This is a genomic window from Kitasatospora sp. NPDC032757, from assembly GCF_055579305.1.
In genome coordinates this window covers 100995-157503 of record NZ_JBVINN010000007.1, presented here as the reverse complement: position 1 = coordinate 157503, position 56509 = coordinate 100995, and the positions used below count along the sequence as shown (strand labels likewise).

Sequence of the window (56509 nt, the reverse complement as noted above, 5' to 3'; positions counted from 1 at the left end):
CCCGGCTGCTGGTGCTGGACGAGCCGACCAGCGCCCTCGACCCGGAGAACACCGCCCGCCTGGTCATGGAGGTGGTCGCCCTGTGCCGCAAGAAGGACACCGCCGTCCTGCTCGTCTCCCACGACCTCGACGCGGTCGCCCAGGCCGCGGACACCGTCGTGGTGATGGGCGGCGGGCGGATCCTGCGCTCCGGCCCGCCCGACGCCGCACTGGCCGCCGCGCCCGAACCGGCCGCCACGGCGGCCGTGGCGGCCGTGCCGCCGGGCGCCCCGCCCACGGCGGAGGCGGACCCTGCCGCGCCGCTCTCCGTCGCAGGGCTGCGGGTCGAGCGCCCCGGCGCCGGACGGATCCTGGCCGACGCCTCGCTGAGCGTCCCGGCCGGCGGCCGGCTCTGCATCGTGGGCGCCTCGGGCAGCGGCAAGAGCACCCTGCTGCGGGCGATCACCGGGCTGGTGACACCGGCGGCCGGCGAAGTGCGCCTGGCCGGCCACGTTCTGGCCAAGGAGGTGGGCGGCCGCACCCCGCTCCAACGCCGGCTGCTCCAGCTCGTCCCGCAGAACCCGTACGACTCGCTGAACCCCCGTCACAGCGTGGCGGGGATCGTCGGCCGCCCGCTGCGGCAGTTCGCCCTGGTGCCGCCCGACCAGGTCCGGGCGCGGACCCTGGCCCTGGTCGAGCGGGTCGGCCTGGGCGCCGGGCACCTGGACCGCAGGCCGGCCGCACTGTCCGGCGGTGAGCGCCAACGCGTGGCTCTGGCAAGGGCGTTGGCGGCCAGCCCGGAGGTCCTGCTGTGTGACGAGATCACCAGCGCGCTCGACCGGACGACCGCACTGGCGGTCCTCGAGCTGCTCGACGAGCTGTGCCGGGACCTCGGGGTGGCGCTGGTGGTGGTCACGCACGACCGCCTGGTCGTGGAGCGGATCGGCGGGAGCCTCGCGCAGGTGGCCGACGGCCGGCTGCGCCACCTTTCGGGGGCAGCGCCGCTCTGACGGCTCAGGGGAGCGGTCCCGCCCGGAGCTGCCCGGGCCGGGCGGGACCGTTTTCCGGGGCGCCTAGACGGACGCGTCGCTGAGGCCGAGGCGCGCTTCGATGTACTCGGCGAGGTTGGCCTCGTTGCGGATGGTGATCCAGCCGCGGCTGGACTCGAGGAGCCCGGCCTCGCGGAATCTCTTCAGGAAATATCCCACCCTCGACCGGGTGGTCCCGACCATTTCGGCGAGTTCTTCCTGGGTGAGTCTCGCGGCGATCTTGAGCCCGCGCTGGTGGCTCTGCCCGAAGCGGTGGGAGAGCTGGAGGAGCCTGGCGGCGAGTCGTAATTCGCTTTCCAGAGTGACCAGGTCGACAATGACCCGCTGACGTTCCGAGAGCCGCCCGGCCAGGTGCTCGGCAAATTCTTCGAGGAGGCCGCTGCCGGCGAGAATCTTGAAGAATTTGCTGTAGGGAATTCTGGTCAGCTCGGTGTCTGCCATGGCGACCGCCGTCTCGATGCGGCCGAGCTGCGTCATGCAGAGCTCACCGAAGATGTCTCCGGCGATGTAGAGGTCGAGCAGACATCGCTTCCCGGTCGAGGTCACGATCACGGTTTTGACCTGCCCGGATTTCACGAGGTAGAGACTCTGGTCGCTCTCGGCGCAGTTGTAGATGTGGCCGCCTCGGGTGATGGTCACCGTCGGCAGGGTGTGCTCGATCGACTGGAGAGAGCCGACAACCCGGTCGGTGAACTTCGTCGGGGTGATGGCTGGCTTGGGAAAGCTCATGTGGCATCGGGGGACCGCCTGAGCATCGAAGACGTGGACTTTAATGCCAGGCCCCCCCTACCCCCCTCCGCTTTACGGAAATGTCCAACAATAAATACCGAACATGCGGTCGAGCTGTCAAGACGGGCTATAGCACGGGCAAACTGACAATCTGTCGCAGTAGGCCGGCGGGAGCCCTCCCCGAGTTCTCGCACGGCTTTATCGGCGCAGGTCCGAATGGGGGAGCGGGGAGACGAAGGCCGTCCCGAGTTCACCCGTAATCATTCGAACCAGTCCCCGGAGGGAGTGGGAGGATTAATCGCTGATTTCCTCCAGCCGGTTTATTGATCTTGTCGCCACGGCGCCGTGCCGACCCCCGCCGGATCCGCCGATGCCCCGCGCCCCGGCCCGTCGCCGATCACTCCGGGCCCGGGCCATTCACAGCCGGCCCGCCAGGCGACGCGTCCGATCTTCCATGCGCGTACGCTCCCACAGGATCCTGAACCGGAGCATAACGCGCACGCTTGGTCGAGCATGGTCGAACCAGAATTAACCTCCGATCAATTCGAGCCAATCCTGCCGGACGGTGTGCCCGTCGCCGTGCGTTGGCCGGGTGGGTCACCGGCGTTGGTGCGTACCGGGGGTGTGGCCGAACGTCCGGCGGAAGACGTCGATGAAGGCGCTGGCCGAGGACCACCCGCACCGGTGGGCCACCGCGGTGACCGGGACGTTCTCGGCGAGCAGGACGAGGGCGTGGTAGAGCCGCAGTTGGGTGCGCCACTGGGGGAAGGTCATGCCCAGCTCGTCGGTGCAGAGCCGTGACAGGGTGCGGTCGCTCGCGCCGACCTCCCGGCCCAGGGCGACGAGGGTGCGCCGGTCGGCGGGATCGGTGCGCAGGATCTCGTACAGGTCCTTGAGCCGGGGGTCGGCCGGGGCCGGCAGGTGGACGGGCCGCTGCGGTGAGGCCGCTACCTGGTCGAGGAGGACGGCCCGCAGTCGCCGTCGTCGGGGGCTGTCGTCGTCCGGGGCGCGGGTGTATTCGACGATCAGCTCCCGCAGGAGGGGGCTCACGATGAGCGCGGTCGGCATCTCCAGGCCCAGCGGGTTGTCGGTCGCGGGCAGGCCCACCAGGTGCAGGTCGAGCGTGCCGTGGGCGTGGTGGGCGTGCACGGTCCGGGCCGGGATCCAGATGGCGTGGGTCGCCGGGGCGATCCAGGTCCCGAGACCGGTGGTGACGGCCAGCACTCCGCGGGCGGCGTAGACGATCTGGTGATCGTTGTGGCGGTGGGCGTCGATGCCCGTACCGGAGGGCAGCAGCTGGGCCCTGGTCGGCGCGACGGGGGTGTGGCGGATTTCCGGCATGGGTCGGCAGGATATCGGAAGCACGACAGACCGGTGGACGGCGACGATGGCGCAATGCCGAAGAACAGAGCCATCGTTGTCCTCTCCGCCGGCCATGCCTGCGTCGACGTCTACCAGGGGGCCGTGGCCGCGCTCGTCCCGTTCTTCGTCGCCGAACGCGCCTACAGCTACGCCGCGGCCTCGGGCATCGTGCTCGCCGCCTCCGTGGTGTCCGCGGTGGCGCAGCCGCTGTTCGGAGCGCTCACCGACCGGTACGCGCTGCCCTGGCTGCTGCCGGTGAGCACGGTCGTCGGCGGTCTGGGCATCGCGTCGTGCGGCCTCGGCGGCTCGTACGCCGCGACGATCGCCGCCGTGGCCGTCTCGGGGGTCGGCATCGCGGTCTACCATCCCGAGTCGGCCCGCGTCGCGCGTCTGGCCGGGCGGGGCAGCCATTCCGCGATGGGCTGGTTCTCGCTGGGCGGCAACGTCGGATTCGCTCTCGCGCCGGTTCTGGTGGCCGCCGTCGTCGGGGCGGGGGGCCTGGGGCGCTCACCGCTGCTCGTCGTGCCCGCCCTTGCCGGCGCCGTGCTGTGCCTGGTGTTCCTGCGCGGGGCGCAGTGGCAGCGGACGACGCGGGGTGCGTCCGGCGCCGCCGTGGCGCCCGCGGGCGCGGGGGACACGGCATCGTTCGTGAGGCTGGCGGTGGCGGTGGTCTGCCGGTCGGTGGTCTTCACCGGGCTGTCCACTTTCATCGCGTTCTACGCGCGGGAGCGGGCGGGAGGCGGCACGGCCGCGGGCACCGGAGCGTTGTTCGTGCTCTACCTCGGCGGCGCGGCCGGAACCGTCCTGGGCGGCAGGCTGGCCGAGCGCCGGGACCGGGTCACCGTGGCGCGCTGGTCCTACGCCGCCGCCGTCGTCACCGTGGCCGGCCTCGTCCTGGCCGCCGGCCCGGCCGTCTACCTCTTCGTGGCGCTGACCTCGGCCGCCCTGTACGTCCCGTTCTCGTTGCAGGTCACGCTGGCCCAGGACTACCTGCCCTCCCGCGTCGGCACGGCCGGCGGCGTCACCCTGGGCCTGGGCGTCGGCATCGGCGGTCTGGCCGGTCCGCTGATCGGACGGCTCGCCGACGCGACGTCCCTGCAGACCGCCCTGGCGCCGCTGGTCCTGATGCCTGCCCTGAGCTGGCTGCTGTTCCGCACCCTCGCGGAGCCGGCCGCACCCGGGAGCCCTGCCCCGGCGCCGGAACAGGCCCGGGAGACGGCGGAGACGTGACGGACGAGCCCGGCCCTGCCGTGCGGCCGCGGTGCCCGCGGCGGCGCCGAGGCCGCCGTCAACCGGGCTGCCGGCTGGCTGATCGCCCAGCCGGCGCGCCGGGGCGCCGTGCGGATCACCAGTGGTCTACCCGGGTGTAGCTGTCGAGGATGTGCAGCGCTCCTCCCAGACGATGCCTCAACGGACAACGCCGCCGGACACTTCGCGGCCGCGTCGGATTCCAGAAAGCGATCCAGATGAAGAAGAAGTCGTGTCTGCGCCGGCTCACCGGCCGGGGCGTGGCCGCCTCGGCCGTCCTGGCCGTGCTGGTGCCGGGAATCGCCCACGCCAACACGGTGGGCGCCACCGTGAAGACGCCCGGGGCCACCGCGGGGCCGGGGGCCGCGTTCTCCGAGATCTCCACCCACGCGGACTGCTCCGGCGGCCTGATCTCCGGCGGCGGGATCAGCCAGGCCATCGGCACGGGCACCTCGTCGAACGGCAACAAGGTGAACGGGACGGCTCCGAGCCCGGACGGCAGCACCGAGTACACCGGCTCGACCGGGGTCGTCGGCACCGACGTCACGCACTGGCTCGGCATCGGGGGCAGCGGCGGCGCGGTCAACGCCGACTTCTCCTCCACCCCGTTCGCGGTGTGCTTCGCCAGCAACCTGATCAACCACACCCAGGTCGTCATGAACAAGACCGCGGGCCCCACCGGCAGCGGAACGGTGAGCCTGGTCGTGGCGACCTGTCCGGCCAACACCCGCCTGCTCGGCGGCGGCGCCCGGATCACGCCGGCCGGTGTCGGCAGCCTCAAGCCGATCGCGAGCTTCCCGACCTTCGGCAACGCGGCCCACGACTACGGCCAGAAGGCCGCGGCCGACGGCGAGACCAACCCGGACTCCTGGGCGGCGGTCGGCTGGAACGGCGGCGGCGGGAACAACAACAACACCACCTACGCCTACGCCGTCTGCAGCGGGAACGGCATCGGCGTCAGCGGCGCGACCGTGACGGTCCGGCACAGCGAGGTGAGCGGCCCGACGGCGGCCACCGCCGGCCAGTCCGTGACGGTCGGCTGCGGCGGCAACGACGGGAAGCTCGTCAGCGGCGGAGCCGCCGTGAGCGGGGGCAGCGTGACGACCACGGACTTCACCGGACCGGGATCCGTCGGCGACCACCTCAACGGAAGCTTCCCCAGCACCTCCGGCGGCACCCCCGTGGGCGACGGGACGACCACCGCCGCGTACTGGACGGCCGTCACCCACACCGGCGGTGTCAGCTCGCCGAACACCTACTCCGACGCGTGGGCGCTCTGCGCCGACGACGGCATCTGAGACCTCCCGCACCAGGACAGCGGAGGTGGGGGGGGGGGGGGGGGGGGGGGGGGAACCACCCCCCCCCCCCCCCCCCCCCCCCCCCCGCACCTGAGGGAAACAAAACCCACTCAACCCCCCCCCCCACCCCCCCCCCCCCCCCCCCCCCCCCCCCCCCCCCCTCCCCCCCCCCCCCCCCCCCCCCCCCCCCCCCCCCCCGCGCCCACCCTCACCCTCGGCCCGCACGGGCCGGAGAGGCACAGCCACTTCATGAACCGTCACCCGAACTCGCTCCCGGTCGCCACCACGGCCGGAACCGGGGCCCAGGCCGGGACCCGGACCAGGACCCTCGCACTGGCCGGCGCGACCGGCCTGCTGGCCACCGTCCTGGCACCCGTCGCCGTGGCCGCCGAGCCGGCCGCGCCCGCGGCCTGCGGAAGCCACGGCGTCTTCACCGCGTCCTCGCCCGCGTGCACCTACGCCGACCCGGGCACCGACACCTTCACCGTCCCCGCCGGGGTCGTCGAGGTCGGTGTCGAACTGTTCGGAGCCGAGGGCGGCAGTGCGGCCGGCCACGTGGACCCCAACCCGCCGAACACCGGGGCACCCGGCGGGCTCGGCGGCCGGACCAGCGCGACGCTGGCCGTCACCGCCGGCCAACGACTGCAGATCACCGTCGGGGCGGCCGGGATCCCCGGCTCCTCCCGGCACGGCGAGTACGCCCGGCCCGGCGGCTTCGGACACGGCTCCGGCGGCGGCGGTGCCCACGGCGGCGGCGGCTCCGGCGGCGGTGCCACCGATGTGCGGGCCGGCTCCTTCGGCGCGGCGGACCGGGTGCTGGTGGCAGGCGGTGGAGGCGGGGCCGGCAACGGCGGCCCGCTGCTGCACGGCGGCGCCGGCGGCGGCCCCACCGGCGAGCCCGGCGGCCAGGGCGGCGGTCCGGACGGGTCCGGCGTCGCCGGCGGCGGCGGCAGCCAGACCGCTCCCGGAACCGGCAGCCCCAACTCCGCGCTGGGCGGCCCCGGCACGGCCGGCGGCGACACCGACCCCAACACCGGCCTGGCGAACCCGGGCAGCGGCGGCCCCGGCGGCAACGGCGCGCGAGGCGGCAACGGGGGCGGTGGCGGGGGCGGCGGCTACTTCGGCGGCGCCGGCGGCTCCGGCGGCGGAAACCCGGGCAACCTCTACGGCGCGGGCGGTGGCGGCGGTAGCGGTTTCGCGGCTCCGGGCGCAGCCGACGTCTCGCTCACCCCGGGCGTCAACCACGGCAACGGCAGGGCGGTCGTCTCGTTCCGGTACGGGGCGTCCGTCTCGCTCACCACGGACACCGCCACGTCCCTCTTCGGACACCCCGTCACCCTCACCGCGGCCGTCCTCCCGGCGGACCAGGAGGACGGTACCCCGACCGGAACGGTCACCTTCCGCGACGGAGGAACGGTGCTCACCACCCTCCCGCTGGCCGCCGGCCGCGCCGCCTACACCACCGGCGCCCTGCGGCCCGGCGCGCACAGCATCACCGCCGACTACAGCGGATCCTCCGCCTTCGTGCCGCGCGGCACCACGGCCCCGGCCGCGCTCACGGTCGGCTTCACCCGCCCCTGTCTGACGACGGCACACCACGGTCCCCTGGTGGTGGCGGCCGGCGAGTCGGTCTGCATCGGGCCCGGCGGCCGGCAGCAGGGGCCGCTCGCGGTGCAGCCGGGCGGGGCGCTGGCCGTCTCGGGCGCGGAGATCAACGGTCCGCTGGCCGCCACCGGCGCCCTGGCCGTCGAGATCTGCGGCTCCACCGTCGACGGCCCGCTCGCCGTGACGGGATCCACCGGCAGCGTGCTGCTGGGCACCGGTCAGGACGGCTCGGCAGCCTGCGCCGCCAACCGGCTGAGGGGCCCGGTGGCGACCGGTACCGGGCCGGATCGTCCGGGGCCGGCGCAGGCCGGCTGAGCCGGTCCGCCCCGCCGGCGGCCCGGGTGGTACGGGGGAGTGTGCGGGTGCGGGCGGGCCGGACTGCGGTCTCCGGCCCTGGTGATGTGCTGCACGGGCCAGTCCCACCACGCCACGGCGAGGAGCCGGGCGATGTCCGCAGCGTCGTAGCGGGTGCGGATGAGCCGGGCGGGGTTGCCGCCGACGACGCCGTGGTCGGGGATGTCGCCGGTGACCACGGCGCCGGCGGCGATGTGGTGTGACCCGGGTACGGCAGAAACGGGCCCTGAGATGATCTTGGTCTAGTTCGGGCTGTTCGCGGATGCCCCGTTCAAGGTGGTGACCGCATCCGGATCGGTGGAACGTTGCGGCGCCGGGGAGCCTTCCGCGGGCTTGGACTTCGCCAGCCACAGGCCGGTGAACACGGCGGTGGCCAGAGTTACGGTGCCGGCAGCGAGGAAGGCGCTGTTGAGGCCGCTCTCGAAGGAGGCGCCGCCGGATTGCCGGGTGCGGACGATGGCTCCGAGTACCGCCACGCCGAGCACCGCGCCGATCTGCCGGGTGGTGCTGCTGATGCCTGATGCGAGGCCGCCTTCCTGTGGGCTGACTGCCTGGATGGCGGCTCCCGTCAGTGGGGACAGGGCCAGGGCGAAGCCGATGCCGGCGAGTCCCAGCCGCCACCAGACGTTCCCGTAGCCGGTGTCGGCGTGCACCATGCCGAGCGCCTGCAGCCCCAGGCCGGCCAGGGCCAGGCCGGTGGTAACCACGATTCGGAAGCCGTACCGGGCGGCGAGCCGGCCCGCGAACGGGCTGACGATCACCATGGCGAGCGATACCGGCAGGGTCTGCAGGCCGGCGCGCAGGATCGAGCTGCCCTGGACGTACACGAAGAACTGGGAGAAGAAGAACGACGACCCCATGAGCGCGAACCCGACCACGACCATGGCGGTGTTGGACGTGGTGAACAGGCGCTGCCGGAACAGCCTGAGCGGCAGCATCGGTGCGGAGCGACGCGCTTCGACGGCGACGAAGGCGCCGAGGAGGATCACCGCGGCGGTGAAGCTGCCCAGGATCACCGGCGACGTCCAGCCGCGGGCGCCACCCTCGATCAGCCCGTAGGTCAGTGCCCCCACCCCCAGGACGGACAGCACCGTCCCCGGGATGTCGATCGCGGGGGCGCTCGGATTGCGGGTCTCTTCGAGGCCGCGCAGGCCGACCAGCAGAAGGGCCGCGCCGATGGGCAGATTGACCAGGAAGATGGCGGGCCAGCCGAAGGCGTCTGTCAGCACTCCGCCGGCCACGGGGCCTGCGGCCAGACCGATTCCGCTGAATCCGGCCCACAGTCCGATCGCCTTGATTCGTTCTTGCGGCGCGGGATGGGCGGCGGCGAGCAGGGCGAGCGAGGCAGGGCTGAGCGCCGCGGCCCCGATGCCCTGCAGCACCCGGCCGGCGACCAGCCAGCCGAGCGAGGGCGCGAGGCTGCACAGCACCGACGCGGCGGTGAACGCCGCCACGCCGGTCAGGTACACCCGCTTGCGGCCGAACCGGTCGGCGAAGACACCGCCGGACAGCAGCAGCATGGCGACCAGCAGTACGTACGCGTCGACGATCCATTGCAGACCGGTCAGCTCAGTGTGCAGCCGGTGCTGCATATCGGGCAGCGCCGCTCCGACGATCGTGTTGTCGAGCAGGACCATGAATTGCCCTAGGCAGGTCACCGTGAGCAGCACGGCCCGGTTCGGTCGACTGCCTACGGCTGCAGGCGATGTAGCCATGGGGATTCCTCTCGGTCGTTGGTTGCGCCCGGCCGTGGTCGACGCGGGTGGCGATGCACCTGAGCGCTCTAAAGCAGTCGGCGACTGCGTTAGGCGACTGTAAAGGGGGTGCCTCATAAACGCAAGCCATGACTGCGTTAAGGTGGGGGCATGAACGAGCGACAGCGAGCCCGGCGGCCCGGCGGGCGCAGCGCCCGCGTCGGCGCGGAGGTGCACCAGGCCGTCACCGACCTGATCAGTGAGCGCGGCTACGGCAACTTCACCGTCGGCGAGGTCGCAGCCCGCGCGGGCGTAGCCGACAGCAGCATCTATCGCCGGTGGGGCAGCCTGGAAACCCTGCTCACCGACGTGGCACTCAACCGCCTCAATGCGCAGTCGCCGATGCCCGACACCGGGAGCCTGGCCGGCGACCTGCGCACTTACGCGGCCAACGTGGCCCGCGAGATCACCGGACCCGACGGTCTGGCGGTGGTGCGTCTGGCCGTCGCCCTGTCGAGCAACGGTCAGCAGGGCCTGAAGGCCGGTGACGACCTCCGCGCCGAACGCATGCGACAACTGCAGTCCATGCTCGATCGCGCCCGCGACCGTGGCGAGCACGCACCCGACGCATTCGGCGTGCTGGACCACATCCTGGCCCCGATGTACATCCGCGTCTTGTTCGGCATGGAGCTCACCCCGGACTACGTCGACGGGCTGGTCGACCGAATGCTGTGACCTCACCCCGGCTCCCGGGATCGGCCCTCGGACGCGGTGCCGAGGCTCCGTACTCGCCGGCACCCGTCCGGCCGGCTCAGGCATCCGGCCCTCGGTCGGCTCACACAGCCCGGCTGAATCCGCCGGTCGGCGGGCCGTCGCCGCGGACCGGGGTGAAGTCGGCGTCCAGGTGCGGGTCGTAGGCGTCGGGTTGGCCGGCGGGCTCGTGGGTGGAGTATTCACCGAAGCGGCGGGTGTGCTCGGTCAGGTACGGCGAGACCTGCGCCAAGTCCTCCGGGGCGACCGTCTCCCCTTCGTCCTGCAACCGGCGGACGATCCCGGCGATGTCGGGGTGCCGGTAAGAACGCTGTCACCAGTCGCAGACGACGAGTGTCCCGTGCGGCGCCGCGCGGCACGTGAACGCGGCCGGTTCGGCGGCGAGCACCCGGGCGGCGCGGGCGAGGACGGTGGGCGCCGACAGCGGGGTGGCGGACAGGTGCAGCTTCCAGCCCCGGTCACGCGGGCGGCAGCCGTCGGGGGAACCGGCTACCACGGCTCGTCGGCCTTGATGGACCAGCCACCGGCGTCGTGGCGGCGCAACTCGGCCTCGACGAGGCCGCGGTAGGGCGTCGGGTCCCGGCGGCCGGAGGCCGGGGACGCCGTTGCGCTGTCCGACATCCTCGGGCCTCCCGGGCCGAAGCCGGACGGGTGGGCGCCCCACGGTGCTGTCCGCCGGGCGGACTCGCATCATTGCGGTTGCCGTGGAGGCGGAACATGGGGGCCGGGCACGCACCTTCCGGTCCGCGTTACGCCCGAAACCCGTTCACCATCCCCACTCAACCGCCGTCGTGCCGTCGACGGACCCCGCCCGGACGGCGGTGGGCGGCCCGACGACGGCACGTGCGGCTCAGCGCCGCAGCGGGCCTTCGCAGGTGTACTCGGCGCTGCCGGCCCGGCCGTCGGGCCAGACGTCGACCGTGCCGAACCAGCAGTTCATGTCGGCGAGGTTGTCGGCGGCGGTGCCGGCCCGGGCGAGGAGGTAGTAGTCGACGGTGGCGGCCATGTCCTTGCGGGTCTGGCCGGGGTCGGCCGGGGCCGCGAGGTTGGCGGTGATGCGGCCGGTGCACGTGAAGCGCATCTTGTTGTTCCAGTCGGCGTTGTCCTTGCAGACCGGGGTGTTCCCGGTGGCCCTGGCGAAGGAGGCCTGGACCTCGGAGCTCCAGGCGTAGTCCAGCGATCCGTTGGGGGTGTAGGAGGTGGCCGGGACGAACAGGGAGTCGGCGAGCGGGATCTCGGCGTCGAGGTAGGCGGTGTACTCGCGCTGGAGGGCGGCGTCGCGGCCGAGACGGTCGCGCCAGGCGTCGTACCCGGCACGGTCGTCGGCGCGCAGCAGGCGGTACATCTCGGCGAGTCGGTCGGGGTGCTTCTCGCCGAGCAGGTTGAAGAGCGTCGCCGCGTACGGGTAGGCGCGGAAGCCCTGCCCGCTCCAGGTGGCGTGGAGGATCTGGTCGACGGTCAGCCGGGCGGTGCCGGCCTGGTCGTCCCAGCCGACCTGGCGGACCATGTACTTGCGCGGCTTGACGCCGCCGTCGCGGGTGGAGCCGGCGAAGTACTCGGCGGTGCCCTCGTTCATCGCGAAGGTGGCGTCGCCCGGCCAGCGGGTGGTGTAGCCGGACTCGGGGATGGCCCACCGGGCGTTGAGGTAGTGGGTGTACTCGTGGCGGAAGAGCTCCTCCAGGCTGAAGTACGACTCGGCGGTGGTGCGCTGGTAGGTGTAGAAGGTGGACCGCTCCTCCAGGAACATGCCGCCGTTGTTGACGTCGCCGATCTTGAACAGGAGGTTCTGGAACGCCTGGTAGTTGGCCTTGGTGTCGTACAGCTGGACGTTCAGGACCGGGTGGTCGTCGCCCGCGAGCGGCTGGTCGGTGCCCAGCACCCGGAAGAACTGGCTCTTGACCTGCTTGGTCGCGTAGTAGAGCTGGTCGGCGGTGGCCCGGTCGAGGGCGGTGTGCACCACCAGGGAGCCGTTGTCGTAGCTGTAGGTGTTCGGGAAGAGCTGCTTCTCGATGTCGGCGCGGCAGACGCCGTACTGCTCGCAGAGGCCGAGGTCGTTGACCGGCCCGACGAGGTTGGCCCACGGCCGGCTCATCCGGCCGAAGGTGGTGGCGGCCCGGACCAGCAGGTCACCGATGCGGGCCTTCAACTCGGGCCGGAGGGCGTCGATCTGGGCGAAGCGCCCGTACTCCAGCATCGCGTCGGCGGCGGCCCACTCGCTCGCGGTGCCCTTGAGGTGGGTGTAGCCGGCGTAGGCCCGGAAGGCCTCGCGGTAGTCGGAGTCGGCCGCGACGGCGGCCCGGAACAGCCCCTGCGGGTCCTCGCCGACGTTGTTGACGCCCTGGAAGTTGAGCTGGAGGGCGCCCTGGACGGCCCAGTTCCAGCCGGTGTCGCCGATCGTGACGCCGCCGGGCGCGAACATCCGCAGGACCTTCTTGACGAGCGGGAGGCGGGCGGCCCGCAGCCCGGGGGCGGTGCTGGTCTGCAGCAGCTCGCCCATGGTGGCGCCGTTGGTCGTGGTGGGTTCGAAGGCGCGCGGGTTGGCGGTGTAGGCGGTGATGGCCCGGTCGATGGCGGCGACGGTGGTGGCGTCGCCGATGTCGACCTCGTCGTGGCTGAAGTCGAAGAGGACGGCGACGTGCAGGAAGTACCAGAGTTCCTGCTGGTTGAGGTTGTTGGCGCCGTCGAAGGACGGGGCCAGGTCGCGGATCCGGTCGGCGACGGCCCGGACGTGCTCGCGGGTCATCACCTTGGCGGTCGCCGGGTCCCAGGTGAGCAGCAGCGGCCGCAGGCAGTCCTGGTAGGTGTGGCCGCGGTCGGCGAGGAAGTCGGCCAGTGCGGCCGGGCCGAGTGCGGTGAAGGCCGCCGGGGTGCAGACGGTGTTCCGGGCGGCGACGGCGGCCGCCTGTGCGGCGGCCGGGTCGCCGTCCTGCGGCGCGCCGGTGGTCGGCTGGAGTGCGGCGGCACCGGGCGGGCCGGTCGGACCGGCCTGGGCGGCGTTCGCCCCGCCCGCCCGGTGGGCCACGGCGTCCTCCGGCCCGTAGGAGGCCGGGGCGGCTGCCGCCGCCGTGGTGGGGGCGGGCGGGGCGGCGACGGCGGTGGGGGCCGGGCTGCCGAACGCCTGGGCGCTCTGGGTGAGGGGCACGGCCAGGGTGGCGGCGAGTGCGGCCGAGAGCATGGTGGTGCGTATGTGTCGGGTCGAGGACACCAAGACTCCTGCAGATGTGGGGTGACGGGCTGTTGGTGTCGTGCCCGGGCCCCGCGCGGGCCCGTGGGGAACGTGGAGGCGGGTGCGCGGGGCCCGGTTCCGGGACGCGGCGGGGAGAGGTGCGCGTCCCGGGCCGGGGCCGGCCGTGTGGAAGGTTCGGCCGGACCGGGCCCCGTACGGGCCCGCCGCGGAAGCGGGTAAGGACGGCGGGCCCGTACGGGAGTCATGGGGGCGGGGTCGCCCGGGGGCGGTCAGCGCCGCGGCGGGCCCTCGCGGGTGAGGTCGGCGGGGCCGGACGACTGCCCGGCGGGGAGCGTGACTCGGCGCGGGGGAAGGGGAGTTGGCACCGGTGCTCCTGTGGGGAGGAAGGGGGCGGTGTGGGGTGACGGTGGATCTGGTGCGGCGGTCGGGGACGGAGTGGGAGCAGGGGTGGGTGCGTCGTGTGGGGGCGTGCGCAACCGAGCTGACGCCGGCTCTGCCCCGGGGCGGGAGCGGCGGCCGGCGTCCATGTGAGATGTAACATAGTAATGTGAAATTGCATTAGCAAGCGGATTGCATGCCCGGTGCCTGTTCCGTGACCGAGGCCGGCTTCGCCGGGGTCCGCGCCCTCGTCGCCGGCCCGGGCCCGGGCTGGGCCGCCGTTACGGACGAGGCGCCACCGCCCGGCGCGCGGCCGCGCCCGGTCCGGGCACCCGAGGACGGGGCCGGCGGCGAGCGCCACGCCCGCCTCGGTCGCCAGTGACGAGACGTCCGCGACTTGCTGTAACTGCTACTGTTACAGCAAGAGGGGTGAGGCATGAGCGCCAACAGCAGGATGACGATCGCCGTACACGTGCTGGCCTGGATGGCCTTCGTGCACGACATGGGCCGAGAGATGGTCACCTCGGACCAGATCGCCACGAGTGTCAGCACCAATGCGGTCGTCATTCGGCGCAGCCTTGCCGACCTGCGTGACGCGGGCTTGGTCACGGTCCGCCACGGCGCCGGGGCCGGCTGGCGCCTGGCCCGCGCAGCGGAGTCGATCACCCTGCTTGAGGTGTACGAGGCAGTGCAGAGCGACGCGGTTTTCGGTATGCACCGCGGCGAGCCGAATCAGTCTTGCCCGGTCGGAGCCGGTATCCAGCCCGCGCTGCGTCGCGTCTACGGCGATGCGGAGCAGGCGGTGCGGCGGGAGCTGGCCCGCGTCTCGATCGCGGGCGTGCTGCGAGACACCCTGGCCGGACGATCCGCCTGACCCTTCCGGTCGCGTAGCTCGGCGACGCGCGAAGCCAGTTGTCATGGCAATCAGTTGTCACAGGAATTGCGATTCGGGGGGAAGGGTGACGTCATGCGGGCCATTGAGTTCCGGCGCTACGGCGGCTACGAGGAACTGCGACTTGTCGATCGACCTGCGGAGCAGGCCAAGGATGGCCGAGCGCTGATCGAGCTCAGTCACGCCGAGGTGAGCCCCGCCGACAACACCATCAGAGCCGGCCGGATGGCCGCCTCTCTGCACAAGTCGCCGCCGCTGGTGCCCGGTGGTGGTGCCGTCGGCACAGTCGTCGATCCAGGCGGAACCGGTCTGGCGGAGGGCACCCGGGTCGTGGTCGCAGGCGGCGGGCTGGGCTGGCTCGTCGACGGAACGTGGCGTGAGCAACTGACCGCCGACGCCGCCCAACTGATGCCGATCCCCGACGGGGTCGGTGACGAGGCGGCCTGCGCGCTCTTCGCCGGTGCCGGATTCAGCGCCGCCTACCTCGTGCTGACCCAGCTGATCGACTTCGCACCAGGACACACGGTTCTGGCACCTGGCGTCGGCGGCTCGGTCGGCATGGGCACCGCGCAAGTGGCACGCGAACTCGGTGCCTCGCTGGTGATATCCACCGCGAGCCGTACCGACAAGGCCGTGCAGGCACGCGCCGCGGGCTACCAGCACGTCATCGACCTTTCCCGCGAGTCGCTACCCGAGGGCGTGGCGCGCCTCACCGAAGGCAGGGGTGTGGACGTGGTGATTGACGGTGTCGCCGGCCCACTTCTCGGTCCCGCGATCGCGAGCCTCGCCCACGGCGGCAGCTATGTCGGTGTCGGATACTCCGGCGGTACCGAAGGAACGGTGAACATCACTGATCTGATCTGGAAGAACGCGAAGGCCTACGGCTACACCTTCACGATGATCCCGCGCGACGTCGCTCGGGCCGCCAGGAAGACATTGCTGGAGTGGCTGCGCGACGGACGGCTTGACCCCGCCATCGCCCGCATATTCCCCTTGGAACAAGCCGCCGAGGCGCAATGCCACCTGATCGAGGACCGCCCGTTCGGCCGAGTCCTGCTCGCCACCCGCGAAAAGAGGGTCCAGTGACAGGGCGAACGGCTCGGATGCACAACCAGGGCTGATTCAAAGTCTTTCTGATCATGTGGACGCCCAGGTCACGGTGGTGTGATGGGGTGGCGTCGGGCCGTTGCCGATGCACCGAGGCTCCGGGGTGGGGTGACCGAACTCGCCCGCTCGCAGTGGACCATCGAGAACAGGCTCCACTTCGTCCGCGACACCGCCTTCGGCGAGGTCGCCTCCCGGGTCCGCACCAGCATCACCGCCGGCCTCCGCCACATCTCCTACGAGCCCTTCACCCGCCCCCTCGACCTCCTCGACATCCCGTGACCAGGACAGATGCAAGATCATCAGGAGAATCAGCCCTGGGTAATGGGCCCGGGACGGAGGAAGGGAGACGCAATGCATGGGCGAGCGTGCGGGAATGTCCCTGGGCGCGCGCGTTAACGCCATCGCGGCCTAGAATCAAATGACGCTTCGTGAAGGAGGAGCAATGCGCGGATTCCACTGCGTAGATCCGTCGCACGGCAGGATCGATTTCACCGGCGCGGATGACGAGGAGCTGTTCGGACATATCAAGGCGCACGCCGCCGCGGCTCATCCTGACCTCGCCGACACCCAGCTCAGGGAGATGATGGCTGGCGCTGACTGGTGGCGGTCGATGGCGACATCTGGAAACAACGCAGGGTCATCGCCGTCCGCCTACGACAAGTAATGCGACCGAGCGTCGCCCGTTCCCCCGACGCGATCTCCGGGCAGCCGGCGACGTCGAGATGCTCCAGGCCAAAGTCCTGATGATCTTGCATCTGTCCTGGTCACGGGATGTCGAGGAGGTCGAGGGGGCGGGTGAAGGGCTCGTAGGAGATGTGGCGGAGGCCGACGGTGATGCTGGTGTGGCCGTGGTCGCGGAGGGTGTTGATTGCCAGGTTGCGCAGAGTGGCCATGTTCTCCGGGCCGTGGTCAGTGCGGACCCGGGAGACGTCCTCGCCGAAGGCGGTGTCGCGGACGAAGTGGAGCCTGTTCTCGATGGCCCACTGCGAGCGGGCGAGCTTGCCGATGCGCTTCGGTGAGGCCTGCAGGTGGGACAGATCGGTGAGCGCGTAGACGGTCTGCCTGGTCCGTTTCCCGCTCTTGAGGTCGGTGCGGTAGCGGGTGATCTTCGCGGCCTGGACGGCGTAGGGGAAGTCCAGCCCCAGGTCGGTGACGGTCAGCATGCGCGTCACCCGGGTCTCGCGGCGGCCGTGTCCGCTTCCGCGCTGATAGTGCCGGGCGGTGACCTGGGTCCAGGGCAGTGAGCGCAGCGCGCGGTGCAGGGCGGGCTGGTTGGCCTTGACCATCAGCAGGTAGTGGGCCTGCTTCTCGTCGACCAGGAACCGGGCGTGGGCGCGCTGGGTGTGCAGCGCGTCCGCGGTTACGACCACCCCAGCCGGTCGAACGGTTCCAATAGGGCGGCGAAGCAGGTGATCGTCTTGTCCGGTACTCGCAGCTGGGCCACGGTCCGGCCGGCGCCAGTCATCGCGGCGAGCAGATGGGCGGCAGGCGCGTCATCGGTACGTGAGCCGCGGGCGCTCTTCCCGTCGACCGCGAGCGTGGTCGCCCCGGCGGTGCCGGTGCCGGTCAGATCGACCAGGCTGCCCGGACAGACCGCCCCGACCACTCGGCGGATCGTCGACGTGCTGGGTGCCAGGCATACACCGAAGACGCCGATGGCCCGGGCGCCGAGCCGGGCCAGAGTGTGCTGCGGCGCGGCGGCGGCCCACTGCCCGATCGCTCGGAAGGAACGCGCCCCGGCCAGCACCGCGCTGGCCGCGACCAGCAGCACGCCCACCAACGGGTGACGCAGACCGCGCGGGTCACGAGGGTCTGGATCCGGTGCGGGGTCGCAAGGGGCGACGGCGACGAGCTCAGAGCAGCGAGTAGTCCTCGGACTGCCGGTCGATGAGCAGCGGGGCGATGCCGCCCAGGACGAGCTCACGATAGTGGTCGGTGTCCTGGTGCGCCACGTGTGCGTTCCGGTTCTCGTACTCGGCGATGACGACGAACGCGGCGTGGTCGCGCTGGGAGCGCACGGCCCGGAACGCGAGGACGCCGGGCTGGGCGAGGGCGGCCTCGGTGAGGGCGGGCAGCAGCTCGGCGACGCGCTGCTCGGAGCCGGCGGCGGCGAGCCAGTCGGCGATGACGACTACGGACATGGCGTGATCCTTCGGGCGGCGGCGCCGGGGGCCGGCGCCTCGGGTGGTCCGGGCGGGTCGGACCGGGTGGGGCGGTCGCGCTGTGGCCGGGGCGTGCGGCCCGGCGTCGCTGAACAGGGGGGCCGTGGGGGCGGCCCCCCACGGCCGGTCGGATCAGGGGACGATGACGATGATCTTTCCGCGGGTGTGCCCGTCGGCGTTCAGGCGCTGGGCGTCGGCGGCGCGTTCCAGCGGGAAGGTCGCGGCAACCTCGACGGTCAGCGCCCCGCTGTCGGCGAGCTCGGCGAGCGCGGTCAGGTCGGCGTGGTCCGGACGGACGAAGACGTAGCGCCCGCCGGCGGCCAGGACGGCGCCGTCGGCGATGGACGCCAGCCGCCCGCCGGGGGCCAGCAGGGCGGGGGAGGCCTGCAGCGCCTCGCCGCCGATCAGGTCGAGTACCGCGTCCACGCCCTCCGGGGCCAGCGCCCGGACGCGGTCGGCGAGGCCCTCGCCGTAGGAGACGGGCTCAGCGCCGAGCGTCCGCAGGTAGTCGTGGTTGCGCTCACTGGCGGTGCCGATCACCCGGGCGCCGAGGGCGCGGGCGATCTGGACGGCCAGCGAGCCGACGCCACCGGCCGCGGCGTGCACCAGCACGGTCTCACCGGGCTTGATCTCGAGGGCGCCGGTCAGGGCCTGGTAGGCGGTGAGGCCGGCCAGGGGGAGGCCGGCGGCCTGCTCGAAGTCGAGGGCGGCGGGCTTGTGGGCCAGGGTGCGCACAGGTGCGGCGACGTACTCGGCGAAGGTGCCACGGCCGACCATGTCCTCGCGGACGTAGCCGATGACCTCGTCCCCGGGCGCGTACTCGGTGACGCCGACGCCGACCTGCTCGACCACGCCGGCGACGTCCCAGCCGGGGATGACGGGGAAGACGGCGTCGAGCACGCTGTCCAGGTAGCCGGCCTGGATCTTCCAGTCGACCGGGTTCACCGCGGCGGCCCGGACCCGGACCAGGACGGCGTCGGCGCCCAGCTTGGGCTCCGGGACGTCGCCGTACTCCAGGACGTCGGGGCTGCCGTAGCGCTGGTAGGTGATGGCCTTCATGGTGGTGCTCCCGGTGTTCCTGGACAAGAAGTTTTGACGTACTTGATGGTTGATGTCCTCAAGTAACAGATTCGACGGTAGGGCTCGATAATTGAATATGTCAAGTAATGTCCTCCAGGCCGACGCCGTGACCTGGATCACGGCCGATCCCGGGCCGACGCCGGGGCCGGTCCCTGGCCCGACCGGAGAACCCGGACCGGCTCGCACGGCGATGATCTCCACGACGTAGGTTGGGGTCATGTCGGAGGGGACGCAGGCCGCGGCGACAACGCGGTCACGGGGGAAGCGGAAGCAGGGGCGGCACGCCGCCCCGAAGCCGGGGGCGGCCGAGGGCGGGCTGATGCGCTCGTCCCTGGTGATGGCCGCGGGGACGATGGTGTCCCGGGCCACGGGGCTCCTCAGAACGGTCCTGCAGGCCGGGGCACTCGGGGCGGGGCTGCTGGCCACGACCTACAACCAGGCCAACGTCGTACCGGCGAGCCTGTACTTCCTGCTCATCGGCGGCGCCGTGAACTCGGTACTGGTACCGCAGTTGGTCAGGGCGAGGACCGAACACCCGGACGGCGGAAGCGCCTTCGAGCAGCGCCTGGTCACCCTCACGATGTCCGTGCTGGGAGTGGGCACCCTGCTGGCCGTGTGGGCGGCGCCGCAGATCATCGGCCTCTACCAGCGCGACACACCGGCCAACCACGAGGCGTTCCGGCTGACGGTGGTCTTCGCGCGGTTCCTGCTCCCGCAGATCTTCTTCTACGGGCTGTTCAGCATCCTCGGCCAAGTGCTCAACGCCCGGAACAAGTTCGGCGCGATGATGTGGACCCCGGTCCTCAACAACGTCGTCCTGATCGCCATGTTCGGCGTCTACCTCGCCATGATGACCGGCCCGGGCTCGGTCCAGGACATCACTCCGGCCCAGGTCACCATGCTCGGCGCGGGCACCACGGTGGCCCTGGCGGTCCAGGCGCTCGCCCTGGTCCCGTTCGTCAGGGCCGCCGGCTTCCGCTTCCGCCCGCGCTTCGACTGGCGCGGCACGGGCCTGGGCAAGAGCATCGGCGCGGCCCGCTGGACCCTGCTGTTCGTCCTCACCAACCTCGTGGCCAGCACGGTGGTGACCCGCTACGCCTCCGCCGCGGACGCGGCACTGCCCAAGGCCGGCGTCGGCTTCTCCGCGTACACCTACGCGCAGACCATCTGGTCGCTGCCGCAGTCGGTCATCACCGTCTCGCTGGTCACCGCCCTCTTGCCGCGCATGAGCCGGGCCGTCGCCGAACACCGCCTGGACGACATGCGCGACGACCTCTCGCAGGCCCTGCGGATCAGCGGCGTCGTCATCGTTCCCGCGGCCTTCTTCTTCGTGGTCCTCGGACCGGAGGCGGCACAGGTGATCTTCGCACACGGGCACGCCGATCCCGCGTCCGTCGTGCCCCTGGGCCACATGCTGCAGGCCTTCGGACTCGGCCTGATCCCCTTCTCCGCCCAGTACCTGCTGCTCCGCGGCTTCTACGCCTTCGAGGACACCCGGACCCCGTTCTGGATGGCCGTGTGGATCAGTGCGGCCGACATCGCCCTGGCGACCGCCTGCCATCTGCTGATGCCCCCGCGCTGGTCGGTCACCGGCCTGGCGGGCGCCTACGCCGCCTCCTACGCGATCGGTCTGCTCGTCACCGCCCTGCTGCTGCGACGCCGCCTCGGAGGCCGGCTGGACGGCAGGAGGCTGTGCCGCACCTACGGCAAGCTGACCGCCTCCGCCCTCGCCGCCGGAGCACTGGGCTGGTCCGTGGCCCGCGGCTGCTCCGCCACCGTCACGTCGGCCACCTGGGCCCCCGTGCTGGGCCTCGCCGCGGGCGGCCTCGCGATGCTCACCCTGTTCGTCCTGCTCGCACGACTCCTGAGGATCGGCGAGCTGCGGCGCCTGCCGGGGCTGGGCTGAGGCGCCCGGGGCCGTCCGGTCGATGCCGTGGTGACGGCGGCCCGGCTTGACGGGCGGGCCGGGGCGGCGCGGCATCGAAGGGCGCCCGGCTGTGCTGTTCGCCGGGCGGGTGGGTCAGCCCGTGGGCTGTCCGGGCCGGCCCGGCACCCAGAGCGGTACGGGGTCACCGGGTGGCATGCACCGGGCGGCCTGGTCATCGAGCCACCGGTCGGCCCGAGCCGGGTCGCCGTCACTCACCTCGACCAGCGCGTTCGCGGCCGTCCGGGCACAGGACAGCAGGAGCGCGAGGGTGTCCTGGCGGTGGTGCCGCTCGCGGACGTACGCCTCGCACCGTTCGGTGATGCGCCTGTCGTGGGACTCCCGGCCCGCAGCGGTGTGATCGCCGTCGATGGTGATCGCCTGGATGCCGTGCCAGACGAGGGCGAGCGCGGCAGGCTCGGCCGGGTGGGTGGCATCCGCCCGCCGCGCCTGGTCGCGGGCCTCGGCCGACCGCCGGCCCAGCCACTCCAGAGCGGCCGGAGCGTCCTCCTCCCGGGCCTGGAGCACCAGCTCCGCGGCCCGGGACACGACCGACCGCATCACCGCTCCGGCCGGCACCCGCAGCCCCGGCACGGCAGGTTCGGCAAAGGCCAGCCACGTGTCCGCGAACGAGGCCGCCCGCATCTGCCACACCCACGCCGGCGCCCCTGCCGCCTCGCCCAGCCATTCGTCCGCAGCCAGGCGAACCAGACCCACGGCGGAGAGCCGGACCGCGTCCGCGTCCAGCCCGGCCCCCAGCAGCCGTCCACTCCTCAACCCGCACCCCCGTCAGCGGTCATCATCTCGTGCCGCCACATCCCACCACAGAGGGACGCGAACGAACCAGACGGAGGCGCGTGAGACCTGGGACACAGATTTGGCCACCCGCTCCAGGGTCGGCGGTCACGCAGGGTGACTCCGACGGGCCGACGCCGCCCGCAGCGGCGCCTCACCGTGCTCGACGTTCAGCCGCGGCGGGAGACGGCGACGCCGGCCAGGCAGAGGGCGCCACCGGCCAGGGTCAGCATCGCGGGTGCCTCGCCGAGCAGCAGCCACGCCATCAGCACGACCAGGGCCGGCACCGAGTAGGTGATCGCACCCATGCGCGCCGCCGTGGTCCGGGAGATCGCGTAGGCCCAGGTGGTGAACGCCAGCGCGGTCGGAAACAGGCCCAGGTACACCACGTCGAGCGTCGCGGACAGGGGTGCGGCCGCAAGGTCCGACACCAGCTCCGGAGCGAACGGCAGACAGGCTGCCGCGCCGATCAGGCAGCCGAAGGTGGTCACCTGGAGTGCGGAGGCGTGCCGCAGTGCCGGCTTCTGGCTCACCACACCCGCCGCGTAGGCCACGGCCGCGAGCAGGCAGAGCGCGATGCCGAGCACCGAACTGCCGCCCCCGCCCGACATGGAGAAGCCCACCACGACCGCCCCGGCCAGCGAGACCGCCATCCCGGCGAGCAGCTTGGGCGGGAGACCCTCACGCAGCAGCCAGCCGCCGAGCAGGGCGATCAGAACCGGTCCGATGCCGACCAGCATCGCCGCCGTGCCCGCGTCGACCTGCTTCTCGCCCCAGTTCAACGCGACCATGTACAGGCCGAACCAGAGCACCCCCGAGGTGACCACTCCCGGCCAGGCCGACCGCGGGGGCAGGCCCTCCCGGCGGTACACGAGCAGTCCGACCAGCGCCACCGCCCCCACCAGCAGCCGGCCGAGCGCGAGCGCCCCGGGCCCGAAGTGGTCGCCCGCACTGCGGATCGCCACGAACGCGGACGCCCACAGCACCACCGTCGTCGAAGCTGCCGCGAGTGCCTTGCCGTCCGCCGGGGCCACGCCCGTCGTTGAAAGATCCATGCCGGAGAACCTACGGCCTCCACCGTTCGGTCCCCACCGAAATATGGCCGCCGCCGGCGCGCCCCGGTACGGCCCGATGCCCCCGTGGTACGTCCTCTCGTCCCCGGCGGCTTCTCGTCCCCGGACCCGGCCGGAGCCCGGCCGGGTCCGGGCGAGGAGAGCCCGGGCATGTGACGAGGCGTCGATCAGGAGGGGGCGTCGCCCACGGTGTCGGGCCCGGCGCCGCGCTCCTCGATGAAGTGCTTGAAGCGACGCAGGTCGCCCCTCACCTGACGGTCGAGCACACCCAGCTTGTCGGCGGCCTTCTCGGCGAAGCCGGTGGGCTGGAAGTCCATGGTCATCCTGACGCGCGTGTGCGTCGCATCGATCGGCTGCAGGGAGACCATGCCGGTGTGCTTCACGTTCTCGCTGGTGGTGTGCCAGGACACGCGCTCGTCGGGGACCCGTTCGATGATCTCGGTCTCGAACTCACGGGACAGCCCGGCGATCTTCGTCCTCCAGTGGGCGTGCAGGTCGTCCAGTTGTCTGACCTCCTCCACGCCCTCCATGAACTCCGGGAAGCGCTCGAAGGTCGTCCACTGGTCGTAGACGACGCGGACCGGAACGTCCACGTCGATCGACTCCTCCACCCTGCCCATTGCCGCACCCGCCTCCACACCGTCCGGACACCCTGCCGGCGAGCGGTCTCCCGAGGAGGGGAATCCGCCGACAGCACCACCACGAATGTCCGCCCTCCGGCGGGCGACGGCAACCCGCCCGCCCGCCGCCCGGGTCCGGCGGCCGGGAGCGGCCGTCTCCGTTCTGCCGGAGCGTCCGCCCGGGACCGGCTCAGACGGGCCTCTGCGCCGTCCCGCGCGCCCGGGCCCGCGCCCACGACCACGAACCCGCGCCCACCAGCAGGGCCGCCCCCAACGCGTACACCGGCAGCCAACGCGTCGTCGTCGCCGCCAGGCACTCGTCGACGGCCTGGCGGCTCTGCTCCCGCTGCGCGTACGCCAGCGCGTCACCGTCACGGCCGGCCAACTGCCCCAGAGCGGCCTGTGCCTGCAGACTCTCGTAGCGGCCGGACGCCACGCACCCGTGCCGGGCGCCCGGCGCGGGAAACAGCCAGTCCCAGCGCTGCAACGCCGGTGCCAGCGCGAGTGCCACGCACAGACCCACGACCAGCGAGTACGCCACCAGACTCCACGCGTAGGCAGCCCCTCGACCCGGCGTCGGCGCCGGCGCACGGCCGAAGGAGACGACCACCACGAGAAGCGTCACACCGAGATAGGTGGAGAACCACTGCCACGAACCCTGCGCGAGCGAGAACGCCAGCACCACGGCGAGCGCCGTCCCCAGCACACCGGCGTCGCCCGCCGCCCGCCCCCCGCCCGCGGTCACGGGGCCATCGGCACCTCGACGGCTGCGCCCGCTCACACGCCCTCCCACCCTCCTGGTCCGCCTCCGGCACACCAGCCTCCCGCCACCACCCGCCATCACCCCGTGCCACCACACCGGGACACCCCCGACCCCACCCGCCCGGCCCAGCCGCCCACGGCTGCCCCCGCCTGCGCGAGGCCCTGGCCGCACGCAGGCGGGCCCTAGCGGTACCAGGTGCGGACGGCGGTGGCGGTTTCGCGTACGTCCGCCTTCCCGTCGCCGATGCGGGCGGCGAGCTCGACGGCCTGCCTGGGCTCGGCGGTGACGATCACGCCGGAGGCACTGAGGTAGGAGGCGGCGACGACGGCCGCGAAGTGCTCGTTGGCGAAGTCCAGCGCCGGCACGCGGATGAGCTGGTGCATGAGCGCGGCCGCACGCTGGTGCACACCCCCGTACACCGGTACGTCCATGACCTCGTCGACGTGGCGGGCCACCGCGGCGGCGAGGGTGCCGTAGTCGGTGACGTCCGGATCGGCCGGCAGGAACTGGTGGGCGATGTCCAGCAGCCAGGCCCGGTCGACATGCAGGATCACGCCGCGTCCGCCGTCCCGGGCCGGGTGGCGCCCTGGGGGTAGGGGCCGAACTCGGCCTCGAATGCCGGCGCCCAGGCCTGGGAGAAGTGCGCGGCGGCGGTCAGGAAGCGTTCACGCCGCTCGTCGGCCTCCTCGGCCAGCACCCTGCGCGCGTAGTCCGGCAGGCTCATCCCGGCCGCCTCCGCCCGCTGCTCGAGGGCCTCGTGAACGGTGTCGTCCAAACGCACATTCAGCTGCTTCATGCATGGCAGCGTAGCCCTGCGTACCGTCCGCTACAACACCGCCGCCGCTCCCGTCCTCGTGCGAGCGGGAAGCCGTCTCCGGCAGCAGTCGCTCTCCCTCCACGTTCCGGCGCCGCCCGCCGGTGCCCTCGCCCCGGGAAGACCCTCCGGGTGCCCGTCCGTCCGTGCCGGCCTGCCCTTTCGGTACGTGCTTCGCACAGGCTCCTTCCGTTGCGGGCACAGCTCTGACACCATCGTCCGCTATCCGGTGACGGAGCGTCGGTGCCGTCGTCCCGTCCGACGGAGGACCGTGTGACCAGCCCCGCCCGCCGCCGTACCCGGCCCGCCGGTGCGTCCCGTACCGCGATCACCGGCGCCCACCGGCCTGCCCCGTGGGTACGCACCAGGCTGCGGACGGCACCCTGGGCCGCGCTGCTCACCGCCGTCCTCGCTCTCGCCCTCGTGTTCCTGGCCGCGGCCTTCCCGAGAGCCCTGGACCGAGGCACGGATGCCGCCCTGCGCGACTTCCTCCACGACCGCGGCACCCTGGAGACCAGCCTGCTGGCCACTTCCGCGCCCCCGCGCGACCGTGAGGAGAGTGCCGCGGACCTGGAGGCCGTGACCGCCGTGCTCCTCGCCCATACCGGGGCGGGCTTCTCCGTGGCGTCCTCCGGGCCGGTGTTCGGCGCCCGGGCCGTCGAGCGTCGGGGGCTCACCAACCCGGGGCTCGACCGCCCGGACGGCCGCTCCCTGCCCACCCTGGACCTGCTCTACCTGGACGGCTTCGCCGAGCACACCACCCTGGTCGCCGGGAGCTGGCCGAGCGGCGCCACCCCCGACGGCCCGATCCCCATCGCGGTCAGCCGCGCCGCCGCCGAGACCATCGGCATCCGTCTCGGCGACGTCCTCGGGGACGGCTCCGGACCGGAGGAGCAGGCCCGGGTGGTCGGCCTCTACACCGTCACCGACTCGGCCGATCCGTACTGGAGCGACCTCGCCTGCACCGGCCGGGCCTGCCTGGAGCGTCTCCTCACCGACCCGACGGTCCGGCACTGGCACACCGCCGGGGTCGTCGGCGGCGACCACCTGCGTGCCCTCGCCACCTGGGGCCACCAGGCGCGCGACTTCTGGCGGCTGCCCGTCGACACCGACGCCCTGCGCGCCGACCGGCTGGCCGAGGTCCGGCACGACGTCGCCGCCTATCTGACCGGGCCGACGGCCACCCAGTTGATCGCCGCGACCGGACGCCCGGACCTGTCGACCACGTCCCGGCTGCCCGGTCACCTCGACCGGGCCGTGGCCCGGCAGGCCGCCGTCGCACCGCTGGCCCTGGTCGGACCGGCGGCCGTCGCCGGAATCGCGGCCGTCGTCCTCGCCCTGGCCACCGCCCTCACCACCGAACGACGCGGCGCCGAACTGCGGCTGCTCCGTGCCCGGGGCGGCTCCGGCCCCGGCGTCCTGCTGCGCCTCTGCGGCGAGGGCGCGGCTACCGTGCTCCCCGCCGCCGTGGCAGCCACCGCGCTGGCGCTGTGGCTGCTGCCCACCCCGCGCTGGACGGCGGCCGTCGCGGCCGCGCTGGTCACCACCCTGGTCGCGTTGCTCGCCGTCCCCCTCCGGGCCGCCCTGCCACCGAAGCACAGCCACCCCGGCAAGGCCGCCCGACGTGGACGGCTGATCGCCGAACTCGCCGTCCTCGCCCTCACCGCCGCCGCCGTGGCCGGCGCCCGGCGCCGCGGCGCCGCACCGCCCGCCGACGGGCCCGACCTGCTGCTCGTCGCGGCGCCCCTGCTGGTCGCCCTCACCACGGCGCTGGTGCTGGCGCGACTGCTGCCCGCCCTCGCCGGCGCGCTGGCCCGCACCGCCGTGCGCAGCCCCGGGGTGGTGCGCTTCCTCGGCCTGGCCCGCGCCGCCCGGGGCAGCGACGGCCGCCGCCGCCCCTCCACACTTCCGCTGCTCGCCCTGGTGCTCGCCGTCACCACCGCCGGTTTCGGCGCGTCCGTGCTGGACGGCGTCGGCCTGGCCAGGCAGCGGGCCGCCCGGCTCGCCGTCGGCGCGGACGCCTCCGTCGCGGCGCCCACCGGCCGCACCCTGCCACCCGACTTCGGCCCGGCCGCTGCCGCCCTCCCGGGGGTCACGGCCGCCACCCCCGTCCGGCTGGAGAGCGAGGCGTTCCTGCTCGAAGGCGTCCCGGGGGTCGGTACCGGCGTCGACCCCCACGCCACCCAGGTCATCCTGGTCGTCGCCGAACCGCAGGCGTACGCGCGGATCGCGCGCACCGTCGGCGTGGGCACCTTCGACCCGGCCGCACTCGCCACCCCGGCCGGTCCCGTCGCCGGAGCGCCCGCCGTCCCCGCCCTGTTCAGCGCCGGCCTCGCGCGCCACCTCGGCCCCGGCGGCCACCGGCTGCGCCTGCCCAGCGGCGGCGAGGTCCTCGCCGTCCGCGCCGGCACGGTCGACGCCACCCCCGCACTGCCCGGCGCCACCCGGCCCTTCATCGTCCTGCCGACCCCGGCGGCCACCGCCGTGCTGCCGGAACTCGACCGGGCCACCGACTGGTTCGCCGTCGGCCGCGTCGACGAACCGGGCCTCGCCCACCTGGTCGGCAAGCTGTCGCCGTCCGTCCTGGCCGACCTCGACGCCCCGCCTCCGCCACCCGGGCCGACCGCCTCCGCGGCCCTGGTCGGCAACGACCCCGACGCCCTGCGCAGCGGCTACGTGACGCGCACCAGCGCCGCCGTCACCGCCGACCTCGCCAACGACCCCCTCCAGCACGCCGCCGGCCGCCACTTCCGCCGCGCGGTCACGGCCGCCGGGGCGCTCGCCCTGCTCGCCGTCCTGCTCACCCTGCTGCGCGCCGCCCCCGACCGGGCCGCCCTGCTCGCCCGGCTGCGCACCATGGGCCTGCGGTCGCGCCAGGGCCTCGCGCTCATCCTCGCCGAGACGCTGCCGCTGACCCTCACGGCCGCGGCCGGCGGCGCCCTCGCCGCGCTGGCCGCCGTCGCCCTGCTCGGGCCGGCCTTCGACCTGTCCACGCTGGTCGGAGCCCCGGCCCCGGTCGGCCTGCGCCCAGCGGCCGGGCAGCTCCTCCTCCCGGCGGCGGCGCTCGCCGCGCTGACCACGCTCGCGGTCCTCGCCGAGGCCCTGACCGGCGGCCGACGCCAGCTCGCGACCCACCTGCGGGTCGGCGACCGGCCCTGACCGGCCGGAGGTCAGCCGCGAGGGCCGTAACCGCCCGCCCCGCGGAAGCACGAACCTCGACCGGGCTGCCCCTTCTCAGCCGGCGCCGTGGTCGCTCCCAGCGGCGCGCGAACCGGTGGTGGGGGCGAGTGGTGCCCCGCGGCGGGGAACCGGTACGCGGACCGGAGAGGTCCGGCCGCACGGGGGAGAGGAGGCCGGGGTCGGGGCACGCCGGGTGTGCGGGGCCGGTCCCGGCGGTGGGTGGGGCCCTCGGGCATGACATGGTGTCCGTGTAGCCGTCAATCGGCACCACACTTCCAGGAGGTCCTGCATGAGCAGCGACGCAGCATCATCGGAGAGCCCCGAGAGCACCGAGAGCACGGAGGCCGTCGAGGCCGCCGCGTCCGGCGCCGGGGACGACGTCAAGGCCCGGTTCCTCGCCGCGCTGGAGCGCAAGCACGGTGCCAAGACCGACGGCACGGCCGGCGGTCCGAGCGGTGACTCGAAGATCCACGGCGCTCACGGCGCGGTCGGCGGCAAGCGCAACTTCCGCCGCAAGAGCGGCGGCTGATCACCCCGCCCCACCCCGTGGGGGCCACCGGCCCGGTGCCTGGCCGCCCACGGCGCGGGCCGGGGCCGGGGCCGGTCACCGTAGGCGGCGGGGCGGGCGCCCCGTCCCGCCGTGTGCCGTGCCGGCGCGCCGACCGGCCTCCTGCCCTGCTGCCGCGGTGAGCCGCCGCCTCCGGAGGGCGGCGGCCGCCGGCCCCGGGGCCACGTCCCACCGGCCGTGACCGGCGGCGGTTCCGCCGCGGGCCCGGCCGTAATTCGCTTGCCGTGGCCACGGGTCAACGCTGCACTGTGATCCGGACACCACGAGTCGTGGTGCCGGTGATTCGAGGAGGCAGCGGCGGCAATGGAGATTCGTTCCACGACAGATGAGGACTTCGACGTCTTCGTCGACACGGTCCATGCCGCGTTCGGGCGCTTCCCGGAAACCCCGGTCGAGGGCGGCGGGCTCTGGTGGTCGGCGCTCGAAACGGACCGCTGCCTGCTCGCCCTGACGGCGGACGGGCGGCCCGTCGGCACCGCCGCCGCGTACCCCTTCGAGCTCACCCTGCCCGGCCGGACCCTCGTCCCGGCCGCCGGGGTGACCGCCGTCGGCGTCCTGCCCTCGCACCGGCGCCAGGGCGTGCTCAGCGCGATGATGCGGCATCAGCTCGCCGAGTTGCGGGCCCGCGGGGAGTTCCTCTCCGTGCTGCTGGCCTCGGAGGCCCCGATCTACGGCAGGTTCGGCTACGGACCGGCGACCTACACGGCGCGGCTGACGGTGCCGCGCCACGGGGCCGCCCTCGCCGTTCCCCGGGCGCGCGGAGTCGCCGAGGTACCGGCGACCGGCTCGGTCGAGGTGCTGCGTCGTGCCGAGTGCGGCGAGATTCTGGAGGAGGTCTACGACCGGTACCGCCGCGCCCAGCCCGGCGCACTGTCCCGCCCGCACCGCTGGTGGGCCTTGCGCGCGGGGCAGCCCCCGATCTCGCCGGCGCCGCGCTACGTCGCCGTTCACCGTGACGCCGACGGCGTTCCGGACGGTTATGCCAGCTACTCGATCGGCGAGCCCGAGACCTTGACGGTCGACGAGACCATCGCCGCGGATGACGCCGTCTTCACGGCCCTGGCCCGGTTCGTACTCGGACACGACCTGGTCGCTCGGGTCGTCTTCAAGCACGTCCCGCCCGAGCACCCGCTGCGGTGGCAGTTCGCGGACTTCCGCGCCGGCGAGGTGAGCGGCGACACCGACTGGCTCTGGGTGCGGCTGCTCGACGTCCCGCGTGCCCTGACCGCCCGTGGCTGGTCCATGGACGGCGAGCTCGTCCTCGACGTCGCGGACCCGTTCCTCGGCGAGCACGGCCGGTACCTGCTGACCGTCCGGGACGGCAGGGCCGACTGCGTCCCGACGGATCGCGAGCCCGACCTGTCCATGGACGTGAGCGACCTGGGCTCGGTCTATCTCGGTGGCACCGCCCCGAGCACGCTCGTGCGTGCCGGCCACATCCGGGCCCACCGCCCGGGCGCGGCCGCCCTCGCTGACGCCCTCTTCCGCGCCGAGCGCTCCCCGCACTGCCTGCACTGGTTCTGACCGCGCGCCCGCGGCCCGGCACAGGTCTCCTCGGCCGGGTGACGGGCCGGCCGCCCTCCCACGTCCTTTCCGGCCGTGAAGCGGCGGAGGTCCGGCGACGGCAGCGGCACCTGCCGCCGGTTCAAGACCGCATCGCCACAAGGGTCCAGAGCGTGAGCATCGCGGCCGGCGTCGGAGATCGGCGACAGCGGAAGTCCACCTGCCTGCCAGGCTCAAGAGATCCTCAGACCCGGTGCGCCGGTGCCCTGGGTGGGCCTAGGCTGCCGGGAGGAGGCACACCGGACCTGTCCGGATGCCAGAGCTGAGGGGGGAACGGATGAAGAGGATCATCGGAACGCTGCTGACGATACTGGGCTCCGTCGTCGGGATCGGCAGGCAGCCGAGCGGACAGCCGTACTCGCCGGACGTCGACAACTACCGGCAGGCCGCCGGCTCGGTCCCCGGAGGCTTCTGAGCCTTCGGCCGGCGGACGTCGTACCGGCGAGCGCAAGCGGAGCAGGATTCCCGGTGGGTGCGGTGACCGTGCCGCCGAGACAGCGGGCTCGCCCGGCCGGGCGACCGGCCGGGCGGCTCGGTTCTGTCCGACCGGCGACGCCCGGACGACCCTACGAGGGTGCCGGGGCAGGGATCCCTCCAGGGCGCGAGTGCTGACAGGGCCTGCTTCGGCGGCAAGCGGCAGCTGTTCGCCGCAGTGGTCCAGCGTGAGCTGGAGCAGCTCGCCGCCGCCGTGCCGTTGGAGGAGCCGGACGGGCGGGCGGCGGACACCCCCGAGTACGCGGGCCACGCCGAGAAGATCGCCGCGCTCTCCCGTGCCCACGACCGCGGCTACACCGCGTACGTCAACCACGACGCCTGTGCGGCCTTCAGCCGAGCCCGGCAGGAGTACGTCCGCGAGCACGTGATCCACCACTTCGGCGGCCAGACCGACGCAGCCGCCTTCGCCGCCGCACTCGATGCCACGCTCTCGGCCCGCTGACGGAGACGAGCACACGGCCGTCACCGGGCACGGCCCGAAGGGCGCGCTCACCCGGGCCCGGCCTATCCGCCACGGGATGCCGGGCAACGGAAAGAGTCCAAGGGGCTGTCGCACCCCCGCTTCGGCTGTGACGGTTCGAATCCGTCCTCGCCCACCTCGGACGCCGCCACCCGGGGGTTTTCCCCCGGTTCGGTCCGGTGGCCGGCACCAGCGCGACCCGCCCCCGATCCGCGCCATGATCATTCCACCGCCCGGCGAACACCGAACCAAGGAGTGATCAGCATGACCGCGCACAGTAAGGCGATCGGCCGACGAGGGCTGCTCGCCGCGACGGCAGCGCTCGTGGCCACCACCGTGCTGGCCCCAGCGGCCTCCGCCGCACCCGCCGCCGGCCCCGCGTCCGCATCAGCCGGCTCCTCGGCGACCGACAGCCGGCAGGCGGCCGCGGTGCGCGCTCTGGAGCGCGCCGCCTACCGCTTGCGGTCGACGGAACCCGGCGGCACCACCACCGACCTGCGGCCGTTGGGCGCCATGGTCGGCGACGCCAAGGTGGTCGGGCTGGGAGAGGCCACCCACGGCTCGCACGAGTTCTTCGCCATGAAGGAACGCGTCTTCCGCCACCTCGTCGAGGAGAAGGGCTTCACCACCTTCGCCCTGGAGATGAGCTGGACGGCCGGCCTGCGGATCGACGAGTACATCCAGGGCGGCCAGGGCGACGCCCGGCAGGTGGCCAAGGAGGAACTCGCCGGATCCCCCTGGGAGCGCGAGGAGTTCGTCAGCCTCATCGCCTGGATGCGGCAGTACAACGACCGGCACCCCGACCGGAAGGTCCACTTCATGGGCAACGACATCGGAGCGCCGAGGCTCGGCAACGCCGTCTTCGACCGGGTAGCCTCCCACGTCCGCGCCACCCACCCCCAGGATCTCCCGCGCCTCGAAGAGCTGTACGCGGGCCTGCGCCCCCTCGACGACGTCTTCGCCTACCTGCGCAGGCCCCTCGCCGACCGACGCCACAACGCCACCGTCGCCCAGCAGGCACTCGACCTCGTCATCGCCAACAGGGGCACCGGCGGCGAGGCGTACGAATGGGCCGAGCAGCACGCCCGCAACATCGCCCAGACCTTCGCCTTCGCCGCCCTCGACCTGTCCGACCCGGAGTCGGTGTCCGCCGCGGAGCACCTCCGGGACCGCGTCATGGCCGAGAACACCGTCTGGTGGCAGCGCCGCACCGGCGACAAGGTGCTGCTCTCGGCACACAACGGCCATGTGGGCTACCTGTCCAGCGACCCCGTCATGTACCCCACGACGCAGGGCGTCTACCTGCGCAACGCCCTCGGCCGGGGCTACGCCGCCATCGGCTTCACCTTCGACCAGGGGTCGTTCCTCACCGCGACCACCCTCGGCGGGGCCTGGAGCAAGGTCACCGTCCCCGCGGCCACCCCCGACATGCAGGAGTACACCCTCGACCTGGTCCACCACCGCGACTTCTACGTCGACCTGCGGACGCTTCCGGCCGCGGCCCGTACCTGGCTCGACACCCCCCGCCCCGTCTACGAAGCCGGCTCCAGCTTCAAGAACGACCCGCTCCCCACCGTCGCCATCACCCAGACCCACGACATCCTCGTCCACCTCCACCAGGTCCACGAAGCCACCGCACTCTGAACCACCCGCCGCGCCGCCCCCGCCGCGCCGCCCCCGCCGCGCCGTCCCAGCCGCGCCGCCCTCGGCGGCGCGGCATGCTGCTCGCGCCTCCCGACCGGGCCGGACAGCACGACTACGAGAGCCCGGCGCGGCGCACGGCGGTGCATCGTTGCGCCGTCACGAGACCAACTGTCCGACCCGGGGGAACTCCCCTGGTGAATCCTCCGCTCACCGGGTCGTGCCGCCAGATGGGCTCGCGCGATCGAGTGAGCCGGCAGCCTGTCAACCGTGGGTGACGCCGCCCCGTGCACGACGATCGGCGGTGGCCGGGCTCGTGTCCCCACGGGCGGCCGGGAGGCTGTCATGCAAATCCTGCTCGTCGCTTCGGCGTTCAACAGCCTGACGCAGCGCGCGTATTCGGAGCTGGGCGACCGGGGCCACCAGGTGGCCCTCACACTGTTGCGCGGTGAGGCGTCCGAGCGCGACGCCGAGCTGCGTGCGGCCGTCCGGCGCCACCGGCCGCGGCTGGTCGTGGCACCGATGCTGAGGACCGCACTGCCGCAGGACGTGTGGTCCGGGCTGCCGTGCCTGATCGTCCACCCGGGGCCGGTGGGGGACCGGGGGCCCTCCTCACTGGACTGGGCCGTCGACGAGGAGGCCACCCAGTGGGGGGTGACGGTCCTTCAGGCTAACGCCGTCATGGACGGCGGTGACGTCTGGGCGGCCGGCTCCTGCCCGGTGCCGCCCGTCGGCAAGAGCGACCTCTACCGGAACGAGGTGTCCGACGCCGCCATGACCGCCCTGCTGCTGGCGGTCGACCGCTTCGCCTCGGGCACGTACCTGCCCGTGCGGCAGACGGAAGCCGATCCCCGGCCGTACTTCCCCCAGGAACGGCGGCGGATCGACTGGCAGCGCGACTCCACGGCCACCGTGCTGCGCAAGCTGCGCGCCGCCGACTCCTCCCCGGGTGTGCTGGACCGGCTGCTGGGGGAGGAGTGGTTCCTGCACGGCGGCCACCGGGAAGCCGAACTGCACGGCACGCCGGGGGAGCTGCTGGCCACCCGGGCCGGCGCGGTGTGCCGGGCCACCGCCGACGGAGCCGTCTGGATCCCGCAGCTGCGGGCCCGGCGCCGTCCGGGGCAGGACCGCCCGTTCAAGCTGCCCGCCGCACGCGCGTTGGCCGGCCGGATCCCCGGGCTTCCCGAGGTCCCCGTCGCACCGGACTGCCCCGCCACGACCTGGAGCGACATCCGCTACCGGGAGGAGGGCGCGGCCGGGTTCCTCTCGTTCTCCTTCCCCGGCGGTGCCATGAGCACCGACCAGTGCCGCCGGCTGCTCGACGCCTACCGGCGGGCCTGCTCGCGTCCCACGTCCGTCCTGGTGCTGGGCGGCCAACGGGACTTCTTCTCCAACGGGATCCACCTCAACGTGATCGAGGCCGCCGCCGATCCGGCAGCGGAGTCCTGGGCCAACCTGAACGCGATGGACGACCTGGTGGAGGCGGTCCTGACCACCACCGACCGCCTGGTGGTCTCCGCCCTGGGCGGCAACGCGGCCGCCGGCGGTGTGATGCTCGCGCTCGCGGCCGACGAGGTGTGGTGCAGGGCCGGCACCGTGCTCAATCCGCACTACCGGCTGATGGGGCTCTACGGCTCGGAGTACTGGACCCACCTGCTGCCCGCCCGGGTGGGTGCCGCCACGGCCCGGCAGCTCACCGGCCGGGCGCTGCCGCTCAGTGCCGCGTCCGGGCAGCGGATCGGCCTGGTGGACCGGCTGTTCCACTGCCGGCCGCAGGCGTTCGCCGCCGAGGTCCGCGCGGGGGCCCTGCGACTGGCAGGCTCCGGTGCGGTTACCGGGCCGCGGATCGCCGCGAAGAAGGCGGCGCGCGAGGCGCAGGAGGCGATCAAGCCACTGGCCGCCTTCCGCCGGGAGGAGCTCGACCGTATGCACCGGATCTTCTACGACCCCGAAGCGCCGTACCACGCGCTGCGCCGGGCGTTCGTTCGGAAGGAAGCGGCGACCGTCGAGCCGCCCCACCTGGATGACGGAGAGTAGTCGGTTCACCGGATCGGCCGCATCCACCGGCACATCCGCCCCCAAGTGCAGGGAGTCTGGGAGGACACCCGGCTTCGCGACAACCTCCTTGAGGAGGCCCCAATGACCGAGACCACCGAGGCGACCGCCGCCACCGAGGCCCCGCTGATCCACATCCTCTGGATCAACGCCGGCCTGAGCTGTGACGGTGACTCCGTGTCGCTGACCGCCGCGACCCAGCCCAGCATCGAGGAGATCGCCCTCAGCGTGCTCCCCGGGCTGCCCAGGATCGCGGTGCACTGGCCCCTGATCGACTTCGAATGCGGCCCGGTCCAGGGCGCCGACACGTTCATCGAATGGTTCTTCAAGGGCGAGCGCGGCGAGATCGACCCGTTCGTGCTGGTCGTCGAGGGATCCATCCCCAACGAGTCGATCAAGAAGGAAGGCTACTGGTGCGGGTTCGGTGACGACCCCGAGACCGGCCAGCCGATCACCACCAGCGAGTGGCTGGACCGGCTCGCCCCCAAGGCCCTCGCGGTGGTCGCGATCGGCACCTGCGCGACCTACGGCGGCATCCACGCGATGGCCGGCAACCCGACCGGCGCGATGGGCGTGCCCGACTATCTCGGCTGGGACTGGAAGTCCAAGGCGGGCATCCCGATCGTCTGCGTGCCGGGCTGCCCGATCCAGCCGGACAACTTCTCGGAGACGCTGGTCTACCTGCTGCACCAGGCGACCGGCGCGGCCCCGATGATCCCGCTGGACGAGCACCTCCGCCCGGCCTGGCTCTTCGGCGCCACCGTGCACGAGGGCTGCGACCGGGCCGGCTACTACGAGCAGGGCCAGTTCGCCTCCACCTACGACTCGCCCAAGTGCCTGGTGAAGCTCGGCTGCTGGGGCCCGGTCGTCAAGTGCAACGTCCCCAAGCGCGGCTGGATGAACGGCATCGGCGGCTGCCCCAACGTCGGCGGCATCTGCATCGGCTGCACCATGCCCGGGTTCCCGGACAAGTTCATGCCGTTCATGGACGAGCCGCCCGGGGCCAAGGTCTCCAGCACCGCCAGCGGCGTCTACGGCGCGGTCGTGCGCCGGCTGCGGGCGGTCACGGCGGACACCCTGGACAAGGAGCCCAAGTGGCGACGGACCGGCCAGAACCTGACCACCGGTTACCGCAAGCCCTGGTGACACCGCCAGCGCAGCAACAGCATCCCGCAGAACTCCCGGCATGAAGAAGGGCTCGGAAGACACGATGGCACCGACGACGAGAGCGGCCGGAGACGGTAGCGGCCTGGTGGAGATGTCCTGGGATCCGATCACCCGGATCGTGGGCAGTCTCGGCATCCACACGAAGATTGACTTCAGGCAGAAGCGGGTCGCCGAGTGCTACAGCACGTCCTCGGTCTTCCGCGGCTACAGCGTCTTCATGCGCGGCAAGGACCCTCGTGACGCGCACTTCATCACCAGCCGGATCTGCGGGATCTGCGGCGACAACCACGCGACCTGCTCCGTGTACGCGCAGAACATGGCCTACGGAGTGAAGCCGCCGCACCTCGGCGAGTGGATCATCAACCTCGGCGAGTCCGCCGAGTACATGTTCGACCACAACATCTTCCAGGAGAACCTGGTCGGGGTCGACTACTGCGAGAAGATGGTCCGCGAGACCAACCCGGGCGTCCTGGAGCTCGCCGAGCGCACCCCCTCCCCGCACGCCGGCGAGCACGGGTACAAGACGATCGCCGACATCATGCGCTCGCTCAACCCGATCGAGGGCGAGTTCTACCGCGAGGCCCTCCAGGTCAGTCGCTACACCCGGGAGATGTTCTGCCTGATGGAGGGCCGCCACGTGCACCCCTCCACCCTCTACCCGGGCGGCACCGGGACGGTCGCCTCCGTCCAGCTCTTCACCGACTACCTGAGCCGCCTGATGCGGTACGTGGAGTTCATGAAGCGCGTCGTCCCGCTGCACGACGACCTGTTCGACTTCTTCTACCAGGCGCTGCCCGGCTACGAGGAGGTCGGCCGCCGCCGGATCCTGCTCGGCTGCTGGGGCGCGCTCAACGATCCCGAGTACTGCGACTTCACCTACCGCAACATGACCGACTGGGGACGGCGGATGTTCGTCACCCCCGGCATCATCGTGGACGGCAAGCTCGTCACCAACGACCTCACCGAGATCAACCTGGGCATCCGGATCCTGCTCGGCAGCTCGTACTACCAGGACTGGGAGGGCAAGGAGCAGTTCGTCACCCACGACCCGCTCGGCAACCCCGTCGACCCGCGCCACCCGTGGAACCAGCACACCATCCCGGCCCCGCAGAAGCGCAACTTCGAGGACAAGTACAGCTGGGTGATGTCGCCGCGCTGGTTCGACGGCAAGGACTACCTGGCCCTGGACACCGGTGGCGGCCCGATCGCCCGGCTCTGGTCGACCGCGCTCTCCGGCCTGGTGGACATCGGCTACGTCAAGGCGACCGGGCACAGCGTGGTGATCAATCTGCCGAAGACCATGACCAAGCCCGAGACCACCTTCGAGTGGAAGATCCCGCAGTGGAGCAACGCCCTGGAGCGCAACCGCGCCCGCACCTACTTCCAGGCGTACGCGGCCGCCGTCGCACTGCACTTCGCCGAGAAGGGCCTCGCCGAGGTGCGGGCCGGACGCACCCAGACCTGGGAGAAGTTCGAGGTGCCCGAGGAGGGCCTGGGCGTCGGCTTCACCGAGGCCGTGCGCGGCGTCCTCTCGCACCACCTGGTGATCCGCGACGGCAAGATCGCCAACTACCACCCCTACCCGCCCACCCCGTGGAACGCCAGCACCCGCGACACCTACGGGACACCGGGACCGTACGAGGACGCGGTGCAGAACACGCCGATCTTCGAGGAGAACACCCCGGAGAACTTCAAGGGGATCGACATCATGCGCGCCGTGCGCAGCTTCGACCCCTGTCTGCCGTGCGGGGTCCACATGTACACCGGCGAGGGCCGGACCGTGAAGCAGATGCACGTGCCCACCGGCCTGAGCGGACTGGGCGGATGAGCGCGGTGACGGCGGCCCGGACGGTCAACACGGAACAGCTCGGCCGGCGGATCGAGGAGATCCTGGACCAGCTCGCGGCCACCGGCCAGGACGAGGCCGCGGGCGCCGCCGAGGAACTGGTCCGCGCGCTGATGGCCTTCTACGGCGCGGGCCTGGCCCGGATCGTGGACCTGCTGGGCGCCGCCACGGTGGTGAGGACCCTCCTGGCGGACGAGCTGGTGGCCAACCTCCTGGTGCTGCACGAGCTGCACCCCGAGGACCTGCCGGCCAGGATCGGCAGGGTGCTGACCCAGCACCAGGCCGAGATGGTGAGCTTCGACGAGGCCACCGGCGCCCTGCGGGTGCGCTCCACCGGCGGCGGCTGCGGATGCCCGAGCACGTCGGCCACCGCCGACGAGGCACTCACCGACGCGCTGGCCGGCCTCGCCCCGGAGGTGACCTCCGTGGCAGTGGAGGACACCGTCAAGGAGCCGGCGCTGCTGCAGATCTCCACCCGTGCCCCGGGCGGCGGCTCGTGACGGCGGCCCTCCGCCGGTTCCTCGCACCGCGCGAGCCCGCACCCGAGCGCTGCGAACTGTGCGGGGTGGTGGTGGCCGAGCACGGCCACCGCCACCTGGTGGACGTCGAGCAGCGCTCGCTGAGCTGCGCCTGCATCCCGTGCAGCCTGCTGTTCGAGCACTCCGGAGCCGCCCGCGGGCGGTACCGCGCGGTGCCGGACCGCTACCTGACCGACCCGCAGCTCCGGCTGGACGACGCCGCCTGGGACCTCCTGCAGATCCCGGTCGGGGTCGCGTTCTTCTTCCGCAACAGCGCACTCGACCGGCTGGTCGCGCTCTACCCGAGCCCGGCCGGCGCCACCGAGAGCGAGCTCGACCCCTCGGCCTGGCAGGCCGTGCTGGACGGCACCCGGCTGGCCGCGCTGCTCGAACCGGACGTGGAGGCACTGCTGCTGCGCCGCTCCCAGGACGGATACGCGTGCTACCTGGTGCCGATCGACGTCTGCTACCGGCTGGTCGGGCAGATGCGGCTGCACTGGAAGGGGTTCGACGGGGGAGCGCGGGCCCGGGCCGAGCTGGACGCGTTCTTCGCCCACGTCGCCGGGCGAGCCCGGATCCCGCAGGAGGCCGCGCAGCCGTGACCGAGTTCTCCTTCAGCTGCACCGGGGTGCGGGCCGACCGGTACGCCGCCGGCCCCACCCTGGTCTTCAGGCTGCGGATCACCGCCACCCCGGACACCCGGGTACACGCCCTCGCGCTGCGCTGCCAGCTACGGATCGAACCGGCACGGCGCGGCTACCAGCCGGCCGAGGCCGACGGCTTGGCGGACCTGTTCGGCGACCGCTCGCGCTGGGGCAGCACACTGAAGCCGCTGCAGTTCGCCGAGGTCGCGCTGATGGTCCCCGGCTTCACCGGGGAGACCGAGGTGGACCTTCCGGTGCCCTGCAGCTACGACCTGGACATCGCCGCGACCCGGTACTTCCACGCCCTGCGCGAGGGCGAGGTGCCGCTGCTGATGCTCTTCTCCGGTACCGCGTTCACCGGCGCGAGAGGTTTCCACGTGGAACCGGTGCCCTGGGACCGGGAGGCGCACTGCCGACTGCCCGTCACCGTCTGGCGCGAGATGGTCGACCAGCACTTCCCCGGCTGCGGCTGGGTCCGGCTCTCCCGCGACACACTGGACGAGCTGCTCGCCTTCCGGTCGCGCCGTGCGCTGCCGTCCTGGGAGCTGACCGTGCGCCACCTCCTCGATTCCGCCACGGTGCAGGACGGAGCCGTCCAGTGAACGCCGACGTGCTCACCCCGGCGATCGAAGCGCGGTTCGCGGCGGTGCGGCAGCTGGCCGACGCCGTCCTCTTCGAGGGCTACGTGCTCTACCCCTACCGGGCCTCGGCGGCCAAGAACCGGATGCGCTGGCAGTTCGGCGTCCTGGTGCCTCCCGCGTGGGGCGCCGACCAGGGCGAACAGTCACGCCAGCGCACCGAGTGCCTGATCGAGCCGCGCCGCGGCGCGACGCTCTACCTGGAGCTGCGTTTCCTGCACGCGCAGCGGCGCACCGTCCAGCAGGCCCGTCCCGACGGCTCCTACCTGACGGTGCCCGAACTGGAGCTCGCCGACCGGGTGCTGACCGCCTGGGACGAGGGCGTCGAGGAACGCGTCCAGCTGGCCCTGCCGGTCGCCGAACTCGGCGGGCAGCCCACGCCGGTGACCTTCTCCCGACCCGCCACGAAGGAGACCGAGCTGGTACGGGACGACACCGGCCGGGTGATCGGCCGGGTCGTCCGCCGCCGGGAGGCCGTGGCCGGCACCCTGCGGATCGCGGCGGCCGAACTCCCCGGCCCCTACACCGTGAGCAAGCTGACGGTGCTGGTGGAGAACTCCAGCGGCTGGACCCCCGGACCGGGCGCGGACCGCGAGGCCGCGCTGCCGCGGTCGCTGGTCTCGGCCCACCTGCTGCTCGCCCTGGACAACGGGTCCTTCCTCTCGCCCACCGACCCGCCCGAGTGGGCCAAGGCCGCCACCGCCGACTGCCGGAGCCTGCACACGTGGCCGGTGCTGGCGGGCGAGAACGGCAGCGCGGACCTGCTGCTCTCCTCACCGATCATCCTGGAGGACCACGCAGCCGTCGCCCCCGAGAGCCCGGGCACCCTCTACGACGCCCTGGAGATCGACGAGATCCTGGCGCTGCGCACGGCCGCCCTGACCGACCAGGAGAAGCGCGAGGCCCGCGGTACCGACGCCCGGGCGGCCGCCGTGATCGACCTCGCCGACTCGATGCCCCCCGAGGTGCTGGAGCGCCTGCACGGCGCCATCCGCTCACTGCGCGAGGTCACCGCGCCGGACACGCACCACACCGCGGCCGACCCGATCGAGCAGCTGCTCTCGCCCGGCACCCCGTGGTGGGACCCGGCGAGCGACGCCAGCGTCGACCCCGAGCGCGACCGCGTGCTCGTCGACGGTCACCGTGTCGGCGCCGGCAGCCGGGTCGTACTGCGCCCCGGCCTGCGGCGCACCGACGCCCAGGACCTCTTCCTGAAAGGCCGGAACGCGCTGGTGGAGGCGGTGCTCCACGACGTGGACGGCGGAGTGCACCTGGCGGTCACCGTCGAGGGCGACCCGGGCGCCGACATCCGCCGCGAGCAGGGCCGCTTCCTCTACTTCCAGCCCGACGAGGTCACCCCGCTGGAGGACGCATGACACCCCCGGCACGGACCCTGGTCGCCGGGGTCGGGAACATCTTCCTCGGCGACGACGGCTTCGGCGTCGAGGTGGTCAGGCACCTCACGCCCCGGCAACTCCCGCCCGGGGTCGAGGTGGTGGACGTCGGAGTACGCGGCGTCCACCTCGCCTACCAGCTGCTGGACGGCTACGACACCCTCGTCCTGGTGGATGCCACCGCCCGCGGAGGCCCACCCGGCACGGTCTACCTGATCGAGGCCGGCGAACCGGGCGAATCAGAACCGGGCGCCGCACCCCTGGACGGCCACCGGATGTCCCCGGACGCGGTGCTGGCCCTGCTCGGCACCCTGTGCGCCGGCACCGGATCGACGCCGCCGCGACGCACCGTCGTGGTCGGCTGCGAACCGGCGGACGTCGGCGAGGGCATCGGCCTCAGCGAACCGGTCGCGGCAGCGGTCCCGGAGGCCGTACGGCTGATCCGCCGACTACTGGCCGGGGACGAGGCACGTACACCGCCGCTGACAGCGGCCGACCCGGCCGCGAACTGACGAGAGGAACCACCGCCATGAAGAAGTACCTCATCGGCACCCTCGCCGCCACCGGAATCGTCTGGCTGGCGATCCAGGTGATGCCGGACATCAAACGCTACCTGCGGATCCGCTGCATGTGACGGCCACCGTGACCGACACCCGGGCGGCCGCCGGACGGCGACCGCCCGGGCCACGTTCCGAGGGTGAGCCGCGAGCGCCGCCGGCCGGCCCTTGGCCTGAACGGGCTAAGCGGCGGGCCGGTGGCGGCGCGTCGCCCGCGCGGCCCCTCGGTGGCCGCCCTTTAATGAACCCGGCCGGCTCGCGACAGCTCGGCCGCGCAGGAAGGTCCCCGATGCACGAGATGTCGATCGCCGCGGCCGTCGTCGGCCAGGTCGAAGAGGCCGCCCTGGCGGCCGGAGCCACCACCGTGCGGTCGGTGCTGCTCCAGGTCGGCCAGCTGGCCGGAGTCGTCCCCGACTCGCTCGACTTCTGCTTCGGACTCGCCTGCGAGGGAACGGTGCTGGCCGGCTGCGAGCTGGTCGTCGAGCCCGTCGCCGCCCGCGCCCGGTGCGTGCCCTGCACCGACGAGTGGCTGGTCGGCATGCCGCCGGAGCTGTGCTGCCCCGTCTGCGGCACCGCCACCGCGGAGCTGCTGGCCGGGCGCGAGTTGCAGATTGTCAGCGTGCGCTGGGACGACCCGCACGCCGCCGAACCGACTCTCCAGGAGCGCTGAACCATGTGCCGAACGGTCGACCTGCAACAGGCGGTCCTCGCCAAGAACGACCTCGGCGCGCAGCAGTTGCGCGAGGAGCTGGCCGCGCGCGGCACCATCGCCGTCAACCTGCTCTCCAGCCCCGGGAGCGGCAAGACCGCTCTGCTCGAAGCGGAGCTGACCGCCGCCCGGGAGCGCGGCATCCCGGTCGCCGCGCTCACCGCGGACCTCGCCACCGAGAACGACGCGATGCGGCTGGCCCGTTCCGGCGCGCCGGTCAAGCAGGTGCTGACCGACGGGCTCTGCCACCTGGAGGCCCACATGCTGGCCGGCCACCTGGACGGCTGGCTGCCCGCGCAGACCAAGCTGCTCTTCGTGGAGAACGTCGGCAACCTGGTCTGCCCCGCCTCCTACGCGCTGGGCGAGTCCCTGCGGGTCGTGCTGGCCTCGGTCACCGAGGGGGAGGACAAGCCGCTGAAGTACCCGACCGCCTTCGGGCTGGCGAACCTCGTGCTGGTGACCAAGACCGACCTCGCCGATGCGGTGGGGTTCGACGAGGCGGCTTTCCGCGCGAACGTCGGACAGGTCAACCCGGGCGTGGAGATCCTGCTGACCTCGGCCCGGACCGGGAACGGAACGGGCCTGCTGCTGGAGGCCGCGCTGGCGGTCCACGGCGGCAGGCCGGTGCACGTCCCGGTGATGGCGCGGGTCGAGCCGGCGCACACGCACGGGCACGATCACGGGCACGCGCACGGGCACGCGCATCCGGCGCTGCACCTGTGACCACGGCCGGCACTTCCGTCGACGCCATCGACGCCGCCGAGGCCGCACAGCGCCGAAGGGTTGCCGTCCACGGGGTCGTGCAGGGCGTCGGCTTCCGCCCGTTCGTGCACTCCCTCGCCACCCGCCTCGGCCTGACCGGACAGGTCGGCAACACCGCCGACGGCGTGATCGCCGAGGTCGAGGGCCCGCCCGCGTCGGTCGCACGGTTCTGTGAGCTGGTCGCCACCGACGCACCGCCGCTGGCCGTGGTGGACTCCGTCCAGCACGAGAGCGTCCCGTCGCAGGGCTCGGTGGGATTCACCATCCTCGCCTCGCACGCCGCCGGGCCCGCCCGCACCCTGGTCTCGCCCGACACGGCCACCTGCGCCGACTGCCTCGCCGAGCTGACCGACCCCGGCGACCGGCGCCACCGGCACCCCTTCATCACCTGCACGCACTGCGGGCCGCGCTTCACCATCGTCACCGGCCTGCCCTACGACCGGGACCGGACCACGATGGCCGGCTTCCCGATGTGCGCCGCCTGCACCCGCGAGTACACGGATCCGGCCGACCGGCGCTTCCACGCCCAGCCGATCGCCTGCCACTCCTGCGGCCCCCGCCTTCGCCTGCTCGCGGCCGGGCCGGCGCCCCGGGGCGCGATCCGCGAACTGCCGGGGGAGGACCCGGTGGCAGGGGCCCGGCGCCTGCTCGCCGCCGGGGCGATCCTGGCGGTCAAGGGCCTGGGCGGCTACCACCTGGCCTGTGATGCGTCGGACCAGGCGGCGGTGGCGCGGCTGCGGCGGCGCAAGGCCCGCGGCGACAAGCCCTTCGCGTTGATGGCCGCCGGCCCGGCCGAGGTCGAGGCCCTCGTCGAGCTCGGAGCCGAGGAGCGGTCCCTGCTCACCGGAAGAGCCCGGCCGATCGTGCTGCTGCGCCGTCGCCCCGGTGCGGCGGTGACGCTGCCGGACGCCGTGGCCCCGCGCACCCCCGACCTCGGCGTGATGCTCCCGTACACGCCCCTCCACCACCTGCTGCTCGGTCTGCCCGGCGACCCCCCGGGACCGCGGCTGCTCGTCATGACCAGCGGCAACCTGTCGGGCGAGCCGATCGTGACCGACGACGCCGAAGCCCTCGAACGGCTCGCGGGGATGGCGGACGCCTGGCTCACCCACGACCGCCCCATCCACGTGCCCTGCGACGACTCCGTGGTGCGGGTCTGCGACGGCCACCAGCTGACCGTCCGCCGCTCCCGCGGCTACGCCCCGCTCCCGCTGGCGCTGCCCTGGCCCGTCCCGGCCGCGCTGGCGGTCGGCGGGGACCTCAAGAACACGCTCTGCCTCGGCGAGGGCCGCCGGGCCTGGCTCTCCGCCCACATCGGCGACATGGACGACGTGGCGACCCAGCAGGCGTTCCAACGCGCCGAACAGCAGCTGGAGTCGATCACCGGGGTACGGCCCGGGCGGCTGGCGGCGGACCGGCACCCGGCCTACCGGTCCGCCCGGTGGGCCGAACGCCACCGCGCCGGCCGCCCGCTCGTCCGCGTCCAGCACCACCACGCGCATGTCGCCGCGGCCATGGCCGAACACGGACTCACAAGCACCGAGCGGGTGATCGGAGTCGCCTTCGACGGCACCGGCTACGGTGACGACGGCGCGGTCTGGGGAGGTGAGTTCCTGCTGGCCGGCTATGACGGATTCGAGCGGTTCGCCCACCTGGCGTACGTCCGGCTGCCCGGCGGTGACACGGCCGTCCGGCGCCCGTACCGGATGGCGCTGGCCCACCTGTGGGCGGCCGGCCTGCCCTGGGACGAGGACCTGCCCGCCGTGCGCGCCTGCCCGCCCGAGGAACTGCACCTGTTGGCCCGTCAACTGGAGCGCGGGGTCAACTGCGTCGACACCTCCAGCATGGGACGGCTCTTCGACGCCGTCTCCTCGCTGGCCGGCGTCTGCCAACTCGTCGGCTACGAGGCCCAGGCCGCCGTCGAACTGGAGGGGGCGGCCGTCGGCGCGGCGGGAGCGAGCGGCTATGCCTTCGCCCTGCACCCTGCCGGACCGGACGCCGTCGGGCCACTCGTCGCCGACCCCGCCCCGGTGCTGGCCGCCGTGGTCGCCGATCTGCGGGCGGGCACCGGGCGGGGCGTCGTCGCCGCCCGGTTCCACACCGCCGTGGCCGGCCTGGTCCGGGACGTCTGCGGGGCAGCCCGCGAGCGCTCCGGCCTCACGGCGGTGGCCCTCACCGGCGGGGTGTTCGCCAACACGCTGCTCTCCTCGCGCTGCGCCACCCTGCTGCGCGAGGACGGCTTCACGGTGCTGCGCCACACACGCGTCCCGCCCAACGACGGGGGACTCGCGCTCGGCCAGCTGATGGTCGCGGCCCGGGCAGCCGACGGCTGACCGGGCCACCCAACGCCCCAGAACGAGGAGAGCCCATGTGCCTGGCGGTGCCCGGCAGAGTGCTGGAGATCGAGGAGAAGGACGGTACCCGGATGGCCACCGTCGACTTCGGCGGTGTGGTCAAGGAGGTGTGCCTGGAGTACGTGCCGGATCTGCGGGTCGGTGAGTACGCGATCGTCCACGTGGGATTCGCGCTGCAGCGGCTCGACGAGGAGTCGGCGCGCCGCACGCTGGCGCTCTTCGCCGACCTCGGCATGCTCCAGGAAGAGTTCGGGGACCCGTGGGAGGCGGCCGCGGCGATGGCCGAGCTCACCGGGGCCGAGGCGGAGGACCGGGCCGGGGAGGCCGAGCTGTGAAGTACATCGAGGAGTTCCAGGATCCCGAGCTGGCCCGCCGGCTGCTCGACGACATCCACGCGACGGTGACCCGGCCGTGGGCGCTGATGGAGGTGTGCGGCGGCCAGACGCACACCATCATCCGGCACGGGATCGACCAACTACTTCCGGACCAGGTGGAGTTGATCCACGGACCGGGGTGCCCGGTCTGCGTCACCCCGCTGGAGGTGATCGACAAGGCGCTGGAGATCGCCGCCCGGCCGGAGGTGATCTTCTGCTCCTTCGGCGACATGCTCCGCGTCCCCGGCACCGGCCGTGACCTGTTCCGGGTCCGCGCCGAGGGCGGCGACGTGCGGGTGGTCTACAGCCCGTTGGACGCGCTGCGGATCGCCCAGCAGAACCCCGGGCGCGAGGTGGTCTTCTTCGGCATCGGGTTCGAGACCACCGCGCCGCCGAACGCCATGACCGTCCATCAGGCCCGCAGGCTCGGCATCCGCAACTTCAGCCTGCTGGTCTCGCACGTACGGGTACCCCCCGCGATCGAGGCCATCATGCAGTCCCCGGACTGCCGGGTGCAGGGCTTCCTGGCGGCCGGTCACGTGTGCAGCGTGATGGGCGTCGAGGAGTACCCCGCACTCGCCGAGCGGTACCGAGTCCCGCTGGTGGTCACCGGGTTCGAGCCGCTGGACATCCTGGAGGGCGTCCGGCGCGCGGTGCGCCAGCTGGAGGCCGGCACCCACACGGTCGAGAACGCCTACCCGCGGGCCGTGCGGCCGGAGGGGAACCCGGTCGCCCGGGCGATGCTGGCGGACGTCTTCGAGGTCACCGACCGGGCCTGGCGCGGGATCGGGACGATTCCCGACAGCGGTTGGCGACTCTCCTCGCGCTACCAGGAGTTCGACGCCGAACAGCGCTTCTCGGTGTCCGGGATCCAGACCCGCGAGCCCGCCGCCTGCCGAGCCGGCGAAGTCCTGCAGGGGCAGCTGAAGCCGCACGAGTGCGAGGCCTTCGGCACCACCTGCACCCCGCGCAACCCGCTGGGCGCCACCATGGTCTCCAGCGAGGGCGCCTGCGCGGCCTACTACCTCTACCGCCGGCTGGAACTCAAGCCCGCGGCCCCCGCGCACCTGGAGGCGAGCCCCGTTGCCTGAGCCCACCGACACCCTGCCCGCGCCGCGGCCCGACCTCACCGCCTGGACCTGCCCGGCCCCGCTGCGCGACCAGCCCCGGGTGGTCATGGGCCACGGCGGCGGTGGCGCGATGTCCGCCGAGCTGGTCAGCCACGTCTTCGCACCCGCCTTCGGCGGCGAGCTGCTCGGCCAGCTCGGCGACAGCGCGGTGCTGACGCTCGGCGGAGCACGGCTGGCCTTCTCCACCGACTCCTACGTGGTGCGTCCGCTCTTCTTCCCCGGCGGCAGCATCGGCGACCTGGCCGTCAACGGGACCGTCAACGACCTGGCGATGAGCGGCGCCCGGGCCGCCTACCTGTCCTGCGGGTTCATCCTGGAGGAGGGCCTGGAGATGCCGGTCCTCGCCCGCGTGGCCGAGGCACTCGGCGCGGCCGCTCGTGTGGCCGGCGTGGAGGTGGCGACCGGCGACACCAAGGTGGTGGAGGCCGGACACGGGGACGGGGTCTTCATCAACACCGCGGGCATCGGTCTCGTCCCGGCCGGCGTCGACCTGCGTCCGCAGCGGGTCGTCCCCGGCGACGTGGTGATCGTCAGCGGTGCGATCGGCATGCACGGCGTGGCGATCCTGAGCGTGCGCGAGGGCCTGGAGTTCGGTGTGCAGATCGAGAGCGACTGCGCGCCGCTGGGGGGCCTGGTCGAGGCGATGCTCGCCGTCACCGCGGACCTGCACGTGCTGCGCGACCCCACCCGCGGCGGGCTCGCGGCCTCCCTCAACGAGATCGCGGCGGCCGCCCGCGTCGGCGTGGTGATCCAGGAGCGGAGCGTCCCGGTGCCGCCCCCGGTGGCCGGCGCCTGCGCGATGCTGGGCCTCGATCCGCTCTACGTGGCCAACGAGGGCAAGCTGGTCGCCTTCGTGCCGCGCGAGCATGCGGAGGCCGTGCTGGCGGCGATGCGCGCCCATCCGCTCGGCGCCGACGCGACGGTGATCGGCGAGGCGGTCGAGGAGCACCCCGGCATGGTGGTGGCCCGCACCGGCCTCGGCGGCACCCGGGTGGTGGACCTGCCGGTGGGGGAGCAGCTGCCCCGGATCTGCTGACCGCCGCCCTGTCGGCTCAGATGCGCCCGAACCGGACGGTGTCGTCGGCGAACGCCAGCGCCATCTCGGTCGTCACCGTCGGCCGGGTGCGCTGGATCGTCCGCAGGTAGTCGTTCGTGTTCGGGCGCGCCCGCTCGCCGGTGTCCAGGGTGCGTTCGAAGACCGCCTGGGCAACGGTGCGGGCCGCCTGGGCGATGTCCGCGGGGGTGAACCCCTCACTGGCGTCGGAGAGGGCGGCGATGTCCGCCTCGGCACCGGCGCGGGCCAGGTAGCTGGACCACAGGGCACGGCGCGCCTCGTTGTCGGGCGGTCCGACCGGCAGGACGTAGTCGAATCGGCCGTGACGCAGGAAGGCGGGATCGAGGGCGGCCACGCTGTTGGTCGCGCAGATCAGCAGCCGGTTGTCGCGGTCGCGAAACCGGACGATCGACTTGAGGAGTTCGTTCACCACGGCGGTGGCCGCCGGATCCGCCTGGCTGCGGATGCCGGCCACCTCCTCGACCTCGTCGATGAAGACCAGGACGTGGTCGAGCCGGACCACCTCGTCGAACCACTGGCGCAGACCGGTGGCCATCGTGCCGGTCAGGGCGAGGCGGGACGGGAACAGCTCGACGAACGGCCACGCGAGGCGGCCGGCCACGGCCTTCGCGAAGGTGCTCTTGCCCGTACCCGGCGGCCCGAACAGGACGACGGCCTGCGGAGGTTCCACACCGTGCTGGCCGGCCAGCACCGGGTTGGCCAGCGGAAGCACCAGGCGCCGCTCGATCAGCCTCTTCTCGGAGGTCATTCCGGCGAGGGTGTTCCACAGGCCGGCGGCCGGGACCTCCGCGCCCAGCGAGGAGAGCAGCACCACGTCCTGGGCGGTGACCGCCTCGGACTTCTGGAAGTAGGTCATCCCGGGGCGCGGACGGAAGCCGGCGTTGCGCAGGGCCCTCGTGCCGGTGTCGTGCTCGGCGAGCACGGCCGCCAACGTGCGAGCACCGGCGGCCAGCAGCCGGTGCTCCAGGGCTCCCAGCAGAGCACTGCCCAGACCCATGTTCCGCCACGACGGGTGCTGGCTGATCCGCAGCACCCAGGCCCGGTCGCCCTCGACCCGGCCCACCGCGGCCCCGACGATCTGGTCGTCCGCCACCGCCACGACCGCCGGATGCAGGTCATGCAGTGCGGCGACGACGTCGGACAGCCGGAACACGGGCGAGCCCTCACCGCCCTCGCCGAGGTTCTCGAGCCGGACCACCGCCTCCAGGTCGTCCGGAGCGAAGTCCCGCATATGCCAGCCGGCCATGGTCCGCTCCGATCGCCCTGCCCGCTCCTCCCATCCTGGGCCGGGTCGTCCGTCGCCGCGCGTTCTGCGTGCCGGGACTGTCCCGCGGGGCCGGGGACGTGATCCCTTGTCCCGGTACCCGTTCGGTGCCCGCCTCCGGGACGCCGGCGGAGCCGCTCGCCGTGGCGGGCATCGGCGCGCACGCCGCCGTCCGGGGCGGCCGGAGGAACGACAGCGGGCGCGGGGCACGACAGCTGGTACACCCGGGGCGGTCCGGGGCACGACAGCGGGGACACCCGGGCGAAGCGGTCACCGCGCCCGGACCATCCCGGTGCGGCCCGGGCGCGTACCCCGGGTGCCTTCAACTCGTGAACACGGCCGGCCGCCGTCCTCCCCGCCGGGGCCGGACTCCCCGGGCCGGGCCTCGCCCTCAGCCGGCGGGGACCGTCTCGCGCAGGAAACCGGTCAGCAGGTCCGTCACCTCGGCAGGCCGCTCCAGACTGGGGAGATGACCGGCCCAGGGCAGTTCGAGGTGCCGGGCGGAGGCGAGCAGACCCGGTAGCCGGGCCGCGATCTGCCGGAAGTCCGCGAGGTCGTGGCCGCCGGAGAGGGCGAGCGAGGGGGCCTTGACCGCCGACAGGTCGATGTCCACCTTCCTCCGCCCGGCCCCGTCGGGGGCGGCCAGTTGCACCTCGAAGGCATTCCGTTGCATCCCGCGCACCTTCTCCCGGACCGCCTCGTCGGCGTCCGGCCCCAGCCAGGTCTCCACGTTCAGTTCCACGGCCCCCGCGATGTCGCCCGCCTCGAGCAGCGCGTCCTCCTTGCCGCCGAACGCGCGCAGTTCATCGCTGGGTTCGTGCCCCGGCAGGCCGGAACAGAGCAGCGCCATCGCGGACACGCGGTCCGGACGGCGTGCGGCGATCTCCAGGGCGACACCTCCGCCGTACGAGGAGGCGACCAGCGCCGCCTGCTCGATTCCGAGGGCATCCAGTACGTCCAGCACGTCCTCGGCATCGTTGTGGGGGTGGTCCGGCAGGGGCGTCCGGCCGAAGCCGCGGAAGTCGCAGCGCACCACCCGGTATCCGGCGTCGACAAGGGCCGACCACTGCGGGTCCCACATCCTGCGGTCGCACACCGCCGAGTGCAGCAGTACCAGCGCGGGACCGTCTCCGGTTGCATCGTGAGCGAGAGTCATGCGGCAGAGCCTAGGCGGTGGGCGATCGAGAGCACTCACGCATTCATGGGATGGGTCGGCGACCGGCCGGGGTGAGCGTTCACCCGGCGGGTCGAAAACCGATTCGATCACGGATCGGCAGGTGTGTCAGGATGCCCCGACCTGTTCGTCCCGTTCGGGGGGCTCTTCTTGACCATGCGTCGTACCACTGTGCTCGCCGCTGCCGTCGCGGTCGTCTCACTCGCCGGCCTGGTGGGCTGTGACGACGACACCGCTCCTGCGGCGTCCGCCACCACGACCGCCGCCACCGCATCCGCGTCTCCCGAGGCCTCTCCGAGCGCCTCCGCAGCGCCGACGGCCGGGAGCACCGCCAACACCCCCGCGTCGTCCCCGGCCGCGAGCGAGCCGGCGGCCGTGCCCGCGGCCACCGGGGCGGGTGGGGTGATCGACCCGGAGCAGGCGCTCGCGCTGGCCGGGAAGACGCCGTACGCGGCCACTCAGGAGTTCCGCTCCGAGGGCGGCCCGCTGACCGCGGTCACGAAGGCCCGGGTCAACCTCAACGGCGCTGTCCGCAGCGGCCGCCTCACCGAGACGATGAGCGCCGGCGGGGAGGACCTGCTCGGAGACGGCGGCTCCGGCCCCACCGTCGTGGTCACCGAGGACGGGACCACCTACATCAGGAGTGGCGGCGGCTGGCGGACGTCCCCGCTGGGGGACCGGATCGCCGACTACCACGGCTACGCCAAGGCGCTGCTCGCCCTCGGCCCGGCCGCGCGCAAGGGGATGGAGGACTGCGCCGGCACCCCGTGCTTCCACCTCTCCGGCACGGTCGATCTGGAGCAGATGCGGACGCTGGAAGCCGAGCAGTACAAGATCCTCAAGGGCAAGAACGTGATGTCCTTCCAACTCGACCAGTGGATCGACGGGCAGGGCCGTACCGTCCGCTACGACCGGCGCACCGACCTGAAGGGCGTCCCCCTGCGCACCCACGGCACCTTCAAGGACTTCGGCCCGGTCGAGAAGGTCGCCCCGCCGGCCTAGGCACGGCCCGATCGGCGGGAGAGTCGGGCTCGCCGGCCGGTGCCGCGGGAGAGGCGCGCCCGGAGCGGCGTTCGCCCCGGTGCCGGAGGGTGCCGGCACGGGGCGAACGACGGAGCGGTGGCCGGATCAGCAGGAGCCGGCCGGGCGGTCGCGGACCACCAGGTCGTGGCGGCCGGGGGTGGCGTCCTGCCAGACCACCCGGTTGCCCTCGTCGGCGGCGGGGTCGAACTGGGTGCCCCGGTTGCAGGAGACCCGCACGGGGGTGCCGCCGGTGACCGGCAGCTGGTACAGCTTGGGGAGCGCGGCGTTCGACCAGCCGCTGCTCGGCCGGCCGGCGCCGTACTGGAAGGTGACGGCCTGGTCGGAGGCGGTGATCTTCATGCTCGTCGGCGTGTACGGCGAGTTTCCGGGCAACAGGTCGACCACCCCGGAGCCGTCCAGTGCGCCGGACCGGATGGTGACCCCGCGGGTGCGGTCGGCGGGAGCCGCCAGCCAGAGCAGCCGGCCACCCGCGAGCACCGGCGAGGCCAGGTACGGCGGGTCGGTGCCGTTCGGGGTGGTCACCTCGTACTGTGCGGTGACCCGGCCGGTGGCGATCGAGAAGACCGTCGGCGCCTGGACGGTCGCCTCTCCGGTCGTCCAGGACTCGATCCAGCCGAGCATGCCGTTCCTGAGGGTGAGGGACGACAGGTTGTGGCCCTCGGGCAGCGGGAGATCCGTCGGCGGGGCGCCGTCACGGGAGAGACGGACCAGGTTCCGGCCGTTGTCCCGGCCGGTCACCGTGAAGGCGATGTCCCCACCGGATATCCGTACGTTGCCGGGCGACTGGTCCGAGGACTTGAACAGGCTGGTGACCGGGCCGCCGGACAGCGAGCGGGTCAGCACCTCCGTTGCTCCGGTGCCGGTGGAGTCGAGCCCGATCGCCACCCAGACGGCGGACTTCCCGTCGGTGGCGGCCCAGCCGTGGATCCGGTCGTCCTGGGGGCTGAGCCGGGTCGGGGTGCCGGGGGCGGTGAGGGAGCCGGTGTAGAGGGCGGTCCCGCCCTGGCCGTTCGGGTCGTCACTGTTGCCCATCACCCAGTGGCCTCCGCCCGCGGCCGGCCCGACCGGGGTGGTGGCGTCGCGAAGCAGCGGGCGGCTGTCCGTCGGGATCCGGCTCTGCCAGCCGGCCCGGATCCCGTGCTTGTCGAACGCCGCTGCCACCAACCGGAGTTGGGAGTGGCTGAGGTTGAGCGAGCGGCCCGCGGCGAGCACCGCGCCGCGCCCGTCGACGAAGTCGTCCAGCGGGGTGAGGTACTCGGCCAGCGCGCGGTAGACCAGCCGGTCCGCGGTGAGCGGGTCGAGGGTGCGCCGGATGTCCCACAGCGCCCCGCCGAAGATGGTGGCGTTGAGGTGCGCGCCGCCGTTGTCGAGGTCGAGGCCGGCACCCAGGTAGTCGTCCACGGTGGTGCGGTGGTCGTCCAGCCGGCGGTTCGCGCACTCCTCGGGGGTGCCGGTCCGGCACAGGCTCTCGCCCATCAGGGCGGCCTTCGGGTCGCTCATCGGGATTCCGCGGGCGGTCACCTCGACGGCGTTGCCGAAGTAGTCGGCGAGCGCCTCGTTCATCGCGCCGGACTGCCCGGCGTTGAGCAGGCCCGCGGTGTGCTGGACGACGGCATGGGTCATCTCGTGACCGGCCACGTCGAGTGCGGCGGAGAACTGGCGGAGCTTGGCGTCACCGTTGCCGTAGATCATCTTCCGCCCGTCCCAGAAGGCGTTCGGGAAGGGGCGGCCGGCGTTGCTCGTGTTCACCACGGAGATGATCGGACCGCCCTTGCCGTCCAGCCCGTCGCGGCCGAGCCGGTCGCGGTAGAAGTCGTGGACGGTGGCGGCGTTGAGGTGGGCGTCGGTGGCACCGCTGGTGCCGGTCGCGGCCGGGAAGTCCGGGCCGGGCGAGCCGACCGGGAGGGTGCCGTCGGGCAGCCGGCCGCCGAACTCGGTGTAGCTTCGTCCGGCCGCGTCGTAGGTGGCGATGCCGCCCGACCGGGAGAGGTCGACGAGCTGGTAACTCCCGTCCGGCTGCCGGGCGATGTTCACCGGCACGGTACGGCCGAGCAGGTCGGGGGCGGTACCGGTGGCGGGCTCGGCGGGGGATCCCGCGGGCGCGGCACCGGCTGCGGCCCGGGCGGCACCGGAGTCTCCGGCACCGGCGTCGCCGGCCTGGTACGGCCCCGGGGCGTCGTAGGCGAGGGCGACGACTCCGCGCGTGGCGTCCACGTAGACCTCGCGTGCCAACGGCTCCCCTGCCGCCCGGCCGGCGGTGCGCACGGTGAAGTGCTGGGCGAGCCGCCCGGCACCGCCCGGCAGGACGACCAGGCCGTGGTCCTCGGCAGTGGCCCCCGCCCGGGAGCGCGGGTCCGTCAACGAGTCGAGCGCCAGCCGGCGCAGCGTGTCGGCCGGTACGGCGGGCACGGTCGGCGCGGTCAGGCCCGTGAAGTACTTGCCGCCGGCCGACTCCACCCGCTGCCCGGCCCCCTCGCCGACGAGGCGGACCAGGTACTGTCCGCCGAGCACCGGGACACCGCCGTGGTTCTGCTGGAACCTGACGGTCTGCCGGCCCTCGGCCGTGCGCTCGACCGCGAGTTCGGTCAGCTGCCCCGGGGCGATCCGGTACTGGTCGGGGTGGGCCGCGAGATGGGCCCGTGCCGCCTCGCCCGGACTGCCGGGCGCCGCCTCGGACAATCCGGTCACCAACTGCGGTGCGGCGGTGCCCTCCCCGGCCACCAGACCGGGGACGGGATCGGGTTCGGCACTCGGGCCCGGTGGCCCCGGCGGCGCGGCCAGGGCGGGGGACGCGGTCAGGGTGAGTGCCAGCGCCAGGCTCAGGGCGGCGCCCGCGCCGAGCGCCTTGGCCGTGGGACGGGAACGGTGGTGCACTGCGGTCCTCCACGGGAATCGGCAGTGGTGGCAGCGCCGCGCAGGGCGGCGATGTGACGATCAGTCACCCGATGCTCGATCGTGGACGCCCGGCCCGTCCAGGCCCCCGGGCGAAAGTGCCGGGGGGAGCCGGAACCCCTGCACATCGGCACACCCGCCCCGTGTCCGAACGGGCACGAACTGCCTCCGGCCGCAGAAATCGCCCCCACCGGTGAACCGGCCGCCGGCCCCGTCCCGTGCGAGTCCGTCTGCCGTTGCGCGCCGTTGCACGCCCGCCGCGATGCACGACCCCGGGAGATCGTCCACGAGCGGGCCGGCCGTCGCTGCGCCGAGCGGGGACCTCCTGCTCCGTGGGCGGGCCGCCGGCTCGGCGGGGTGCCGCGTCCGCTCGTCCCACGGCCCGGGGGCGGGCCGCGTCCGATTCGTCCGGTCGGCGGCTTCCGCCCTGCCCGAACCGGCTGCGATGGTGGTCAACGGTCCGGAAGACACGGGCGGCTCAGCCGACCGGCGCCGAGACCGATCCGGCGAACCGAGCGCGTTGGAGGATGACGGATGCCCCTCAAGAACTACGGTGTGCTGGCCGCCCGAGCCGTCGACCGGCACCGTGAGGGAGGCACCAACGCACCCCACTACGAGATCCACCTCCAGGACAACGCTGGTAAGCACTACCGGGCCGCCGTCAACGTCCGGTCGAAGGAGTCGCCGCACGAGTTGATGTACGTGGTGGTGGACGACTTCCGTCATCCCCTCACGCAGCAGCTCCCGGTGGCGGGCAGCGGATGGAACGAGCTGCCCCGGCAGGCGGGCGGCGCAGCTCTCGACTTCACCCGTGCCAACCTCTTCGATCCCACCTCCATGCGGGTGCTCCCGCCGGACCTGCCCGGCGTCGACAACGACCTCTCCGACGTCTTCGACCACTACGTCGAGAGGGCCCTCGCGGACCAGGCCGTCGCCCTCTACGTCTTCGGCGAGCGCTTCGGCCCCAAGCCCCAGGAGAAGGACGACGACTTCGGGTTCCAGCCCGCCGACGGCGTGCACGAGGTTCACATGAACCAGGGCAACAGCGAGGATTTCCGCCCGCAGGACGGGGTCTGGCAGGACGGCGGCCTGCTCTTCCACCTGCCCGCCGAGGACCGGTGGGTCGCGGTGTTCCTCGCCTTCCAGTCCCAGAAGTGGCACACCGACGGCACCACCGGCCACGCGATCCCCGACGCACCGGAGCAGCCCACCGACCACGACGAGCCGTTGCGGATCGTCGCCGCCCTGGTCAATCCGGTCGGACCGGCACCTGAGGCCGAGACCGTGACACTGCTCAACGCCTCCGCGGCTGCAGTGGACCTCACGGGCTGGCGGCTGGTCGACCAGCAGAGCCACCCGCTCCCGCTGCCCTCCCGGCAGCTGCAGCCGGGCACCACGATCACCGTCGCCGGCGGCAACGGCTTCCAGCTCGGCAACCACGGCGGGACGATCACCCTCTGTGACCCCGCCGGCCTCAAGGTCCACGGCGTCGCCTACACCGCAGCCCAGGCCGCACCCGAGGGCCGGACGATCGCCTTCTGACCGGCGACGCCACCGGTCAACCGGCGGGTGCCGCCGAGGAGGTGAACGGCCTCCTGCCCGGTGTGGGGCTGCCGGATCGCACCGGGCCGCCCGTGCTACTGCTTGCTCCATCGCCGCTGACATACGCGGCTACCCGGACAGGATCGGAGAACAGCGGAGATGTCATCGAACGTCGGCCTGTTGGCCCGCATCGAGGCACGGCCGGAGCATGCGGACGAGATCGAGGCCCTGCTGCGCGGGGCCCTCGACGCAGCTCGCGCCGAGGAACGGACCGTGACCTGGTTCGCCTTCAGGGAGAGCCCCACCGTGTTCGGGATCTTCGACACCTTCGCCGACGAGGCCGGCCGGACCGCGCACCTGGAGGGCCCGATCGCCGCCGCGCTCATGGAGGTCGCCCCGAGACTGCTGGCGGCCGGGCCGAGCATCCGCTCCGTCGACATCCTCGCCGCCAAGCACGCCTGAGCCGCCGGCCCCGAAGCCGTGCTGCCGGCTGCCCGCCCGGACGCCGGGCCGGCAGCCGGCACGCGCGTAGGGTGCCGTGCTCCTCCGGCCGGGGGCGGTGTCCTGACGGTCGGACCG

The 56509-nt window shown here is 73.1% G+C and carries 54 protein-coding genes and 1 pseudogene (1 of these 55 running past the window's edge); 34 read left to right on the top strand and 21 right to left on the bottom strand.

All coding sequences use genetic code 11. The features are described 5' to 3' along the window. Positions 1–989, top strand: the final stretch of a protein-coding gene (locus ACZ5WK_RS12845) for an ABC transporter ATP-binding protein/permease (protein ID WP_465547381.1). It extends 1480 nt beyond the left edge of the window; 989 of the gene's 2469 nt are visible here — the last part of the coding sequence; the start codon falls outside the window, past its left edge; it ends in the stop codon at positions 987–989. Positions 990–1052: 63 nt separating this feature from the next. On the opposite strand, the gene ACZ5WK_RS12840 is transcribed toward ACZ5WK_RS12845, so the two are convergent. Beyond that, positions 1053–1757, bottom strand: a complete 705-nt coding sequence (locus tag ACZ5WK_RS12840; RefSeq protein WP_331742058.1) for a Crp/Fnr family transcriptional regulator — start codon at positions 1755–1757, stop codon at positions 1053–1055. A 597-nt stretch (positions 1758–2354) separates the two neighbouring features. Further along, positions 2355–3098: a helix-turn-helix transcriptional regulator gene (locus tag ACZ5WK_RS12835; protein ID WP_465547380.1), complete on the bottom strand. Its 744-nt coding sequence runs from the start codon at positions 3096–3098 to the stop codon at positions 2355–2357. A 54-nt stretch (positions 3099–3152) separates the two neighbouring features. Between ACZ5WK_RS12835 and ACZ5WK_RS12830 the strand changes: the two genes are divergently transcribed. The 3 genes from ACZ5WK_RS12830 to ACZ5WK_RS12820 all read left to right on the top strand — a co-directional run bounded on the left by ACZ5WK_RS12830 (position 3153) and on the right by ACZ5WK_RS12820 (position 7585). Next, positions 3153–4349, top strand: a complete 1197-nt coding sequence (locus ACZ5WK_RS12830; protein WP_465547379.1) for an MFS transporter — start codon at positions 3153–3155, stop codon at positions 4347–4349. A gap of 236 nt (positions 4350–4585) precedes the next feature. Continuing rightward, positions 4586–5665 (top strand): hypothetical protein, encoded by a 1080-nt coding sequence (locus tag ACZ5WK_RS12825; RefSeq protein ID WP_465547378.1) that lies wholly within the window; start codon positions 4586–4588, stop codon positions 5663–5665. Positions 5666–5914: 249 nt separating this feature from the next. Then, positions 5915–7585, top strand: coding sequence for an Ig-like domain-containing protein (locus ACZ5WK_RS12820; protein WP_465547377.1), 1671 nt, complete (start codon positions 5915–5917; stop codon positions 7583–7585). A gap of 80 nt (positions 7586–7665) precedes the next feature. Here ACZ5WK_RS12820 and ACZ5WK_RS12815 read toward each other — a convergent pair. Then, a pseudogene (locus ACZ5WK_RS12815) lies at positions 7666–7818 on the bottom strand (antibiotic acetyltransferase); the annotation flags it as partial. Between the two features lie 48 nt (positions 7819–7866). After that, positions 7867–9339, bottom strand: a complete 1473-nt coding sequence (locus ACZ5WK_RS12810; protein WP_465547406.1) for an MFS transporter — start codon at positions 9337–9339, stop codon at positions 7867–7869. Between the two features lie 150 nt (positions 9340–9489). Here ACZ5WK_RS12810 and ACZ5WK_RS12805 point away from each other — a divergent pair, with 150 nt between their 5' ends. Next, positions 9490–10053, top strand: a complete 564-nt coding sequence (locus ACZ5WK_RS12805) for a TetR/AcrR family transcriptional regulator (protein WP_396322122.1) — start codon at positions 9490–9492, stop codon at positions 10051–10053. A gap of 100 nt (positions 10054–10153) precedes the next feature. Here the strand turns inward: ACZ5WK_RS12805 and ACZ5WK_RS12800 are convergent, their stop codons facing one another. The 4 genes from ACZ5WK_RS12800 to ACZ5WK_RS12785 form a co-directional block, all read right to left on the bottom strand. Then, a complete protein-coding gene (locus ACZ5WK_RS12800) occupies positions 10154–10357 on the bottom strand; it encodes a hypothetical protein (protein ID WP_465547376.1) in 204 nt (67 codons plus the stop codon). 45 nt (positions 10358–10402) lie between these two features. Further along, positions 10403–10585 (bottom strand): class III lanthionine synthetase LanKC N-terminal domain-containing protein, encoded by a 183-nt coding sequence (locus ACZ5WK_RS12795; RefSeq protein WP_465547375.1) that lies wholly within the window; start codon positions 10583–10585, stop codon positions 10403–10405. After that, positions 10579–10710: a hypothetical protein gene (locus ACZ5WK_RS12790; RefSeq protein WP_465547374.1), complete on the bottom strand. Its 132-nt coding sequence runs from the start codon at positions 10708–10710 to the stop codon at positions 10579–10581. The genes ACZ5WK_RS12795 and ACZ5WK_RS12790 overlap by 7 nt, the downstream gene beginning before the upstream one ends. Positions 10711–10939: 229 nt before the next feature. Beyond that, positions 10940–13294, bottom strand: coding sequence for a collagenase (locus ACZ5WK_RS12785; RefSeq protein ID WP_465547373.1), 2355 nt, complete (start codon positions 13292–13294; stop codon positions 10940–10942). A 796-nt stretch (positions 13295–14090) separates the two neighbouring features. Between ACZ5WK_RS12785 and ACZ5WK_RS12780 the strand changes: the two genes are divergently transcribed. The 4 genes from ACZ5WK_RS12780 to ACZ5WK_RS12765 all read left to right on the top strand — a co-directional run bounded on the left by ACZ5WK_RS12780 (position 14091) and on the right by ACZ5WK_RS12765 (position 16317). Further along, complete coding sequence (locus ACZ5WK_RS12780; protein ID WP_465547372.1) at positions 14091–14528, top strand: Rrf2 family transcriptional regulator; 438 nt, start codon at positions 14091–14093, stop codon at positions 14526–14528. Positions 14529–14621: 93 nt separating this feature from the next. Next, positions 14622–15632: a quinone oxidoreductase family protein gene (locus ACZ5WK_RS12775; RefSeq protein WP_465547371.1), complete on the top strand. Its 1011-nt coding sequence runs from the start codon at positions 14622–14624 to the stop codon at positions 15630–15632. A 129-nt stretch (positions 15633–15761) separates the two neighbouring features. Next, complete coding sequence (locus ACZ5WK_RS12770) at positions 15762–15932, top strand: hypothetical protein (protein ID WP_465547370.1); 171 nt, start codon at positions 15762–15764, stop codon at positions 15930–15932. A gap of 163 nt (positions 15933–16095) precedes the next feature. Then, complete coding sequence (locus ACZ5WK_RS12765; protein WP_465547369.1) at positions 16096–16317, top strand: hypothetical protein; 222 nt, start codon at positions 16096–16098, stop codon at positions 16315–16317. Positions 16318–16417: 100 nt separating this feature from the next. On the opposite strand, the gene ACZ5WK_RS12760 is transcribed toward ACZ5WK_RS12765, so the two are convergent. From ACZ5WK_RS12760 to ACZ5WK_RS12745, 4 genes are all read right to left on the bottom strand, one after another. After that, positions 16418–17023, bottom strand: a complete 606-nt coding sequence (locus ACZ5WK_RS12760) for an ISAs1 family transposase (protein WP_465547368.1) — start codon at positions 17021–17023, stop codon at positions 16418–16420. Then, entirely contained in the window at positions 17014–17577 is a 564-nt protein-coding gene (locus ACZ5WK_RS12755; protein ID WP_465547367.1) for a transposase family protein, read from the bottom strand. Before ACZ5WK_RS12755 ends, ACZ5WK_RS12760 begins: the two co-directional genes overlap by 10 nt. Further along, entirely contained in the window at positions 17507–17794 is a 288-nt protein-coding gene (locus tag ACZ5WK_RS12750; protein WP_465547366.1) for an antibiotic biosynthesis monooxygenase family protein, read from the bottom strand. The genes ACZ5WK_RS12755 and ACZ5WK_RS12750 overlap by 71 nt, the downstream gene beginning before the upstream one ends. Positions 17795–17947: 153 nt before the next feature. Further along, on the bottom strand, positions 17948–18874 hold the full coding sequence (locus ACZ5WK_RS12745) for an NADP-dependent oxidoreductase (RefSeq protein ID WP_465547365.1): 927 nt from the start codon (positions 18872–18874) through the stop codon (positions 17948–17950). A 238-nt stretch (positions 18875–19112) separates the two neighbouring features. Between ACZ5WK_RS12745 and murJ the strand changes: the two genes are divergently transcribed. After that, positions 19113–20801 carry a murein biosynthesis integral membrane protein MurJ gene (gene murJ, locus ACZ5WK_RS12740; RefSeq protein WP_465547364.1) on the top strand — a complete coding sequence of 563 codons (1689 nt, stop codon included), beginning with the start codon at positions 19113–19115 and terminating at the stop codon, positions 20799–20801. A gap of 114 nt (positions 20802–20915) precedes the next feature. Here the strand turns inward: murJ and ACZ5WK_RS12735 are convergent, their stop codons facing one another. From ACZ5WK_RS12735 to ACZ5WK_RS12710, 6 genes are all read right to left on the bottom strand, one after another. Then, positions 20916–21596: a hypothetical protein gene (locus ACZ5WK_RS12735; RefSeq protein WP_465547363.1), complete on the bottom strand. Its 681-nt coding sequence runs from the start codon at positions 21594–21596 to the stop codon at positions 20916–20918. 188 nt (positions 21597–21784) lie between these two features. Beyond that, the gene (locus ACZ5WK_RS12730) at positions 21785–22669 is read right to left on the bottom strand and encodes a DMT family transporter (protein WP_331742079.1); all 885 of its coding nucleotides are present in this window, start codon (positions 22667–22669) and stop codon (positions 21785–21787) included. Between the two features lie 185 nt (positions 22670–22854). After that, entirely contained in the window at positions 22855–23307 is a 453-nt protein-coding gene (locus ACZ5WK_RS12725) for an SRPBCC family protein (RefSeq protein ID WP_465547362.1), read from the bottom strand. Between the two features lie 190 nt (positions 23308–23497). Then, positions 23498–24052, bottom strand: coding sequence for a hypothetical protein (locus ACZ5WK_RS12720; RefSeq protein WP_465547361.1), 555 nt, complete (start codon positions 24050–24052; stop codon positions 23498–23500). A gap of 200 nt (positions 24053–24252) precedes the next feature. Beyond that, a complete protein-coding gene (locus tag ACZ5WK_RS12715) occupies positions 24253–24624 on the bottom strand; it encodes a fic family toxin-antitoxin system, toxin component (RefSeq protein WP_465547360.1) in 372 nt (123 codons plus the stop codon). Next, positions 24621–24866, bottom strand: coding sequence for a plasmid mobilization protein (locus ACZ5WK_RS12710; RefSeq protein WP_465547359.1), 246 nt, complete (start codon positions 24864–24866; stop codon positions 24621–24623). The genes ACZ5WK_RS12715 and ACZ5WK_RS12710 overlap by 4 nt, the downstream gene beginning before the upstream one ends. Positions 24867–25157: 291 nt before the next feature. On the opposite strand from ACZ5WK_RS12710, the gene ACZ5WK_RS12705 reads away from it, so the two are divergent. From ACZ5WK_RS12705 to hypE, 21 genes are all read left to right on the top strand, one after another. After that, the gene (locus tag ACZ5WK_RS12705; RefSeq protein WP_465547358.1) at positions 25158–28043 is read left to right on the top strand and encodes a hypothetical protein; all 2886 of its coding nucleotides are present in this window, start codon (positions 25158–25160) and stop codon (positions 28041–28043) included. A 310-nt stretch (positions 28044–28353) separates the two neighbouring features. Then, the gene (locus ACZ5WK_RS12700) at positions 28354–28593 is read left to right on the top strand and encodes a DUF5302 domain-containing protein (protein ID WP_465547357.1); all 240 of its coding nucleotides are present in this window, start codon (positions 28354–28356) and stop codon (positions 28591–28593) included. A gap of 342 nt (positions 28594–28935) precedes the next feature. Continuing rightward, a complete protein-coding gene (locus ACZ5WK_RS12695) occupies positions 28936–30156 on the top strand; it encodes a GNAT family N-acetyltransferase (protein ID WP_465547356.1) in 1221 nt (406 codons plus the stop codon). 316 nt (positions 30157–30472) lie between these two features. Beyond that, positions 30473–30610 (top strand): hypothetical protein, encoded by a 138-nt coding sequence (locus ACZ5WK_RS12690; protein ID WP_465547355.1) that lies wholly within the window; start codon positions 30473–30475, stop codon positions 30608–30610. Between the two features lie 159 nt (positions 30611–30769). Then, a complete protein-coding gene (locus tag ACZ5WK_RS12685; protein ID WP_465547354.1) occupies positions 30770–31132 on the top strand; it encodes a hypothetical protein in 363 nt (120 codons plus the stop codon). A 282-nt stretch (positions 31133–31414) separates the two neighbouring features. Next, positions 31415–32794 carry an erythromycin esterase family protein gene (locus ACZ5WK_RS12680; protein ID WP_465547353.1) on the top strand — a complete coding sequence of 460 codons (1380 nt, stop codon included), beginning with the start codon at positions 31415–31417 and terminating at the stop codon, positions 32792–32794. Between the two features lie 342 nt (positions 32795–33136). Beyond that, positions 33137–34828 (top strand): hydrogenase maturation protein, encoded by a 1692-nt coding sequence (locus ACZ5WK_RS12675; protein WP_465547352.1) that lies wholly within the window; start codon positions 33137–33139, stop codon positions 34826–34828. Between the two features lie 102 nt (positions 34829–34930). Beyond that, on the top strand, positions 34931–35992 hold the full coding sequence (locus ACZ5WK_RS12670; protein ID WP_465547351.1) for an NADH-quinone oxidoreductase subunit B family protein: 1062 nt from the start codon (positions 34931–34933) through the stop codon (positions 35990–35992). 64 nt (positions 35993–36056) lie between these two features. Further along, positions 36057–37841, top strand: a complete 1785-nt coding sequence (locus ACZ5WK_RS12665; RefSeq protein ID WP_331742670.1) for a nickel-dependent hydrogenase large subunit — start codon at positions 36057–36059, stop codon at positions 37839–37841. Beyond that, positions 37838–38359 (top strand): hypothetical protein, encoded by a 522-nt coding sequence (locus tag ACZ5WK_RS12660; protein ID WP_465547350.1) that lies wholly within the window; start codon positions 37838–37840, stop codon positions 38357–38359. Before ACZ5WK_RS12665 ends, ACZ5WK_RS12660 begins: the two co-directional genes overlap by 4 nt. Further along, complete coding sequence (locus tag ACZ5WK_RS12655) at positions 38356–38979, top strand: DUF5947 family protein (protein WP_331742111.1); 624 nt, start codon at positions 38356–38358, stop codon at positions 38977–38979. Before ACZ5WK_RS12660 ends, ACZ5WK_RS12655 begins: the two co-directional genes overlap by 4 nt. Further along, a complete protein-coding gene (locus ACZ5WK_RS12650; protein ID WP_465547349.1) occupies positions 38976–39623 on the top strand; it encodes a DUF6084 family protein in 648 nt (215 codons plus the stop codon). Before ACZ5WK_RS12655 ends, ACZ5WK_RS12650 begins: the two co-directional genes overlap by 4 nt. Then, positions 39620–41035: a hypothetical protein gene (locus ACZ5WK_RS12645; RefSeq protein WP_465547348.1), complete on the top strand. Its 1416-nt coding sequence runs from the start codon at positions 39620–39622 to the stop codon at positions 41033–41035. Before ACZ5WK_RS12650 ends, ACZ5WK_RS12645 begins: the two co-directional genes overlap by 4 nt. Next, positions 41032–41565 (top strand): hydrogenase maturation protease, encoded by a 534-nt coding sequence (locus ACZ5WK_RS12640; RefSeq protein WP_465547347.1) that lies wholly within the window; start codon positions 41032–41034, stop codon positions 41563–41565. Before ACZ5WK_RS12645 ends, ACZ5WK_RS12640 begins: the two co-directional genes overlap by 4 nt. A 17-nt stretch (positions 41566–41582) precedes the next feature. After that, the gene (locus ACZ5WK_RS12635) at positions 41583–41687 is read left to right on the top strand and encodes a DUF6893 family small protein (protein ID WP_465547346.1); all 105 of its coding nucleotides are present in this window, start codon (positions 41583–41585) and stop codon (positions 41685–41687) included. Positions 41688–41899: 212 nt separating this feature from the next. Next, complete coding sequence (locus ACZ5WK_RS12630; RefSeq protein ID WP_331742122.1) at positions 41900–42280, top strand: hydrogenase maturation nickel metallochaperone HypA/HybF; 381 nt, start codon at positions 41900–41902, stop codon at positions 42278–42280. Between the two features lie 3 nt (positions 42281–42283). Beyond that, positions 42284–43042, top strand: coding sequence for a hydrogenase nickel incorporation protein HypB (gene hypB, locus ACZ5WK_RS12625; protein WP_465547345.1), 759 nt, complete (start codon positions 42284–42286; stop codon positions 43040–43042). After that, positions 43039–45414 (top strand): carbamoyltransferase HypF, encoded by a 2376-nt coding sequence (hypF, locus tag ACZ5WK_RS12620; RefSeq protein WP_465547344.1) that lies wholly within the window; start codon positions 43039–43041, stop codon positions 45412–45414. The genes hypB and hypF overlap by 4 nt, the downstream gene beginning before the upstream one ends. A gap of 35 nt (positions 45415–45449) precedes the next feature. Then, positions 45450–45770, top strand: a complete 321-nt coding sequence (locus ACZ5WK_RS12615) for a HypC/HybG/HupF family hydrogenase formation chaperone (protein WP_465547343.1) — start codon at positions 45450–45452, stop codon at positions 45768–45770. Beyond that, positions 45767–46900, top strand: a complete 1134-nt coding sequence (gene hypD / locus ACZ5WK_RS12610) for a hydrogenase formation protein HypD (RefSeq protein ID WP_465547342.1) — start codon at positions 45767–45769, stop codon at positions 46898–46900. The genes ACZ5WK_RS12615 and hypD overlap by 4 nt, the downstream gene beginning before the upstream one ends. Then, positions 46893–47975: a hydrogenase expression/formation protein HypE gene (gene hypE / locus ACZ5WK_RS12605; protein ID WP_465547341.1), complete on the top strand. Its 1083-nt coding sequence runs from the start codon at positions 46893–46895 to the stop codon at positions 47973–47975. Before hypD ends, hypE begins: the two co-directional genes overlap by 8 nt. A gap of 16 nt (positions 47976–47991) precedes the next feature. Here hypE and ACZ5WK_RS12600 read toward each other — a convergent pair whose 3' ends face one another. Together ACZ5WK_RS12600 and ACZ5WK_RS12595 are read right to left on the bottom strand one after the other, a co-directional pair. Continuing rightward, positions 47992–49260 carry an ATP-binding protein gene (locus ACZ5WK_RS12600; protein WP_465547340.1) on the bottom strand — a complete coding sequence of 423 codons (1269 nt, stop codon included), beginning with the start codon at positions 49258–49260 and terminating at the stop codon, positions 47992–47994. Positions 49261–49669: 409 nt separating this feature from the next. After that, entirely contained in the window at positions 49670–50434 is a 765-nt protein-coding gene (locus tag ACZ5WK_RS12595) for an alpha/beta fold hydrolase (protein WP_465547339.1), read from the bottom strand. 174 nt (positions 50435–50608) lie between these two features. Between ACZ5WK_RS12595 and ACZ5WK_RS12590 the strand changes: the two genes are divergently transcribed. Next, positions 50609–51454: a hypothetical protein gene (locus ACZ5WK_RS12590; protein WP_465547338.1), complete on the top strand. Its 846-nt coding sequence runs from the start codon at positions 50609–50611 to the stop codon at positions 51452–51454. Positions 51455–51580: 126 nt separating this feature from the next. On the opposite strand, the gene ACZ5WK_RS12585 is transcribed toward ACZ5WK_RS12590, so the two are convergent. Next, the gene (locus tag ACZ5WK_RS12585; RefSeq protein ID WP_465547337.1) at positions 51581–54370 is read right to left on the bottom strand and encodes a M4 family metallopeptidase; all 2790 of its coding nucleotides are present in this window, start codon (positions 54368–54370) and stop codon (positions 51581–51583) included. Positions 54371–54922: 552 nt separating this feature from the next. On the opposite strand from ACZ5WK_RS12585, the gene ACZ5WK_RS12580 reads away from it, so the two are divergent. Then, complete coding sequence (locus tag ACZ5WK_RS12580; RefSeq protein ID WP_465547336.1) at positions 54923–55930, top strand: DUF2278 family protein; 1008 nt, start codon at positions 54923–54925, stop codon at positions 55928–55930. Positions 55931–56089: 159 nt separating this feature from the next. After that, positions 56090–56392: a putative quinol monooxygenase gene (locus ACZ5WK_RS12575; RefSeq protein WP_465547335.1), complete on the top strand. Its 303-nt coding sequence runs from the start codon at positions 56090–56092 to the stop codon at positions 56390–56392. The last annotated feature ends 117 nt before the right edge of the window (positions 56393–56509 follow it).

Coding starts and splice junctions, on each gene's coding strand:
- ACZ5WK_RS12635 (WP_465547346.1), top strand. CDS start 41,583: ATGAAGAAGTACCTCATCGGCACCCTCGCCGCCACCGGAATCGTCTGG.
- ACZ5WK_RS12575 (WP_465547335.1), top strand. CDS start 56,090: ATGTCATCGAACGTCGGCCTGTTGGCCCGCATCGAGGCACGGCCGGAG.
- ACZ5WK_RS12640 (WP_465547347.1), top strand. CDS start 41,032: ATGACACCCCCGGCACGGACCCTGGTCGCCGGGGTCGGGAACATCTTC.
- ACZ5WK_RS12780 (WP_465547372.1), top strand. CDS start 14,091: ATGAGCGCCAACAGCAGGATGACGATCGCCGTACACGTGCTGGCCTGG.
- ACZ5WK_RS12680 (WP_465547353.1), top strand. CDS start 31,415: ATGACCGCGCACAGTAAGGCGATCGGCCGACGAGGGCTGCTCGCCGCG.
- ACZ5WK_RS12690 (WP_465547355.1), top strand. CDS start 30,473: ATGAAGAGGATCATCGGAACGCTGCTGACGATACTGGGCTCCGTCGTC.
- ACZ5WK_RS12805 (WP_396322122.1), top strand. CDS start 9,490: ATGAACGAGCGACAGCGAGCCCGGCGGCCCGGCGGGCGCAGCGCCCGC.
- ACZ5WK_RS12725 (WP_465547362.1), bottom strand. CDS start 23,307: ATGGGCAGGGTGGAGGAGTCGATCGACGTGGACGTTCCGGTCCGCGTC.
- ACZ5WK_RS12830 (WP_465547379.1), top strand. CDS start 3,153: ATGCCGAAGAACAGAGCCATCGTTGTCCTCTCCGCCGGCCATGCCTGC.
- hypB (WP_465547345.1), top strand. CDS start 42,284: ATGTGCCGAACGGTCGACCTGCAACAGGCGGTCCTCGCCAAGAACGAC.
- ACZ5WK_RS12630 (WP_331742122.1), top strand. CDS start 41,900: ATGCACGAGATGTCGATCGCCGCGGCCGTCGTCGGCCAGGTCGAAGAG.
- ACZ5WK_RS12745 (WP_465547365.1), bottom strand. CDS start 18,874: ATGAAGGCCATCACCTACCAGCGCTACGGCAGCCCCGACGTCCTGGAG.
- ACZ5WK_RS12595 (WP_465547339.1), bottom strand. CDS start 50,434: ATGACTCTCGCTCACGATGCAACCGGAGACGGTCCCGCGCTGGTACTG.
- ACZ5WK_RS12840 (WP_331742058.1), bottom strand. CDS start 1,757: ATGAGCTTTCCCAAGCCAGCCATCACCCCGACGAAGTTCACCGACCGG.
- ACZ5WK_RS12825 (WP_465547378.1), top strand. CDS start 4,586: ATGAAGAAGAAGTCGTGTCTGCGCCGGCTCACCGGCCGGGGCGTGGCC.
- ACZ5WK_RS12700 (WP_465547357.1), top strand. CDS start 28,354: ATGAGCAGCGACGCAGCATCATCGGAGAGCCCCGAGAGCACCGAGAGC.
- ACZ5WK_RS12695 (WP_465547356.1), top strand. CDS start 28,936: ATGGAGATTCGTTCCACGACAGATGAGGACTTCGACGTCTTCGTCGAC.
- ACZ5WK_RS12675 (WP_465547352.1), top strand. CDS start 33,137: ATGCAAATCCTGCTCGTCGCTTCGGCGTTCAACAGCCTGACGCAGCGC.
- ACZ5WK_RS12670 (WP_465547351.1), top strand. CDS start 34,931: ATGACCGAGACCACCGAGGCGACCGCCGCCACCGAGGCCCCGCTGATC.
- ACZ5WK_RS12660 (WP_465547350.1), top strand. CDS start 37,838: ATGAGCGCGGTGACGGCGGCCCGGACGGTCAACACGGAACAGCTCGGC.
- ACZ5WK_RS12600 (WP_465547340.1), bottom strand. CDS start 49,260: ATGGCCGGCTGGCATATGCGGGACTTCGCTCCGGACGACCTGGAGGCG.
- ACZ5WK_RS12665 (WP_331742670.1), top strand. CDS start 36,057: ATGGCACCGACGACGAGAGCGGCCGGAGACGGTAGCGGCCTGGTGGAG.
- ACZ5WK_RS12835 (WP_465547380.1), bottom strand. CDS start 3,098: ATGCCGGAAATCCGCCACACCCCCGTCGCGCCGACCAGGGCCCAGCTG.
- ACZ5WK_RS12750 (WP_465547366.1), bottom strand. CDS start 17,794: ATGTCCGTAGTCGTCATCGCCGACTGGCTCGCCGCCGCCGGCTCCGAG.
- ACZ5WK_RS12615 (WP_465547343.1), top strand. CDS start 45,450: ATGTGCCTGGCGGTGCCCGGCAGAGTGCTGGAGATCGAGGAGAAGGAC.
- ACZ5WK_RS12790 (WP_465547374.1), bottom strand. CDS start 10,710: ATGTCGGACAGCGCAACGGCGTCCCCGGCCTCCGGCCGCCGGGACCCG.
- ACZ5WK_RS12820 (WP_465547377.1), top strand. CDS start 5,915: ATGAACCGTCACCCGAACTCGCTCCCGGTCGCCACCACGGCCGGAACC.
- ACZ5WK_RS12590 (WP_465547338.1), top strand. CDS start 50,609: ATGCGTCGTACCACTGTGCTCGCCGCTGCCGTCGCGGTCGTCTCACTC.
- ACZ5WK_RS12580 (WP_465547336.1), top strand. CDS start 54,923: ATGCCCCTCAAGAACTACGGTGTGCTGGCCGCCCGAGCCGTCGACCGG.
- ACZ5WK_RS12810 (WP_465547406.1), bottom strand. CDS start 9,339: ATGGCTACATCGCCTGCAGCCGTAGGCAGTCGACCGAACCGGGCCGTG.
- ACZ5WK_RS12775 (WP_465547371.1), top strand. CDS start 14,622: ATGCGGGCCATTGAGTTCCGGCGCTACGGCGGCTACGAGGAACTGCGA.
- ACZ5WK_RS12765 (WP_465547369.1), top strand. CDS start 16,096: ATGCGCGGATTCCACTGCGTAGATCCGTCGCACGGCAGGATCGATTTC.
- ACZ5WK_RS12730 (WP_331742079.1), bottom strand. CDS start 22,669: ATGGATCTTTCAACGACGGGCGTGGCCCCGGCGGACGGCAAGGCACTC.
- murJ (WP_465547364.1), top strand. CDS start 19,113: ATGTCGGAGGGGACGCAGGCCGCGGCGACAACGCGGTCACGGGGGAAG.
- ACZ5WK_RS12710 (WP_465547359.1), bottom strand. CDS start 24,866: ATGAAGCAGCTGAATGTGCGTTTGGACGACACCGTTCACGAGGCCCTC.